Below are 57,671 nucleotides of genomic sequence, written 5' to 3' on the forward strand. Positions count from 1 at the left end.
CATCAGAAGCTAAGGGAATTGTTAAAAGAGATGTCATAAGAGTAATTACCCCAGGTACATTGATTGATACAAACTTATTAGAGGATAAAAGAAATAATTATTTACTTTCGCTGTACATTTCAACTGCAGGATGTGGATTAAGTTATGTTGATATTTCTACAGGAGAATTTCTTTGCACCGAAATAATTGGAGATGAAATAGAGCAAAAAGTAATTGATGAAATTAGCAAAGTAGAGCCCACTGAAATTATATATTTTATTGAGGAAAAATCAACCAGCAGTAATTTAATAGAAGATGTAAAGCAAAGATTTAGTACATATATCTCTATATATGATTCATGGGTTTTTGAGAAAGATCATGCAATAAATCAAATAAAAGATCAATTTAATATAGTAGGTATAGAAGGACTGGGATTTCATTCTAATCATTTAGGAATTCAATCTACAGGATCATTACTTTACTATTTAAAATCAACCCAAAAAAGATCACTTACTCATATTAATAAGATTGACTTATACGCATTTAAAGAAAAAATGATTTTAGATATATTTACTCGGCGAAACTTAGAGCTGACAGAAACGATTCGTGGAAAAAATAAAAAAGGATCTTTGTTATGGATTTTAGATAAAACTTTAACTGCAATGGGTGGTAGGATGATTAGAAGATGGATTGAAGAACCCCTACTCAATGTAGAAATCATAAACCAAAGACTCCAAGCAGTTGAAGTATTAAAAGAGGATATTTTATTAAGAAGAGAACTTAAAGAGAGCCTGAAACAAATTTATGACTTAGAAAGGCTTTCGGGAAAAATTGCTTTTGGATCTGCTAATCCGAGAGATTTAGTTGCATTAAAAAAATCCATATACTTTTTACCAACAATTAAACAGTTATTTGATAATAAAACTGCAGGTTTGTTAGGAGAACTTTTAACTGATATTGATCCATTAGATGATATTAAAAATCTTATTGATATATCAATATTGGAGGAACCAGCCTTAAATTTAAAGGATGGTGGAATTATTAAAGAAGGATACAATAAGGATTTAGATGAGTTACAGAGAGCTTCTAAAGAGGGCAAGCATTGGATTGCAAAACTAGAACAGCAAGAGAAAGATAGAACAGGCATTAAATCTTTAAAGGTTGGATATAATAAAATTTTTGGATATTATATTGAAATTTCAAAATCAAATTTACATCTAGCACCAGAGAATTATATAAGAAAGCAAACATTGGCTAACTGTGAAAGGTATATTACCCCAGAATTAAAAGAAATAGAGACTAAAATATTAGGAGCAGAAGAAAAAATTGTCGATATTGAGTACGAACAGTTTATTGAAATTCGTAATATACTTTCACTTGAAATAGAGCGTATACAAAGAACAGCTAACGCAATAGCAGAATTAGATGTTCTATATTCCTTTGCAGAGGTTGCTGGAGAAAGTAATTATATTAAGCCAACAGTTAATGATAGCGAAGTAATAGATATTCGAGAAGGACGCCATCCAGTAGTTGAAAAAGTATTAGAAAATAACATGTTTATTTCAAATGATACTTATATTAATACTGAAGATGAACAGCTTTTAATCATTACTGGTCCTAATATGGCAGGTAAGTCAACATATATGAGGCAAGTGGCATTGATTGTCTTAATGGCACAGATTGGATCATTTGTTCCAGCTTATAGTGCAACTATTGGTATAACAGATAGAATTTTTACTAGAGTAGGAGCTAATGACGATTTATCTCAAGGACAGAGTACTTTTATGGTAGAAATGAGTGAAATGGCTAGTATTATAAATTTAGCAACTAAAAAAAGTTTATTAATAGTAGATGAAATAGGTAGAGGTACAAGCACCTTTGATGGTTTGAGTATTGCATGGTCTGTTGCGGAGTATATATGTAAAACCCTGGGATCTAAAACTCTTTTTTCTACTCATTATCATGAATTAACCCAGCTATCAGAAACCTATATAGGAATTAAAAATTATAGAGTCTCAGTTAAGGAAGATAAAGATCAGATCATATTTCTGCATAAAGTTCTAAAAGGTAGTGCAGATAAAAGCTATGGTATCCAAGTTGCCAGATTAGCAGGATTGCCAAAAGACATTATAAATCGTGCAAATGATATACTAATAGATCTTGAGAGAAAAAACAATGATGAAAATAATCATTCAAATGACGTATCAAAAGAATCAGAGGTGGCTTTGACCAGTAATAATATTGATATTAATAAAGTAGAACAACTTAAACTTGAAGATCTTGTAGAACTTGAGATAATAAAGGATTTAAAACACATAAATTTATTAGAAACTACACCTATAGATGCATTAAATATACTATATAGGCTTCATAAAAAGGCCACACAGCTTTAAGGAGGTTATTAATGAATAGAAAGATTGATATACTAGATGATTTAACAATTAATAAAATAGCAGCTGGTGAAGTAGTAGAAGCCCCTTATTCAGTAGTTAAGGAGTTGATTGAAAATGCTATTGATGCAGGTGCTTCTACAATAACCTTGGAAATTAAAGATGGAGGAAAAAAGTATATTCGCATAACGGATAATGGGGCTGGAATTAAAGAAGAATATGTGGAGAAGGCTTTTATGCGGCATAGTACATCAAAGATAACTAATATAGATGATTTAAACAATATTAACTCATTAGGTTTTAGGGGAGAGGCTCTAGCAAGTATTGCAGCTGTTTCTCAAGCAGAGATGATAACAAGGTCAGATGAGCAACAATATGGAATATTAATAGAAATTACAGGTGGCAAAACAGAAATTATAAAAAAAGTAGGTTGTCCAGTTGGAACTACAATTATTATAAAAAATCTTTTTTTCAATACACCAGCAAGATTAAAGTTTATGAAATCTAACAATGCTGAAACAATGAAAATTACCGAAATAATTATACGCTTGTCACTTAGTAACCCTGGTATAGCATTTAAATATATTAACAATAATAATATTATGTTTACCACACCAGGCAACAACATATTGTCACAATCAATATTATCTGTATTTGATAAAGATACTTTTAAAAATTTAATTTTTCTAGAAGAAAATAAATCAAATATGAAGTTACATGGTTATATTGGACAGCCTAGCTTTGTAAGGGGAAATAGAAATCTACAAATTATTTATGTAAATGGTAGGTATGTAAAAAATAAGTTAATTAGTAAGGCTATAGAAGAGGCTTATAAAGAAAAAATTATTATAAACAAACATCCTATTTGTATTTTAAACTTAAATATTGATCCATCCATAATAGATGTAAATGTTCATCCTGCAAAAACAGAAGTAAAGTTTGAAGCAGAAGAGCAAATATATGACTTTATCTACAAATCTATAATTAGTGCATTGAAGCAAAACACAACTATGCCTAACTTAATAGCAGTAAAATCAAAGCCTGAAAATTTTATAGATATTAGACAAAATTTTGTCCCCGTAATCCCAGTAGAATATCAAAAACAAAAAAATATTAGCGAAAACACTAGTGCTATTAAAAATGTATTAATAAGTGAAACCCAGGGAAAATATATTCAAGACTCGAATACTGGAGAGATTAGCCAACCTATTGATGACAAGAATAATGAAGAACAACTTCAGATCAATTGTCTAGAAGAAGATATAGTGCAATTTTCTTTTTTAAATACATTGTTAGATCAGTATAAGATTGTGGGACAAATATTTAATACTTATATAGTATTAGAGAAAGATCAATCAATGTATTTAATTGATCAACATGCAGCTCATGAAAGATTGCTTTATAATAAGTTTTTAGAGGAAATTAAAAATGAAAAGGTTGTATCTCAAAGACTAATAGAATCCAAGGTATTAGAGTTATCTAGTGAGGATTATATGTTACTATCTAATAATATGAGTATATTTAGAAAACTGGGTTTTGAAATTGAAGATTTTGGAATTAATACAATAATAATTAGACAGGTGCCTATGATTTTAGGAAAACCTCAAAATTTTTCTTTTATTTATGAAATATTAGATGAGGTGAGAAACAATAATAATATTGATAATTATTTCGAAGATAGGATTATAAAAAGAGCATGTAAAGAGGCCATTAAGGCGAAAGATAGATTAGATTATTCTGAAATTAAAAAATTAATTGAGGAAATTTATACTCTTACACCACCTTTAACTTGTCCTCATGGCAGACCGATTATTTTAACTATGGGTAAATATGAGATTGAAAAACACTTTAAACGGATACAATAGGGAGGAAGTTAAGTGAAGAAACGACTACTTATTATAGCAGGTCCTACTGCTGTCGGCAAGACGGATACAGCTATAATATTAGCTAATAAACTAAACGGTGAAATAATTTCAGCAGATTCAATGCAGATTTATAGACATATGGATATAGGTACAGCTAAACCAACTTTAGAAGAAAGAAAAGGAGTACCACATCATTTAATTGATGTTGTTAATCCAGATGAAAATTTTTCTGTAGCTGAGTTTCAAAAAATGGCTAAGTATACAATTGATGAGTTAGTTCTAAATGGAAAAATTCCAATTATAGCAGGTGGTACCGGATTATATATTAACTCTCTTGTTTATGATATGGATTTTACACAGTCAGTTTCTAATTGGCAGCTTAGGGAACAGTTACAGAAAGAAGCTAACGAGATGGGAAATGAATTCGTGCATAATAAGCTTAAGGATATAGACATTAATGCAGCAAATAGAATACATCCTAATAATCTCAAAAAAGTAATACGTGCTATTGAAGTATACTATGAAACTGGAGATAAAATAGGAGACTTCAGCAAAGATATTAATCTAAATGATGAGTATGAATTTTTTTTAGTAGGATTAATAAGAGATAGAGAAGAACTATATAATAGAATAAATATGAGAGTAGATATTATGATAGAGCAGGGATTAATAGAAGAAGTAAAAAAGCTACTTAATCTAGGCTATTCTAAAGAGTTAGTATCTTTTAAAGGGTTAGGCTATAAAGAGATTATTAGATATTTGGAAGAAGAATATGATTTAGATGAGGCTGTAAATATCCTCAAACGTGATACAAGAAGGTATGCCAAACGGCAGCTAACTTGGTTTAGGAGGTATAGTGATATTAACTGGTATAATATATCTAACTATTCTTCCAGTGAAAAATTGGCAGAGGATATTATTAAGGATTTTGAAGGACATTTTAGCTTATTATAGAATAATAATATAATTAGAGTTTACGGGAGGGAATAGAATATGAAAAATAATATTAATCTACAGGATGTATTTTTAAATCAAGTAAGGAAAGAAAACACTATGATTACAATATTTTTAGTCAATGGATTTCAATTAAAGGGTACGGTTAAAGGATTTGATAATTACACTATAGTTTTAGATTCGGATGGAAAACAGCAATTGATTTATAAACATGCAGTTTCTACTATATCACCCAATTCACCAGTTAATTTTAACTTAAATATGAGAAAGACTAATGAATAATTAGATAAAAATATATTAAAAACTTCCTATTTCGTTTAACAAATTAGGAAGTTTTTAATTTTTTCCTCATTAATATTATTTTATATAAATATTATTTAATGAGGTGATAAAGAGTATGGAGAAAATTAATTTTAATAAATTTAATAATAAAAGTTGCTATGAACTAATGGGAAATGGGAGTATGTCCACGAATGATGCTATGAAACATCTAATTTTAAATTGTAATTTTAAAGAAGGTTCAAAAGAAGTTTTTGATAAAAATAGGGAAGAATCTGTTGAGAGCGTATTAAATGAATTAAATGAGTTAATAGGTCTAGAATCAGTTAAAGTATTGATTAATGAAATAATAGCCTATTCTGAAGTTCAAAGATGGAGAAATGCGGAAGGATTAAGGACAGATCCTCTAGTTATGCATATGGTGTTTAAAGGTAATCCAGGCACTGGCAAAACAACCGTGGCAAGATTATTAGGAAGACTGTATAAAGCTATGGGAATATTAGAAAGGGGCCATTTAATAGAGATAGAAAGAGCTGACTTAGTTGGAGAATATATAGGCCATACTGCTATTAAGGTAAAGGAGCAGGTGAAAAATGCTGTTGGAGGCATTCTTTTTATTGATGAAGCATATTCATTAGCAAGAGGAGGCGAGAAAGATTTTGGTAAGGAAGCAATTGATGCATTAGTTAAAGGCATGGAAGACTATAAGGATAACTTAATATTAATTTTAGCAGGTTATAATGAAGAAATGGAGGATTTTATAAGAACAAATCCTGGATTAAGGTCAAGATTTCCTATACATATTATATTCGAAGATTATACTATAGAGCAATTAGTATTGATTGCAGAATTGATGGTCGAAAAGAGAGAGTATAAGCTTTCTAAATCAGCTACAGCTAAATTATTTAATATATTGTCACTAATAAGAAGAAGGGACGGAAATCACTCTGGAAATGCACGTTTAGTTCGAAATTTAATTGAGAGAGCAATCAGAAAACAGGCTGTAAGACTTAATCGCAGCCGTATATATAATAGAGAGGATTTAATTACATTAAGCAGAGAGGATTTTATGGGTGGTGAAGAATAAATGAAAACTTGTATAATTATTGGAAATCCAAATGTAGGAAAAACCTCTTTTTTTCTTTCTCTTGCAGAATATTTAGGAGTTAATAGGTGTGAAGTTGAAATTACTGATATTTATGGAAAGGTATTAGTTAAAAATATTTCAGTAAATTTTGCAAGAAAATATTTAGTAAGTACAAGTCCATTTAAAACAAGAAATGTTTATAAAATGAAATTAACTATTCCTGTGTATAAGAGCTACGAACAGTTGATATTAGTTGATACTGCTGGAGTAACCGATGGTATAAATGAAGTCGAAGAAATACGGAAATCAATGGCACAATCTTTAAAAGAATTGAGTCAGGCTAAAATAATACTGCATATGTTTGATGCTCAATATATATATTACAAAAAAGAAGCGGGAATTAGTGAAATAGACTATCAGATAAAGGAGTTTGGAAGTCAACAGGGATGTTACTGTATCTTGGTAAATAAAATGGATAAGGATAATAGTCAAAAAGGGCTAGATATTATCAGAGATAAGTTTAAAGAAAATTATATTATTCCTATTTCAACGGTAGATAGAACTGGTTTTAAAGAGGTGAAAGCTTTTGTGGGTAGAAACTTGTAGAAGAATTTTAGCATTATTTTTGATAGGCATTGTAATCAAGCTACTAGATAATGAAGTAGATGCAGACAGTAGAAACGAATATACCATAGGTATATTAAATGAAATTGAGCAGTATAAGTTCCCTTATGGCTTAATAATATTGACATTTGCGATGCTACTAGATAAGGAATATTCCTTCGCTCTATTTTCAAGCGCATACATGATCGGTATGTTTAATTTTGTTAATAGAAAACTTCCATTGAAGATAAAATCATATCAAGAAATTATTATTTTAATTATTATTAATTTAATATCTATATCGCATAAAGTATTTATCCATAGTTTTGTTATAATCGTACTTATTCAGATGTTAGATGATTTACTCGATATAAAGTATGATTTGGCCTACGGATATTTTAATTTTGCTAATAAATATGGAATAGGAGAAGTATCAATTATAAGTGTAATTTTAATTACAGCATCTCTCATGATATCTAGCGTAAACACTGTCTTAATTCTTTCAACTTGGTTTTTTATTAATTACTTGTATTCAAGGGGCTAGGGGGGGTATAATGCTATATGGATACATAATTATTATTTCTAGTATATTATTTTTAGTTGGATATGTTACAGGGAGAAGGATAGGCATAAAAGAAGGTATAAAAAGGGGAGTAGCATTAAATTCTATTTCCTTAAAATTAGAAAGTTACTATAATGATATTTGTCCTCTTTGTAAAAGAAAACCATATTAGGTAAAACTATATAACAGTTAATATACTAAAAAACTTGAAAGGAGATAGGAAATGATACATAAGATGTTGAGAGATACTTTTGGAATAGAAGAAAATTTAATTAATAAGATGATTGAAATAGAGGGAGTTTTAATTGAAAGATTTAAAGAGATTGATAAGGTTAAGCAATATAATCAATACAAGGTACTTAATGCAATGCAAGAAGCACGATTAAGTGATCAACATTTTAACTGGACGACTGGCTATGGATATAATGACATTGGTCGAGAAAAAATAGAAGAAATATATGCAAAGGTTTTTTCAGCAGAGGATGCTATCGTTAGGCCAACCATTGCTAATGGAACTCATGCTTTAAGCTTATGTTTATCTGGATTACTTCATTCTGGTGATGAGATGATATCAGTAACTAGTAAACCATATGATACATTAGATGAGTTAATAGGAATAAGGGGAGATTATAAAGGAAGTTTAAAAAATATAGGGGTTACATATAAACAAGTAGATTTTATGGATGATGGTAGAGTAGACTTTGATACAATTGAGAAAGAAGTTACTGATAAAACTACTCTAGTGTATATTCAGAGGTCTACTGGATATAGTTTTAGACCAGCAGTAGATATTAATACAATAGAAAAATTAGTAAATATAGTTAAACGAAAAAATAGTAAAGCAATATGTATGATTGATAATTGCTATGGCGAATTTTTGGAAGAGAAAGAGCCTACAGAGGTGGGAGCAGATCTGCTTGCTGGTTCTTTAATTAAAAACCCTGGTGGGGGCATTGTTTTAACTGGTGGCTATATTGTAGGAAAGCGACACCTTATTGAGGAAATTTCATATAGGTTAACTTCGCCTGGGATAGGCAAGGAATGTGGATTAACATTTGGTCTATCACGGCAAATGTTTCAGGGTTTATTTCTAGCTCCACATATTGTAAGCGAAGCAGTAAAAGGCTCTATTTTTTGCTCCAAACTGTTTGAAGAAATGGGATATGAGGTTAAGCCTAAATATAATGAAACTAGAAGTGATATTATACAACAGGTTAAATTAGGAAGTGCTGAAAAAGTAATTGCTTTTTGTAAGGGAATTCAAGCAGCAGCACCAGTAGATGCATTTGTAACTCCAGAACCTTGGTCTATGCCTGGTTATGATAGTCCTATGATTATGGCCGCTGGAGCATTTATACAAGGTTCATCTATAGAATTAAGTGCTGATGCACCTATTAGGCCTCCATATATTGTTTATTACCAAGGTGGCTTAACGTATGAACATGCTAAATTAGGTGCATTAATAGCATTGCAAAACATAAATAATATGAATTAATATAGGCAAAACTAGGTAAATTTAAAATAATACAATAATAATAAAAATAAAGAAGAATCTTAAAAGATTCTTCTTTATTTTTATTATTAGAACTTTCTAAACACCCCAGTTACTTTTCCTAAAATAACTACGTCATTAAGTAGTATAGGTTCCATTAAGCTGTTTTCGGGCTGTAGTCTTATATGATTAGATTCTCTATAAAATCGTTTTATTGTGGCTTCTTCATCAATTAGTGCAACTACGATATCACCATTTGAAGCAAAAGATTGTTGTCTAACTATTACATAGTCATTGTCTAGTATACCAGCCTCTATCATACTTTCACCTTTAACATTTAAGATAAAAGTATTACCATGATCGATAAAATCCATAGGAAGCGGAAACGTATCTTCAATATTTTCAACAGCCAAAATAGGTTGGCCAGCAGTTACTTTACCCACAATTGGTACATTAACAATTTCTTTATTATAGGATAAATCACTAAATGGATCATTATTCAAGATTTCAATTGCCCTTGGCTTAGTAGGATCTCTACGAATATAACCTTTATCCTCTAGTTTAGATAGGTGTCCATGTACTGTGGAAGTTGATCTAAGACCTACAGCTTCACATATTTCTCTTACAGAGGGAGGGTATCCTTTTTTATTTATTTCTACTTTCATGTAGTTTAGTATCTCTAATTGTTTATTACTTAAATCCTCATACATTAGAAAACTCCTCTCTATAACGGTTTTTTATATAAATAAAGTATATCATATATTATTTCAAATATCAAACATTTGTTCGTGAGCCAACTAATCATCAATCCACTCGAAGTTTTTAACAATTTCTCTTTTGACATTTTTCTTGTGAGCAGCATATAGTTGAGTTGTCGTTACATTATCATGATCCAATAGATTTTGAACATCATATATAGAAAAACCCTGCTGAATTAGAGAAGTAGCAGCGGTTGCTCTTAGTTTATGAGGACTATAACCATTTTCTCTACTCGTACCTAATACTATTGAAGTATATTTTTTTACAAGATTTCTAATGGCCCTTGTTGTCATTCTCTTATTTTGTAAGGAAAGAAATAGTGCATCTTTATGTTCATCATCTAATATACTACTAGCAGAACGTTCATTTTCTATGTAATCCTTAATTACAGTTTCACATGTTTTATTAATAGGCATAACAACTTCTTTTCCACGTTTTCTATAGATTCTAAATTCCCCTCTATTAAAATTAAATGAAGATATATTTAACTGTTCTAATTCACTTAAACGTAAACCATATGTAACAAAGAGTACAAGAATTGCTTTATCTCTTAACTTAGTTTTTTCCCAGTATTTTTTTTCACCTTCAGTAAAGTGCTCTCCAGAGCCTACTATATCTAGCATTATAGCCACTTCATCAATTTCCAATCTCTTTATTGCATCTGGCTGGGGCTTAGGTAGGCGAATAGGATTAAAACCATCTGTAATATTATTTTTAACAATCTCATCTCTATAAAGGAATTTAAATAATACAGATAAAGAAGATTTTTTTCTCCCTAAAGCGCGATTATCATTTTCCATAATCTTTATAGAATTATCATCTTTAACTGTATATCTTGAACAGTAGTCTCCGATAAATCTATTAATGTTTTTAGCTGTAATTTTATTAAAATCTTCAACTGTAATATCAGTAGCTTGGCTGGCGGTGGTAATATCAGTTTCGTTAATTAAGTACTTACAAAAAAATAAGATATCGCTTAAATAGGCTAATCTAGTAGAAAGAGCGACACCATTTTTTAAGTATATTGAGAAGTCTTTCATAAAGCTAGGAAGCTGTTGTTCGATTTCTAAACATTTTTCAATAAGATGGTTTTGTTTAATAACAATATTATCTGGCTTATCTGATTTATTATGTACACTTATTGATGGACGTTTTGTCACTTTATCATCAACTCCTTTTATATATTAAAGTTAGCAGAAGTAATATAATACTAAGTATAGCAGGGGTAAGTGTAAAATATATATTAATTATAACATAGAAATGATATTAAACTTTATTAATAATAGATGTTGATATTTTATAAAAGAAAAGATGTAACTTTGTGTTACAAATATAGTGTACTAGGGGGATATGCTACTCTTAAGGTATGTTGAATAAATATCATTAAATATTCCAAGAATAATAAAAGTAGCGATTATGAACTTATCGAGGAGAGAAATATAAATGACTACAAAAGAGTGCTGGTATTGTAAAAAGGCTTTTATAGGCGAAGGAGATATATGTAATAACTGTAAGCTAGCAGGAAAAGAAAATATAGAAAAGATGGCTAAATTAATAGCAACAGTAGAAACTTATGCTGCATTAAGAAATATGAAGGATTCACGTGAGTAACATCAGGAGAAAACCTTATAAGTACTACTGAAACATATCAAGTGATGCTGAAAATAAATAAATATAAAATATAAGTAAGGGTACTATTATGTAAAAATAATATGTATCCTTACTTTTTGTTCTGCAATAATATTTGTGTCACAAAAATAATGATTTAATATAAATTTATAAGTATTTAAATGCTGCAATAACATTGGTGTCATAGTTGCAAGAAGAGTAGTATCATTATACAACAAGGGTATAATGGAATTAATAGTTATATTTTTTACAATTTATACTATTCCCTAAATATACATTTAAAGAATAGTTATTTTTCTAATTATAAGCCACTTCTTCTAACGTGTCTAGTCAATAATTTCATAAAATAACTATTTTTATACTTACTCTATAATAGTGTAATTTATAAAACCGATATAATTAATTTATTCATTTATATAAATACTTTAGTTAAAACTAACGACTATAATTTATTATTTACAATGTATATAAAAAATTATTTATATATAGCTAAAGTCTTTGATTTCTAATTATTAAATTTATATATTAAATATTGATTATTTCAGATTGTATTCTACAAATTAATTCTATAAGTCAAACAAATAAATATATTATAAAGATTGTCGATTTATCATTTCGTATAATTCGATAATTTTTATTTATTAATACTTTTTTATTTGACAATATGCAACAATAAATGATTTTATCTATTGATAATAATTATCATATGGTTATTTCCCGTACAAAATCATATAAAGATTAATCTATTATCCCCTCTTATTTCTATGTAATAGTTTTCACATATGATATATAACGTATATACCATATGATGGGCCTAAATCCAGTATTTATTGGATTGTTGCAATTGCTGAATTCTGCTAAACTCATATATAAAGATATAAACTACATATGAGGAGTTATAATAATGAATAAAAAAATATTAAATGTTTTCTTGATTCTTTCAATTATAGTAACACTATCTACTACTAGTAATCTATTTGTTGAAGGTACAAATCGTGTTAATATGGGATACCTTTATTTCGGGGATCCAAAAGACTATGTGAATATTATTAAAAGTACAAATAACAGTGTTAATATTATTTCTCCTAGCTATTTTGATATCGATGAAAATGGGTCATTAAAAGTTACCTCTAAGCTAGAAGTGTCATTTATCGAAGAAATGCACAAAGAAGGAAAAAAAGTAGTACCTTTTTTAAGTAATCATTGGAGTCGTGATATTGGACAAAAAGCTTTAATTAATAAAGAAGAGCTTGTTAATGATATTGTTAAAGCAATAGATAAGTATAATTTAGATGGCATTAATGTAAATATCGAAAATTTATCCCATACTGATAAGGATAATCATACTGCCTTTATTAAGCTGTTAAGAGAGAAACTTCCTAAGGAAAAGCAAATTTCTGTTGCTGTTGCAGCTAACCCTAAGAATCTAAAAATAGGATGGCACGGTTCTTACGATTATAAGAACTTAGCGACATACTCAGATTATTTAATGTTGATGGCATATGACGAGAGCTGGGAAGGTAGTAATTCAGGTCCAGTTGCAAGTATTGGATTTGTGGAGCAATCAATACAACAAATACTTTCTGAAGGTGTTAGTAAGGATAAGGTAGTACTAGGTATCCCCTTCTATGGCCGTATATGGAAATCGGATGGTACGTTTAACGGAAGAGGCGTTTCAAATAATCAAATTGAAAATTTAATTAAGAAGTACAATGGAAAGGTAATCTTTGATACGAAGAACCAGTCTCCTAAAGGAACTATTAGCATTCCAAAGGGTGAACAAATTACAGTTGGATATAATACTACATTAAATGAAGGTAACTACACAATATGGTTTGAAAACGAAAGATCTATTAAAGAAAAACTTAAATTAGTCCAAAAATATGATCTTAAGGGTACAGGGAGCTGGAGTATTGGTCAAGAATCAAGAAATACATGGGATTATTTTGATTTGTGGTTAAATAGTAAATATTTTATAGATACTCAAAATCATTGGTCAGAACAACATATTTTTTCAATGGTTAACAAAGGTTGGATGATGGGTACTTCCGCTAATCAATTTTCTCCAGACAAATCATTAACTAGAGCAGAAGCAGCTACTATTATAGTTAGAGCTCTTGATTTAAGACTAGAAACAGAAAACAATAGCATCTCTACATCTTATAAGGATGTTCCTAAATCACATTGGGCTAAGGAGTACATTGATATTATAAGTTACCACGAGTTAATGACAGGTGTCTCAAGTGACGATTTTCAACCTGATAAACCTTTAACACGAGAACAAATGGCAGCTATTCTAACTAGGATATTTGAAAAAGAAGATAATAGCAGTAGTGAAAAGTTAGGTATACCTTATCAATATAAAGATGTGAACCCACAACTTTGGTCTTATAAGTATATAGTATTTGCAAGCGAACGAGGCCTTTTTAGTGGGTATGAGGATGGAACATTTAAACCCATAAAGCAAATTAGTAGAGCAGAGATGGCTACATTAATGGATAGATTATCAAATCAATTAAATTAAATATAAATAAATACACAATAGAGGATAGGTTAAAACCTATCCTCTATTGTGTATTTATTAAGTATAACTATATTAATTATTAAATTATACTACTGAAGGTTCAAAAATTAATTCACCTTTCTTAAATCTGTTCAGATGCAATGATTCAATATTAATTGTATTTTTCTCACCTAATATATTCTCTGCTATTAACAATCCAGTAGCTGGGGCAAACATAAATCCATGGCCACTATATCCTATGGCCAGATAGAAACCTTCTATTTCATCGACTGATCCATAAATCGGTTGTCGGTCAGGTGTCATATTATATAGTCCAGCCCACTGTCTTATTACTCTTATATCTTTTAATGGTGGTAAAACCTTCGTCATTCTTTTAGCCATTTCCTCTAGAAAATGCCAGCCAGATGTAATTCTTAAATCTCTAGGTTCCTTATCATCACCCCTACCCATAATGACACCACCATGAGGCACTTGTTGACAATAAAGATTTAATGAAAAAGACATAATCATTGGATCAAGAAATGGTTCTACTGGTTCGGTTACTAGAATCTGATGTCGTTCCGAATATACAGGTAAATCTAATCCAACCATATTTCCTATTTGCTTTGAGTATCCACCAGCTGCATTTACTACTATATTTGTAGATATAAATCCATTATTTGTGTGTACCCCTTTAATTTTATCAGCCTCTACCTCTATTCCAGTCACTTCTGTAAAGGTATATATTTGTACACCTAATTTTTTTGCAGCATCGGCATATGCCTGCGTTGTGTGAAAAGGATTAAGATGTCCATCTTTTTGATGAAAAGTAGCACTAATTAATCCTTCGGTGTTTAATGAAGGAACTATTTGTTTTGCATCATCTAGACTTAAAAGCTTAGAATCTATCCCCAGACTATTCTGTAGCTGTATATTTTTTTTGAATTGATTATGTTCTTTTTCTGTACTTGATAATATTAAATACCCACCTTGCTTAAACTCTAAGTTACCTTTATATTGTAGTTCCTCTTCAGCATTTTCAAAAAACTCACAGGATAATTTAGAAATTTTACAATTCATCTCAGTGCCCCATTGTTGTCTAATACCGGCGCCACATCTTCCGGTTGCACCACTTGCTAAATAATTTTTTTCTAAAATAATAATATTATTAACACCTTTTTTAGCTAAATTATATGCAATCGAACAACCAGAAATTCCACCGCCTATAATGACTATATCAGCTGTCTTAATCAATCCTATCACCGCCTAAAGCATATTCTGCTATTGCACCTAACTTAATAGCTTTAGCAGGAGGTCTGTATGTGCCTTGAACTAATTCAGATATAGGCTTACCTGTTATAATAGAAATTTCTGTTAATATAAGTTGATTGCATGTTCTACCCTGACAGGGCCCCATACCGGCTCTGCTAATACGCTTTATTTCATCGAAGGAAGTATAACCTTCCTGAATTAATCTTCTTATTTCGGATAAAGTTAAATCTGAACAACGACATATAATAGTATTATCCTTCATCCTAATCCCCCATCCTAATATTTCTAATAATCTTAGCAAACTCTTTTTTTACTACTATAGAAATAATTGGTGTTCTATCTAAAAATTTTGTATTTAAAACATTTTCAACTCTAACATCACACACATAGCTACCCTCTCTATCTAATCCCATTACTATATCTCGTTTATTAGGTAGAGGTAAAAATTCGTAAGGAATTTTTATTAATGCTTCAGTATCACTAAATACCATGTCTAAAACCATAATAGCAAGTCCAGGACATTTACTTATACATAGACCACATCCATTACATTCTTGATGATCAATGTTAGGCAAGTCATTTATATCTTTGAATGGCTTTATTGCACTTCTACTACAGGCAGTATAACAAGGATTACATGGTATATTTTGAAAACATTCTATAATTGCAACTGGTCCCTTATTAAGTCTTTCATCACTTGGGAATACTTTATTTAGGTCTTCTATACTTGGTACTCCTGTTTGAGATAACATAAGTAACACCCCTTGTAATTATTATTTTAAAGCCGTAGTTTCTACATTTATTAATAGCTGTGAAAGTCCTTTCCTTATTTTTGCACCAGTAGGTCCGGACCTGAGAGAATTTAACTGCTTCATATAATCTAGTCTTTTATTTTCCATATTTTTAGAAAAATAACCTAAGGCAAAGGATGTTGAAATGCCAGCTAAGTATCCTTCCACCATAGCACTACTAGCTTCTTCTATACCTCCAATATCACCAGCTACATAGATACCATCTACTGTAGTTTTTAAGTTCTCATTTCTTAATGGTACAAAGCCACCTAATTCGTTGAGAAATTTCATTTGACAACCTGCCTGCCAAAGTAGCTCTGATAAAGGTGAAAGCCCAATGGCAATGCACATAACATCAATATCAATTTCAACCTCTGTACCAGGTATCTGCTTCCAATCACTATCGAGTTTACATATTGTTGCTCCAACTAAATAATCATCGCCAAAAGCTTCTTTTATTGTATGTTGAGTATAGATCGGGATACCTAATCTTCTTACCTTAGATGCATGTACTAAATATCCACCAATATTAGGAGATGCTTCAACAATGCCAACTACCTTTATACCTGCTTGCATCAGCTGATAACTTACAATTAGACCTATATTACCAGAACCAACCATTAATACCTTATTTCCTGGTTTAATCCCATAGACATTCATTAACGTTTGCACCGCACCTGCTCCATATATACCAGGAAGGTCATTATTAGGAAAAGCTAAGGTTTTTTCGCTAGCGCCAGTTGAAACAATTATAGATTTTGGTTTAATTTTTAAGTATTTATCATTCTCTTCCAATGTAACAATACCATCCTCATATATACCTAGTACAGTTGTGTCAAGTTTAACAATAATATTATCAAAGTTTTTAAGTTTATCTAATAGAATATTAGTTATATCAATTCCACGATCAGAAGCATATTGTTTTTCTGAACCAAAAAACATATGTGTCTGTTTTACAAGTTGTCCCCCAAGCGATCTATCTCTCTCGACTAGCATCACATTTGCTCCAGATTCTGCAGCGCTAATGGCAGCACACATACCAGCTGGACCACCACCGATAATTAATACCTCAACCTCCTTCATACTAGTTCTCCTCTCCCCTCTTGAGTATTAATTACCATCCCATCTTTTAATGGCTCAACACATACTCTAATACTTGGTTTACCATTAACCTTCATTAGGCAAGATGAGCAGTTTCCTATTGCACAGAAAAATCCCCTTGCTCTATGATTTTCATGGCTGCGACTAAGGGTTTTTATGCCTGCAGCATGCAGAGCTGCAGCAATAGTTTCTCCTTCATATCCTTCTAAATGGAGTCCATTATAAGTAAAACTAATTAAAGCACCTCTTTTTAAAGTTAGTATAGGGTGTTCTTGAATTCTCATTTTTAGCACCTCCATTATTATCTTGATATGTTAATGAAATTTATTATATATTGTTCAGGTGTAGATTTAACTGCACCCGAACTTAAATTCAGAAAATTAAAAATATTTTACTTAATATATACTACATTCACTACAATATTCCTTTACTAAAACTAATTTTTTTGAAAAATTTAATCGATTAAATATGTGTATTAGTGATTACTTGTCTACTGATTTATACATATGCAGTAAACAAAATATTAAGTACATTTGTTTTTTAATGTAATATAAATAATTTTGAAAAAAACCCATTGCAAATACAATGAGTTTTTTTCAAAATTATTATTTTTTTCTAACAGGGGTATAGGCATCAAAACGGGCAAATTATACTCTAAGGATTTATAGATCATGAAGTTCTTAATTTTTATACTCTAAATGGTGTCCAATGGGCAAAGTAGCCAAAATATGATGATGATCATAAGTAGTCAAAACAAAAAGGCTATCACCTTGTTAGTGCGCCTTTTACGAAGAATATGACACATGGTTTAATAGAAATAATACTTATCTTCCATAGTGAATTAAATATTTTTTTCCTTAATGGCTTTCGATATTTTTTCTATCAACAATTTAAGTTCTCGTGATTGGTAGTGAGTATTTGCATTGCTAATAATATAATAGAATTTTTCTTGATATTACTTGATTTATAGTCGTTTTTTGTTCCTGTTGGTGTGAATAAGAGAAATGTTGGCTCTACACCTTATAGCGTTCTTTTAACCTTTGAAGAAGCATAGATATATTTGGTTCATAAGCTCAGAGTAGTATTAACTTCTTTCCATAAAAAAACTCCATGACTTATATTTATTCTATATCAATCATGGAAGTTTACATAAATTTTGAAACAGACTCACTTGAAAGTCTATAATAATCTCCAACTCTGCATTTGGCTTTATACTTTTATATTTATATAAATAATTTTGATTCACTCAATTTTCTACTATTGAATCGAGCTCATCAACTCAAAGAAATATTTTGTATCCTGAGTTTTATAAAGATTGTACCAAGAATCTAAGGTTTGTGGTGAAAACACCTCTAGAATTTTCAATATGTGAAAAGTAAATTCAAGAGGAGCTATTCCAGAGGCAGTAATCAAACTTCTATCAGTTACTGCGTATTCTTGCTTATAATATTTTTCTCCTGCATAGCTTGGACAGACCATTTTAAGATATCCCAGGTCATTGCTTGTATGAGCTCGCTTATTTAATACCCCTTCCATAGCAAGTCCTATTGTAGCACCACAAATTGCACCTACAACAATACCTTTCTCTAAACATTCTTCAGCCATTCTTATAATGGGAGCATGAATTGCTTCTGTCCATGTATTCCCACCAGGTAGAATCAACGCAACTGTCTCTTCAATACTACACTCCTTAAGTTCAATTTCTGGCAATATTTCTAGACCTCCCATTGTAGTAATAGGGTTCTTGTTAATTCCTACAGTTACTATTTTTAGAGGCATTAATCCCTTTTTGTAGTACCTTCCCGAATTGATTTCAGTACTTAAATAACCTATTTCCCAGTCTGCCATTGTATCAAATACATAAAGATATACTTTGTTTTTCATTTTCTATTCCTCCACTTTCATTTTATTAGTACTATTTATCACAGGATGGTTTCAAGCTCCATCTTAATCAATTATATATTATCTTTACTGACAAATTCAGTCAGTGGAGATAATAGTCCAGCAAATCTTTAAGAATTGATGCCATAGCAGCTTTAAAACTATTTGGTTCAAGCACCTTTATTGCTTTACCATATGGAAGTAGAATATGAGGAACATAGGTATGGATTGAGTATTCATCCATTAAAAAAATCGTTCTGCATTCAGTTCGTTTTATCAGATGATATCCTAAAAACCAATGTGCACTTAGGTCATTCAATGCTTCTGACTTGCCCTCAATTACTAAAGTGCAAAGTCCTACTTTACTTTCTATATTCGATAATAAGCTTTCTGTAAAAAACTCACGTGCCGAAAAAGCTTCAGGACGCTTAAACGTATTTTTAGTGCTTATAATACTTATTATTCTATCTACCCTAAAGTTACGAATTTCATTCCTAAGATGGCAAAATGCAATAGCGTACCATTTATTGTTCCAGTAAAGCATCCCATAGGGGTCAACAAGCCTATGCTTGGGACGCCCTTCATAACCTGTACAGTATTCAATTTCCATAGAGCATTCATTTGCAACAGCTTGCTCGAGTTCCATTAATATAGGTTTGACAGCTGGATCGCAAATACGGCTCACTACTTCAAATCCAACTAAATGACGATTGAGAACTTTTTCTTGTTCTTGATTCGAAAACATCTTTAACTTTGATGTTGCATTATTTAGTGATTCCATAAAAGGATATCCTGATTCCATTGCAAAAACAGCAGCATGCAAAAGTGATTTTTTCTCTTCAAGATCAAAAAACAGGGGTGCTCGGATAAAATTGTTAAGCAAACTATATCCGCCGTTATGACCAGGCTCCGATATTATTGGCACTCCACTAACACACAGTGCATCCATATAACGATAAACTGATCGTATGTTTATTTCTAACCTTTCGGATATTTGCTTTGCAGTTATTTTTGTACCTGAATTCAGCATCCATAAAATTGCTAGCATATTATCATTTTTTGGCATAATGCACCCCCTAATCTGGTTAACAATTAAATTTTATTGTTTAGAAATATAATATCATTAAATATTGTTTTTAAAAACTTATAACATTTCTTATTATTAAATCAACTGTGACGCATTTTTTTACCAATCCAAATTAACTTTCAAATAAATTGTACCACTATATTCCATAAAATTACTACTTTTTAATGGGAACTTCAACACTACTTAGATTACTTATCTCTTCTATTACCTTGTATAAAGTTGGCTTAGAAATACTAAACATAAAGATGATGAAAAAGATATAATCATGGCTACATTGATTGCAATGGGTACAAATATTGGACTTAGTAAAATGGCTGATTCTACAGATGGAATAACTTACTATCAAATGGCTGATACTGCACAGTGGAGGTTATATGATGATGCCTTAATTAGAGCACAATCCACTCTAGTTAACTTTTTACATAAATTATCATTACCTTATTGTTGGGGGGATGGTAGCACATCATCCAGTGATGGTATGCGTGTACAAATTGGTGTATCATCACTTCATGCTGAGCACAATCCTAACTATGGATATGGGAAGGGAGCAACTGTATACCGTTTTATTAGTGACCAGTATTCTGCATTTTATTCAAAAGTAATTAACACTAATACCAGGGATGCTGTTCATGTTATTGATGGGTTACTGAATAAAGATTATCCGAGTGAAATTAAATACTAAGATTATTAAAGATAACTATGATGATGTTTTAAAACTTGCTCACTCTATCAGGGACGGAAAGGTATCAGCTTCTCTGATTATGGGCAAAATTGGTTCATACTCACGGCAAAATAGTTCAGCTTTAGCGCTCAAGGAAATGGGCCGTATTGAAAAAACTATTTTTATCCTTGATTACATTTCTAATGAGGAATTACGTAGAAGGATTCAAAAAGGATTAAATAAAGGAGAAGCTGCTAACGCTTTGGCAAGAGCTATATTTTTTGCCAAACGAGGAGAATTTCATGAAAGAGATTTGCAGAATCAGATGCAACGTGCAAGCGTGCTTAATATATTGATGAATGCAATAACTGTCTGGAATACTGTTTATTTAAGCAAGGCTATTGAACACCTTAGAGAAAAAAATCAGCTTATTAATGAAGAATTGTTAAGCTATGTTTCACCATTGAATTGGGAACATATAAACCTATATGGTTATTATAGTTTTGATAAGAAAAGTATCACCACTCTTGATAGTTTAAGACCTTTAAATATAAAATATGAATAATAAAATAATCACTTCATAAATCAAAAGAGCAGGCCTTAACGTATAGAAAATAAGGATTTCTTATTTTTATAATCCTTAGCGTATAATTTCCGCGTTTTTCTGCCTGCTCCCCTAACATAAAAAGATATTCAATCCTTACTTATTTAAGCCACAAAGCCTTTTAAGGTTAATATTTTTAAAGCATTACATGACAGGACACCTATACCCTAATGGTAAAAGCTTCTATTATAGTCGTTATAAACTAGCTATTTAAAATACTATCAATTCTATTAAGTCCTTCTTTAATATTTTCAAGTGAATTTGCATAGGAAAGACGAATAAATTCGTCAGTACCAAAAGCAACACCTGGCACAACAGCAACATTTGCATGTTCAAGTAATAACTCCGATAAGTCCATAGAACTATTAATAACAATACCTTTAATAGTAGTGCCAATTAGTTGCTTTATATTCATCATAACATAGAAAGCACCTTTAGGAGTAATACATGATAAACCTTTAATCTCATTTATTCTTTGTACCATATATTTTCTTCTCTCATCAAATGCGATTCTCATTTCTTCCACAGATGATTGATCTCCAGTTAATCCTTCAATACTAGCATGCTGAGCAATAGTATTAGGATTGGATGTAGCATGACTTTGCATATTACCCATGGCCTTAGCTATAGTTGCATGGCTTGCAGTATATCCGATTCTCCATCCGGTCATAGCATAACCTTTAGACATGCCATTAACTACAATTGTTAGATCTTTTATTTGATCATTTAGAGAAGCGATACTAATATGTTTTTCACCTTCATAGGTTAGTTTTTCATATATTTCGTCAGCTACAATAAAAATATTGTGTTCAATGGCAATTTTTGCAATTTCTTCTAATTCAGATTTTGTATAAACTGAACCTGTTGGATTAGACGGACTGTTTAGTATAATAGCTTTTGTTTTAGGTGTTATAGCTTTTAGAAGATCATCTATTTTAATTTTAAACTCATTTTCCTCTGTACAGTTCACAAATACAGGGTTAGCATCTGCCATTTTAACCATATCTGGATAGCTTACCCAGTAAGGTACTGGTATAATTACTTCGTCTCCAGGATTACATATAGCTTGAAAAATATTATATAAGGAATGCTTTGCTCCATTGGATACAACTATGTTTTCAGGTTTATATTCTAAATTGTTTTCAGTCTTTAATTTAGCGCATATTGCTTGTTTAAGTTGAGGTAGTCCTGAAGCAGGAGTATATGTAGTAAAGCCTTTTCTAATTGCTTCTATAGCAGCATCTTTGATGTTTTGTGGTGTGGTAAAATCTGGTTCTCCTACCCCAAAACTTATTACATTAATTCCATCTGCTTTCATTTGTTTTGCTTTCGCATCAATTGAAAGTGTTATTGATGGCAAAACATTTTGTGCTTTTCTTGAAAGTGCTATGTTCATCGACATTCCCTCCATAGATTTATTAAATATTAATGTAAATTTAAAACTCTATTTTACATCATAATCATTGTAACAAATTTATCAAAACAATTCTATATATATCCATATATATCTTTAAGTGTATTTTGAATTATTGTTAGCGAATCATCAATAGCTGGCTTATAGAGCAGTTTAGTTTTTTTATAATTATCTAAACCATCATCTGTGATTCTATAATGTCTAATAGATCGTTTGTCAGGTTCTTCCCACCATCCTTTGATATAATTATTACTTTCTAGCTCTCTTAATAGAGGATAAATCATACCAGGACTTGGCTCCCATTTATAATTCATTCTTTTTTTAATTTCATCTATTAACTCATTTCCATAATAGCTTCTCTCAATAAGTAAATGAAGAATATATAATTTAACAAATTGAGTTGTACTAATTTTAGACGGGAATTGCCGATTTCGTTCGCCTTTATATGCAGCTATTTTAATCACCCCTTTAATAATTAAATAAAATCAGTTTGAAGTTTTTAATAAAGTTATTCTAATAGTTTCTGAATGTCTCTGAATGGAATTTTAATACTACCCAAATCACCATGATGGCCATTGTTATGAGGTGGATAGTGAAAGTCAGATCCAGCTGTTATAAGGAGATTATGCTTTTTAGCTAGTTCTAAATACTTTAAAGATTTATCTATCGTATGGTCAGAATGATATACTTCAATTCCTTCAATACCTATTTCGATTAGATATTCTAAAGTAGTTATAGATTTTAACAAACCAGGATGAGCGGCAACCGATATCCCCCCTGCACTTCTTATAATATCAATTGCATCTATAGGTGTCAATTTTTGTTTTGGCACATATGCTGGAGACTCTTTACCTAGATATTTTTTGAAAGCTTCTTCATTATTCTCCACATAGCCTTTTTTAATTAAAGCTCGTGCAATATGAGGACGCCCAATAGCTCCTTGTCCTGCAATTTGTGTTATACCTTCATAGCTAATTTCAAGACCTAGGCTTATTAATTTATCAACAATTTTGAGTGCGCGCATATTTCTATCGACCTGTAAGCTTTGTAGTATTTTTAGTAAATTTTCATTCTTATAATTAATCCTATAGCCTAATATATGGATCTCTTCATTATTATACTCAGTGCTTAGTTCAATACCTGGTATTATAATAAAATCTTTGTAGTAACTTGCATGTTGCATTGCTTCTTCAATTCCACCAATAGTATCATGATCTGTTATTGCAATACCAGACAATCCTTTTTCTAGAGCATATTCGACTAATCTGCTAGGTGAATATAGTCCATCAGAGGCTGTAGAATGAGTATGCATATCTATAAAATTCATAATAATATTCTCCTTTTATTATTAAACGCATATAACAATTATATCCAAAATTTTAAATTAATATAAAAAGACCTGCTAGCAAGCAGATCTTTTGTATTAATCCCATAAATGTTATCTTGGCTCTACAATTAATTTAATTGCAGTTCGCTCCTCACCGTCTATTTCAATATCAGTAAAAGCAGGGATACAGATTAAATCTAATCCACTAGGAGCTACGAATCCTCGTGCGATTGCCACTGCTTTAACTGCTTGATTTAGAGCACCTGCGCCGATAGCTTGAATTTCAGCTGATCCTCGTTCTCTAAGAACTCCGGCTAAGGCTCCAGCCACAGAATTTGGATTTGATTTTGCTGATACTTTTAATACTTCCATCCTATTAAATCCCCCTTATAATATACTTGTATATATATTGTTTTATCAATTTATAGTATTCTACTTAATTTCAAAAATCCCTGCATATATAGTAAAATTTTCTAAAATTTATTAATTTTTTAAAAGGAATTTAATTTATGAAAATAAAAAAACTGCATTTGCAGTTTTTTATTTAGCATATTCTATTGCTCTTGTTTCCCTAATTACATTAACTTTTATTTGTCCCGGATATTCCAGTTCAAACTCAATTTTCTTTGTTATGTTTCTAGCTAGAATAAAAATCTCCTCGTCGTTGTACACTTCAGGCTTAACGATAATTCTAATTTCTCTACCAGCTTGAATAGCATAGGATTTTTCAACACCTTCATGATCGTTTGCGATCTCTTCTAACTTCTCTAGTCGCTTAATATAAGACTCTAAGGTTTCTCTTCTAGCACCAGGTCTTGCGGCCGAAATAGCATCTGCGGCAGTAACCAATATTGCCTCTATAGATTCAGGCTCATAATCACCATGATGTGTAGACATAGCATGAATAACATCCTTAGATTCTTTATATTTTTTCAGAAGCTCCATACCAATCTCAACATGGGTTCCTTCTATTTCGTGATCAACAGCCTTACCAATATCATGAAGTAATCCTGCTCTTCTTGCAAGCTTAACATCTGCACCTAATTCGGCTGCCATAATTCCTGCTAAATATGAGACCTCTATTGAATGGTTCAATACATTTTGTCCATAACTAGTTCTATACTTTAATCTACCAAGCAATTTTATAAGTTCAGGGTGTAATCCATGAACGCCTGTTTCGAAGGTAGCTTGTTCACCTTCTTCTTTAATAATATTATCTACTTCTTTTTTAGCCTTTTCTACCATTTCTTCAATTCTTGCTGGATGAATTCTTCCATCAACAATTAATTTTTCTAATGCAATACGTGCTACTTCTCTTCTAATTGGGTCAAAGCCAGATAAAATTACTGCTTCTGGTGTATCATCAATAATTAAATCAATACCCGTTAATGTTTCTAATGTACGAATATTTCTACCTTCTCTACCAATTATTCTACCTTTCATTTCATCACTAGGAAGTTGCACAACTGATACAGTAGTTTCTGCAACATGGTCTGCTGCACACTTTTGAATGGAATAAGCGATTACTTCTCTTGCTTTCTTTTCTGCTTCTTCTTTAGCTTTAGATTCAATATCTTTTATCATCATCGCAGCTTCATATTTTGTTTGTTTTTCAATATCGCTTAATATAAGCTGACGTGCTTGTTCAGAAGTTAAACCAGATAATTCTTCAAGTTTTTCAACTTCCTTTTGATAAAGGTCGTTAATTTCTAATTCCCTATTATCTAGTTCCTTGAGCTTCTTCACTAGTTTTTCGTCTTTATGCTCTAAGGATTCTGATTTTTTATCTAAAACCTCTTCTTTTTGTATCAATCTTCTTTCTATCCTTTGTAATTCGTTACGCCTTTCTCTACTCTCTCTTTCTAATTCATTACGAAGTTTATGCACTTCTTCTTTTGCTTCCAATAATAGCTCTTTTTTTGTGGTTTCAGCATCTCTTTCAGCATCTTCTACAATTTTTTTTGCTAATTCTTCGGCGCTATTGATTTTTCCCTCCGCAATATGTTTTCGAAAAAAATAGCCTACAAGGCATCCGATTAAAATACCAACTAAAATTAAAAGTCCGTTTAAAACAAGTATATTTTGAATATGTGGACACCTCCTTTATTAAGTTTTAAAAATTCCCATTTTCAATTTGATATTAATAGCTTTTATCAATAGATACACCCATGATTTGCTTTTATTTTATATCTTTTTTTTACAGGTGTCAAGTTGGAATATAGGTATGAGAATTATGTATATATAACATTTAAATTATTACCATAAATAACACACCTATACTTGGACGATGCTTACTGAATAATGCAATAAAATATAGGAGTAAAATTATATAATAAAAAAAGAAACTACTAATAAAAATTTATACTAATAGTCTCTTTTTTTAAATATAAGATAATTTTACTCATTATTTTTCATCATCAGGTTCTAAAATTGCATTTTGTGATTCAACTTTGTTTATTTTAGTAGCAAGAGGTAGGTTATGATGTTCTCTTATTTTATTCTCTATTTCCAATGCAATTTCAGGATTCTCTTTTAAAAATTGTTTTCCATTTTCACGACCTTGTCCAAGTCTATGATCCCCATAACTATACCAAGCACCAGACTTATCAATAATATCTAGTGAAGTGGCTACATCTAATATATCTCCTGTTTTTGAAATACCTTCCCCATACATTATATCAAATTCAGCTTGTTTAAAGGGAGCGGCAACTTTGTTTTTTACAACTTTTACTCTTGTTCTGTTTCCTACAACATCATTACCTTGCTTAATAGAGTCAACTCTTCTTACATCTAAACGTACAGAAGCATAGAATTTAAGTGCACGACCTCCTGTAGTAGTTTCAGGATTACCAAACATCACGCCTATTTTTTCTCTAAGTTGGTTTATAAAGATAGCAACTGTTTTTGATTTGTTAATTGATCCAGCTAGTTTTCTTAATGCCTGGGACATTAATCTAGCCTGTAATCCCATATGAGAATCTCCCATTTCTCCCTCAATCTCTGCCTTAGGCACTAAAGCAGCAACAGAATCTACAACAATTATATCAACAGCACCACTTCGCACAAGTGCTTCTGCAATTTCAAGGGCCTGTTCTCCTGTATCAGGTTGTGAAACGATTAAATTATCAATATCAACGCCTAATCTTTTTGCATATACTGGATCAAGGGCATGTTCAGCATCGATAAATGCAGCAGTACCACCGGCCTTTTGTGCCTCTGCTATTACATGAAGGGAAACTGTTGTTTTACCAGAAGATTCTGGACCATAAATTTCAATAATTCTTCCTTTAGGTATTCCGCCAATTCCTAGAGCTAAATCTAGGCCAATAGAGCCTGTAGAAACGCTTTCAAAGCTCATTTTAGAATCCTCGCCTAACTTCATGATAGATCCTTTACCGAACTGTTTTTCTATTTGACTAATAGCCATCTCTAAAGCTTTTTTTTTCTCCATACTGTTACCAGACATAGTCTGGCTCACCTGCCTTCCTTAATATCTCGAACAGACGTTCTAAAGACATTATATCTTATAATATATAAATGGTCAAACTATATTTTAAAAATATAGTTTGACCATTTGGAATATTAAAATATTATTCTAATGTTTGTGATAAAGCTCTTTAATACTTGAGTACATGCTTATTTATAATTATATAATCAATTCCTGATATTATAGTAAATATAACAGAAACCCACATCATAATCATATCGAAAGGAAAGTTAATATATTTAAATGGAAAATTATCTAATAAAATTGCTATTATAGCAATAATCTGTGTGATAGTTTTAGCTTTTCCCCACCAGCTTGCAGCTATAACTATTCCTTCAGCCGCGGCTACAGCTCTTAATATGCTTATAGTAAACTCTCTAGCTATAATTACAACTACCATCCAAGCAGAAAGTCTGCCCATTTGAACAAGAGAAATAAGTGCAGCTGATACAAGGAGTTTATCCGCCAATGGATCCATAAACTTACCAAAGTTAGTAATCTCATTTCTTTTTCTTGCTACATATCCGTCTAATGTGTCGGTAACAGCAGCAACAATAAATATTCCTGCAGCTATTGGTACTCCATAAGGTATTTTACTTAAAAGAAATATCATAAAAATAGGAACTAAAAAAATTCTTAATATAGTTAGTTTATTGGCTAGATTCATTTATACTCTCCCCCATTAATTTATACTCTAAAATATATATAAATATAAATTAAAGCTTAATTGATATTTAATCATTTTATATTATACTCAATTATTTTCTAAACTATAATACAGTTTAACCAACTTTTCTAAAGCATCCTCTATACTAATATAATTAATTTCCATTATATAATTATATTTTTTCATAGAGTGTATATATAAAGGATCATAGTATTCTATAATTAATTCTCTTGCAATTTTATCATATTCTTTCTCTTCAATCCAATCAATGCATTGATTGACTTTTTCTAATCCAATCCGTTTTTTTAGATTTAGAATAGCATTTTCTAATAGAGTATCACAGTTAAAAATATTATCTACATAATCACTTACTAATCGTTCTATCCGATTTTCTATAGATGTATTTATTAAAATATGTTTTCCTTTAACTATTGATTGAAAGAGACCTTCGGGCAATGAAATTCCTCCCAACCGTTGTCCTTCACTTTCTACTATAATGTATTTGCTATTACTTAGTCTTAAAGTTTCAAATGCAAGTGCATCGAACATTTTTTGTGTTATTGGTTTTTCATCCTGATAACAGATTGATCCAAACACAGATCCGCTGTTTTTAACTAATTGCTCTAGGTTAAGCACTGGAATATTAAGTTTTTTAAGTTTTTCAAGTATTTCAGTCTTTCCAACTCCTGTGTATCCATGAAGTACAATAAAGCTATGTTTAAATTGGTCCTTATCGAAATATTCAATGACATGTTTGCGATATTGTTTGTACCCTCCTTCTAATTGATAAATATTCATTCCTAAGGAAGCTAAAAAGCCTGAAACTGTAGCACTTCTTAATCCTCCTCGCCAACAAAATAACACAATATTTTTATACTTCTTTGTCAATAAAAAAATTTCATTATAGATAGAGGAGAGTTTGGCAGACGCATATTCAATTCCTTTCACCTTAGCTTCTTCTGGACTAGCTTGCTTATAAGTAACCCCTACAACAACCCTCTCATCATTATCTAAAATAGGAATATTAATTGCACCAGGTATAGAGCCTTCCATGAATTCTAGTGGAGAACGAACATCAATAAAAATTTTATCCTCCATATTAAGCGCTTCTTCAACAGTTATTTTTGCAAACAAATTTTTCACCTTCTAGTTTTAGTCTATTAATAATAGTATGTATAATTTTATATTGATTCCTTTATATTTTGTTCAAAAAACTCATTATCTATTAATACTTGTCTTGGCTTACTTCCTTCATGAGGACCTACAAAACCTTTTGACTCCATCTCATCAATTAATCTTGCAGCTCTATTATATCCTATTCTTAATCTTCTTTGAAGCATAGAAATAGAAGCTTGTTGGCCTTCAATGACAATTTTTAATGCTTCATTAAACAATTCATCTACATCTGTAGACATATTAATATTGTTTTGGTCAAGCTGATCTATTATTTCATCCTCATAATTAGGTATCTCAACTTGGTCTTTAATAAAGGTTACCACCCTTTCTACTTCCTTTTCAGAAATAAAAGCTCCCTGCACCCTAACAGGTTTGCTAGAACCAACAGGATAAAACAACATATCTCCCTTACCTAAAAGTTTTTCTGCCCCACCCATATCTAAAATTGTTCTTGAATCTGCCTGAGAAGCCACAGCAAAGGCAATTCTTGATGGTATATTAGCTTTTATAACCCCCGTAATTACATCTACAGAAGGTCGCTGGGTTGCTATAATTAAATGCAATCCAGCCGCTCTAGCCATTTGGGCTAAACGACATATTGTATCTTCCACATCATTTGGAGCAACCATCATCAAATCAGCTAATTCATCGATAATAATAACGATGTATGGAATTTTATTTTCTTGAAATTTCTTATTATATCCATCAATATCTCTCACGCCATTTTCCGCAAACATTTTATAGCGTTTAGACATTTCTTGTACAGCCCAGTTAAGAGCACTTGTTGCTTTTTTAGGATCAGTTACAACTGGTATAAGTAGATGTGGAATGCCATTGTACTGACTTAATTCTACAACTTTAGGGTCAATTAAAACTAACCTTACCATATCAGGACTTGAATTGTATAAAATACTTAATATTAATGTATTAATACAAACACTTTTTCCCGAACCAGTAGCTCCAGCTACTAGAAGATGAGGCATTTTAGATATATCTGTAATGATAGGTGCTCCCGAAACGTCCTTACCTAAAGCAAATGGTAAATTTAAATTGGAATTTTTATAGTTAGGACTATCAAGCACTTCCCTAAGAGCAACTGTAGAAACATCCTCATTAGGTATTTCTATACCTATAGCAGCTTTGCCAGGTATAGGAGCTTCAATTCTAATTGCTTGGGCGGCCAAGTTTAAAGCAATATCATCACTTAAATTAACAATTTTACTTACCTTTACTCCAGCGCTAGGCTGTAATTCATAACGTGTAATAGCAGGTCCTTTATTTACCTGTATAACCTTAGCCTCTACACCAAAATTAAGCAATGTATCTTCTAATATTTTTGCATTAGATATAATTTTTCTTTTATCATCTTTACTAGATTGGGAAACTATCTGATTAAGAAGATCAATGTTAGGGAATTCATATTCAATTTTGGGGGTTTCTTGGTTATAATTAATAATTGTGCCTGAATCAATAGATTTACTAATTTTTTTATCATTATCCTCTTGATTGATTATATCAGTTTTATCATCAGTATCCTTTCCATTTTCTAAAGGTTTATCCGAATCAATTGTTGTAAAATCAAGTATTTTAATCTTTTCTTCTATACCTGAATCTTTTTCTAAGTGTATATTTTCTTCTAAATCCATAGTTAATAAATTTTTACTACCCTTCTTTTTATTTTTAGGTTTTGTATCTTTTACAGGAACAAAAACAAAATTTAGGATTTGATTTTTAATTTTACTTGAAGTTAGTATAAGTTGATTCTTTAGTTTAACTATCATAGTTAGTAAAGATATTTTTGTATATAAAATTAAGGATATAAGTAATAAAGTTAAAATTATAATATATGTAATAGTTATCCCAAAGAGATTAACTAATAGTTTTGTTAAACTAATTCCTATAATACCTCCTCCAATACCTTGAGTACCAAGTGTAAATATTTGTTGGAGCCACTCAGTAGTATTAGATACAACAATACTATCAATAGTTCCAAAACTTCTAAGAGATTTAAGTATTGTAATTGAAATAAATACTAAACAATAAAATAATATGGTTTTATTTTCTTTTAATAATGACTTATTAATAAAAATAAATACACCACATAAAATTGTTATATATGGTAAAATAACTGTTGTACTTGAAAATAATCCTGTTAGAAGGAATCTTATAAAATCTCCAACCTTACCTGCGCTATTGCCTTGTATAATTACTAGTAAAATCAATCCGATTGCGATAGTAAAAATGCCATATATCTCATTATTAAACTCCTTTGCTATAAGATCAATATTTTGACTTTGTTTTTTGCGATGTTTTCTGCCCAATATTATCACTCCATTAAAGATTTTAATAAATTTAGTATATTGCTATTTTAGAATATGTATCTAAGTAAATTATAAATTATACTAAATTTAAATGCCTATAACTTAACTCAATAATATATTCTACACTAAATTAATAAAACCTACAAACATTGTAATAAAAGTATATAAAATTTTAAATACTGTATAAGTTTTTATCTGTCTAACTCCTTATTCTATATTCTATAAAAACATACACTATTAAGCATAAAAAATAATAGAAAGTGTATTGTACACTTTCTATTATAATGTAAATTATATTAGAGCATAAAGATTCTATTTACTAGCTTTTATTAATTCATTTAGTTTAGATATCGCCTTATTCAGGCCTCCAACCTCATCGATTAAACCATGTTTTACTGCTTCCTCTCCTATCAGAATTGTACCTACATCACTAGCTAATTCATCCGTAGCGTTCATTAATCGTATAAAAATATCTCTGTCTATTTTTGAAGTGCGTAAAACAAAGTTTACTATTCTTTCTTGCATTTTTGAAAAGTACTTAAAGGTTTGTGGAATTCCTATTACTAATCCATTCATCCTTATTGGATGAATGGTCATTGTAGCTGTAGGTGCAATAAATGAGTAATCACCTGCAGTAGCCAGAGGAACACCTATGCTATGACCGCCTCCAATTACTAAAGTGACCTTAGGTTTAGATAGACTACATATTAATTCGGAAATTGCCAGACCAGCTTCTACATCGCCTCCAACAGTATTTAAAATAATTAATAATCCCTCAATATTTGGATTTTCTTCAACAGCTACTAACTGAGGAATAATATGTTCATACTTAGTTGATTTGTTTTGAGGAGGTGCTACCATATGTCCCTCTATGTGCCCTATAATATTTATTGTATGGATATTTTGGCCAGCTTCGGGTAGGCTGTTTGTTCCAAATGCTTGTATATTCTCTGCATGCTTATTACTACCTTCATTTTGATTTGTAGGACTTTGATTGTTCGTTAAAAACTGAGAATATTGTTGGTTAGTAAAATTATTTATCATTTTTTCACTCCTATGTTAGTACATTTTTAATGATTCATAAAAAATTATAAAATTTATTGGACGTTCAATAAATATTTTATAATCTCTATAATAAATCTTACTGAAATTATCTCAGCAAAATTTTACTTTAAGTACTAACATTATTTTTACCTATTTTACTGCATCTATTCTTCACTATCATTAATACTTTTTTTTGTGATTATTTTCCAATTCAATTATAATCATATCATTGCCTATTTTCCTTATAGTTTCCCAAGGAATTTCTGTTAAGGAATCATTTGAAAAAAAACTAAAAAATCCTTTTGATTCAGGTATTAAAAGAGCATGTATTTTCCCAGTTTTTTCATCAATTAATAAATCAGACTCGGCTATTATACCTAATCTACTACCATCACACAAGTTAACAATTTCTTTTCCACCTATAGTGCTTAAACGCATAATTACCCCTCCTATTATTTTTGAACTATATAGTATTAAAGGTATATTTAAAATCAAATAATTTATTTATTATAATTATATTGAGTAGGACGGGTTTTATTCTAACTATTGATTATCTATTATGATAACATTTTATATGATACATATAATTACAAAAAAAGCCCATTTAAAGGCTTTATTTATAATTCAAAAATATTTCTTATTGTTTTTAAAATATTATCTTTGCTTACTGTTGTTATAGTTACTTCATCTAATCTAAATATACGTTGTATGACTCTTTGTATGTCTGCTGAGTTTACAGAATCAATTTTATCTATTATTTCCTTCTGGCTGTATATTCTATTACGTAGTAGTTCTGATTTACCTATCGATGTCATTCTACTACTGGTACTTTCTAATCCTAGTATATAATTTCCCTTTAATTGTTCTTTTGATTTATTTATCTCATCTTCACTTAGTGAGTTGCTAATTATATCCTTAATTTCATTGTAGATAATTTTTGTTACTTCTTCTACTTGATTAGGATTCGTACCAGCATATATAACTAAAGATCCTCCATTTTTATAAATAGATGGATAGGAATATATTGAGTAAGCTAGACCTCTTTCCTCTCTTACACTTTGAAATAGTTTGGAGCTCATGCTTCCACCTAGGACATTATTAAGTACTAATAATGGATATACATCATTACTATCTAGTTCAACTCCTTTAAACCCTATACACATATGTGTTTGCTCAATTTCTTTATATTTAGATACAACTTCAAAATTATAGTTAATTGTTTCGTATACTTTGTCTAAGTTATTATTACTCCAGGTGCTAAACTTATCATTTATTGTTTCTAGTAATTTCTTCTCATCAAAGTTACCAGCTATAGATAATACAGCATTATTTGAAACATAATATTCATTCATATATTGTAGTATCATTTCACGATCAATGTTATTGAGGGTGTCCTCTGTACCTAAAATAGGCATACCCAAAGAATTATTTTTAAATAAAGTTTGCGAAAGAATATCATGTACTAAATCTTCAGGTGAGTCTTCATACATATTAATTTCCTCTAATATTACACTTCTCTCCTTTTCTATTTCAATCGGATCGAATTTAGAATTAAATAACATATCTGACAACAAGTCTATTGCTAGATCATAATGACTGTCTAACACCTTTGTATAATAACAAGTACATTCTTTGCTAGTAAATGCATTAATTTGTCCGCCTACACCATCTATAATCTCAGCTATATCCTTTGCAGTTCTTTTATCAGTACCTTTAAACATCATATGTTCAATAAAATGTGATATTCCATTGTTTATAGTATTTTCATGCTTAGATCCAGCCTCAATCCAAACACCTATAGATACTGATTTTACAAAAGGAATATACTCTGTTACAACTCTTAGCCCATTTTCTAAAGTATATCTCTTATACATTTTTTCCTCCTAGATTTCCTATTTTCATATACATTATAATTGACATAATAATACTATGCAAGCTTATTCCGCCAGAACATCACTAACCCTGCCAACCTCTAGTCCTTTTTCACGCATGGCCTCAATTAATTTTGGTAAGGCTTTTGCAGTTTCAGGCATAGGATGCATTAACACTATTGCTCCATTAAACTTATCCTTTTTAAGTACTCTATCTATAATAACATCTTTCGTACTTCCTGCTCTCCAATCTATAGTATCAATTGTCCATAGTATTGTCTTATATCCTAATTTATTTGATGCAATCAATGTGTTTTCATTATAAGATCCAGAAGGGGGAGCAAACAAAGTGATTTTTTCGATAGTATATTTAGACAGTATTTCATCTGCTTTTTGTATCTGTTCTTCATTTTTATCTAACCCTAAGGATCCATAGTCTAAATGTTGATAACCATGACTACCAATTTCATGTCCAGCGTCTACAATTTGCTGCATTAAATCAGGAAACTGTTTAGCCCATCTTCCCGTTATAAAAAATGTAATTTTTATTTTCTCTTTGTCTAATGTTTCCAATATATCTGGAAGTACTTCATTTCCCCAATCAACATTACATGTAAATGCAATATATTTACTATCTTCACTCCCCCTATCTATTGGCTTTGCCGCAGTGTAGTTATAATTACTAAATACTTCTTTGTTTCCACGCTTCAATGTTACTAATCCTATTGTTATTATTAAAGTGATTAGAATAAATGCAATTACCAACCTTGCAAATTTTTTGTTTATAATAATTACCATAACTTACCTCCTAACTTAATTAAGATGTTGGTAATATATTATTCGAAAATAAATTAGTTATGCAATCAATGTTGATAAAAATTTATTTACCCTTAGATAATAAAAAACATAAACCACAGTAGGTTTATGCTTTCGGTTGTTCATCATGTTTTTTATCATTTTCCTTAGGTAGAAGGGCTTTTCTAGATAAATTTATTTTTCCTTGCTGATCTATTTCCATTACTTTAACTTCAACCTCATCACCTACTGCTAATACATCTTCTACTTTGCTTACTCTCTCATGGGCAATATTAGATATATGTATTAATCCCTCTTTACCTGGGAGAATCTCTACAAAAGCTCCAAAGTTCATTATCTTTATAACTTTTCCTTTATATGTATCTCCCACTTCAGGGTCACGAACTATATTATCAATTATTTTAAGAGCACGTTCACCTGCATCTTGTGTTAGAGCAGCTATAAATATAGTACCATCATTCTCAATATCAATTTTAACACCTGTATCCTCAATAATTTTATTTATAGTTTTTCCACCTGTACCTATAACTTCTCTAATCTTATCTGGATGTATTTTAGTTTTTAACATCCTAGGAGCATACGGAGATAATTCCGATCTTGGAGAGCTAATTGCTTCTTTCATCTTATCTAAAATATATAGTCTACCTAATCTAGCCTGCTCTAGAGCATTTTCTAGAATAGTTCTATCAATTCCCTTAATTTTAATATCCATTTGTATAGCTGTTATTCCTTTAGAGGTTCCTGCGACTTTAAAGTCCATATCACCTAAATGATCTTCCATACCTTGTATATCTGACAAAATAGCCACTGCATCATCTTCTTTAACTAATCCCATAGCAATACCAGCAACCATATCTTTTAGAGGCACTCCTGCATCTAATAATGATAGAGTACTTCCACAAACACTGGCTTGTGAAGAAGATCCGTTAGAAGCTAAGACTTCTGAAACTACACGAATAGCATAGGGGAAATCATCCTGCGAAGGTATCATTGGTTCTAATGCTCTTTCTGCTAAGGCTCCATGACCAATTTCACGTCTTCCTGGTCCTCTTAAAAATCTAGTTTCGCCTACACTATATGGTGGAAAATTATAATGATGCATATATCTTTTAGACTCTTCTTCACCAAGTCCATCAATAATTTGTACATCACCTATTGCACCTAAAGTTACTACTGATAATACTTGTGTTTGACCTCTTGTAAATAATCCTGAACCATGGGTCTTTGGAAGTAAAGATACTTCGCAAGATATTGGTCTAATCTCATCGTGCTTTCGATCATCAGGTCTTACCTTTTCATGAAGAATTAAGTGTCTAGTCTCTTCTTTCATAATTGCATCCAATATAGAACCTACCTGCTTTAAATCTAAATCTTCCTCATATTTTTCAATAAAATACTCTATTGTCTCTCTCTTAGCTAACTCTACTTTTTCTGTTCTCTCTAACTTCTCTACAGTTCTAATTGCGTTAGCTATTTTACTAGTTGCATATTCTCTTATTTCAGACTCTAAATCTTTATCAACTTCAAAAAGTATAACTTCTTGCTTTTCTTTTCCAACTTCTTTAACAATTTCTTCTATAAATGAAACAATATTTTTAATTTCTTCATGAGCAAATAAAATAGCCTCCAGCATTTGTTCTTCCGTAACTTCATTGGCACCTGCTTCAATCATCATTACAGCATCCTTTGTACCAGAAACAACCAGATCAAGTTCGCTATGTTCTCTTTGATCACTTGTAGGATTAATTAATAAATTTCCATCTATCATGCCAATATGTACAGAAGCTGTCGGTCCTTGAAATGGAATATCAGAAATTGATAGTGCTACAGAAGATCCTATCATCGCAACTATATCTGGACTGCAATCTGTGTCTACTGATAATACTGTTGCAATTACCTGAACCTCATTTCTATATCCTTCTGGAAATAATGGTCTAATCGGACGATCTATTAACCTAGAAGTCAGTATAGCATTTTCACTAGGTCTACCCTCTCTTTTAATAAAACCTCCAGGGATCTTTCCAGCTGCATACATTTTTTCTTCATAATCAACGCTTAAAGGAAAAAAATCGATTCCCTCTCTAGGGGTTTTTGATGCACATGCATTAACAAGAACAGCAGTCTTTCCATACTTTAGTAAACAAGAACCATTGGAAAGTTGAGCTAATTTTCCAACTTCTACTTCTAAAGTTCTTCCACCAATTTCTTTTTGAAAAACTTTAACCATTGTTTATTATCCTCCTTTCATTTGTATATTGTTTTCTACAATATTAATATTATCTCCTTCAAAAGTTAAAAAATTCCTATAAAAGCATAAAATAAAAAGCCTTTATGGCTTAGTTAAATAAATAATTAAATAATAGAGCGGGATTTCCCGCTCTTTATTATTTTCTTAATCCTAATTTTTCTATTATTTCTCTATATCTTTCGATATCTCTATCTTTAAGATAATTTAATAGGTTTCTTCTCTTACCAACCATCTTTAGAAGTCCTCTTCTTGAGTGATGGTCTTTTTTATGAGATTTCAAATGCTCATTTAAATGATTAATTCTTTCAGTTAATAAAGCAATTTGTACTTCTGGAGAACCAGTATCATTTTCATGAGTTTTAAAACTATCAATGATTACTTTTTTATTTTCTTGTAACATTATTTCACCTCCTCATTTTATATCCCCTAATTCTAAGTAACTGTCGGTGATTCAAATTACTGAGAATAGGTTCCTTAACACATTAATTATTCTAACATAATTACTTATAATTGTAAATATATATTTGCATTATTTGCATCTTGGTTCATTTGTCTAATTAAATCATCCACATTATCAAATTTAATTTGATCCCTTAGCCTTTTAATAAACTGTAATTCGATATATTGATCATATATATCTTCTTTAAAATTAATAATAAAAGTTTCAATCGAAATACTATTGGTACCAAAGGTTGGATTTGTTCCTACACAGGTAGCTCCTTTATATATAGAATTATTTATTTTAATAAATGTAGCATAAACACCTTCCTTAGGAACTAAATGAGAGGACTCTATTAAAATATTAGCTGTAGGATATCCTAATTTATGCCCTCTGCCTTTTCCATGAACCACTTTGCTATAGATAGAGTATGGTCTTCCCAAAAATACATTAGCATCCTCTATATCTCCATTTTTAATATACTCTCTAATAATTGAACTTCCAACCTTTTTATTATCTATAGTTACAGGATGAACTTCATAAACCTCAAATCCATGCTTTTGCCCTATTTTTTTTAAAAGTTCCACATTTCCTTGAGCCTTATATCCAAAATTATAATCAAATCCAACAACTACTATCTTACAATTTAACCTATCTACTAAAATATTTTTAACAAAATCCTCAGGAGTTAAGATCATTAAATTTTTATTAAACTCTTCCAAATATAAAAGTTCAACTCCAAAGGAGTCTAGAATTTTCTTTTTCATATTTATATTTGTAATTTGAGGAGGAGCTTCTCTTCCAGTAATAACTGCTAGGGGGTGATTACCAAACGTGTAAACACATGATTCTAAACCATCTGCTCTGCACTTTTCAATTAAAGTTGTAATTAATTTTTGGTGGCCAATATGAATGCCATCAAAGTTTCCAAGTGCAACTCCTCTTTGTACACTTTCATCTAATTGATTGTATTGTTTAATTGTTTTCATATTTACTCCCTTTCAAATAAAAGCCTTAAAAATTTGATATAATTTTGCCCATCATCATCACATTTAACAATACCAAAGCCAACAAATTGTTTTTCTAGATAAATACGCACTTCTGTTTCTAGAGGAATATCTAAATTAGCAACTAAATAATGTGGAAAAATTCGATTTCCATTCAACACCTGTTTAGTATAGGATGATTTTACAATAACTTTAGGTATATGGCTAAGAGGGAAGTCTAAGGGCAATAGTAGGCCTTTAACATCTTCTCTTTCCTTTAGTTCCTCTATTGTAATGGCTGTCTTTAAATCAAAGCCACTAGCTTCTATTCTAAGAAGAAAAGACATTACCCCTCCACACCCTAAAGTTCTCCCTATATCCTTACATAATGTACGTATATAAGTGCCCTTAGAGCATAATACATCAAACATTATTTTACCATTATCAATTTTAATAATATCAATGCTATAAATTGTTACCTGTCTCGGTTTTCTTTCTATCTCAATACCTTCTCTTGCTAGTTCGTAAAGCTTTTTTCCTTTAACCTTAAGTGCCGAATACATAGGAGGAATTTGATCATAAGTTCCAATAAAGCTTAATATAGCTCTTTCAATATCTTCATTTTCAGGCACTATTGAAGATCTATTTGTAATTGTTCCATATATATCTTCAGTGTCTGTTTCTATCCCTAAAGTTAATTCGGTACGATATTTTTTTTTACCATCAAGAAGAAATTGCGATATCTTTGTAGCTTGTCCAACACAAATAGGCAGAACACCTGCAGCATTGGGATCCAATGTTCCAGTGTGTCCTACCTTTTTAATATTTAACTTTTTTCTAACAACAGATACAACATCATGTGATGTCATTCCTGGTGGTTTTAAAATGTTTAAAATGCCATTCAAATAAATCACCGTCTTATAAATTGTTTTGCATTTTCTATAATTAGAGCCTTTGCTTCATCTAAAGAAGCATTTAACGTAGCACCCGATGCTTTTTTATGTCCACCACCATTAAAGAGCTCTGCCAGTTTTCTAACATCTACATCATCATGCTTTGACCTAAAACTAAGTTTAAGTTTGTCATCGCTTTCTTCTCGTATAGTTACTGATATATCAACACCATCTATATCTCTTCCATAGTTTACAATTCCTTCAACATCAGCAGAAGGTATATCAAACTTATCTAATAAGGCAGATGTAATTTCGAATATTGCAAGATGTCCATCAAGCTCTATGTCCATATTAGTTAAGCAATACCCTAAAAATCTTAAGTTTTTTATAGATTTTTTTTGGTACAGGTTATACATAATTTCCTGTTTATCTATATTAGCTCTTATTAGTTCTGCTGCTATTAAGTGAGTCTTATCAGTAGCATTATCATACATAAAGTTTCCACTATCGGTAACAATACCAGTGTATATACAGGTGGCTATCTCTTCATCTATTGTTAGTCCTATATCTTTAATAATGGAGAAAATCATTTCACAAGTAGATGATGAATTTATGTCTACAATGTTAATATCGCCAAACTGTGTATTACTAATATGATGATCTATATTAACAACTGTTTTGCTTTTTCTCATAACATCTATACTTTTACCTAGTCTGTTTTCGTCGCCACAGTCTAATGCAAAAAACAAATCAAAAGCTTTATCCTTAACATCTTCATATCTTTTGATATATTTTGACCCTACTAGAAAGTCATATCTGGCTGGTAATGGATCAGCAGTAAATATCTCTACATTTTTATACTTCTGTTTTAATGCTAGTCCTAAAGCAAGTATAGAGCCTATGCTATCTCCATCAGGATCAACATGAGATGTAACAGCAATATTATTACTGTTAGAAGCAATTTCTATTAGCTTATTCATCTGTCTTATCCTCATCAGAAGTAGGAGGATTTTGCTCATTGACCTTTGTAATTACATTGTACATGTAGATTCCTCGTTCTATAGATTCATCTAATTTAAAAATTACTTCTGGAGTATATCTAGCCTTAATTTTCTGTCCTATTTCTCTCCTAATAAAACCACTTGCCTTTATTAATCCTTCCATAGTGGCCTCTTTTTCTTTTTCAGTCCCTAGAACACTGATATAAATATTAACATACCTTAAGTCTCTAGTTACATCTACCTCTACTATACTGGTCATAGGTGCAATTCTTGGATCTCTTAATTCATTTCTAATTATATTACTTACTATTTTTTTTATTTCTTCTGATAAACGTTTAACTCTAGGATATGACATATCCTCATCCCTTCCTAGTTATCTTTCTATTTCTTTCATCTGATATGCTTCTATAATATCTCCTTCTTTAAGGTCATTAAATTGACTTAGACCTATACCACATTCATATCCAGTTGCAACTTCTCTTGCATCATCCTTAAACCTTTTTAAAGAATCAATTGTACCTTCATGAATAATTATACCATCTCTAACTAATCTAACTTTTGCATTTCTCAAGATTTTACCTTCTATTACATAGCATCCACCAATTGTACCTGCTCCTGGAACCTTAAATGTAGCTCTTACTTCTGCTTTACCTAAATCCTCTTCTTTAAATTCTGGATCAAGCATACCTTTCATAGCAGCCTCAATATCTTCGATTGCTTTATAAATAACACGATAACTTCTTATATCTACATTTTCTTTTTTTGCCAATGAAGTAGCAGTAGAAGTTGGTCTAACATTAAAACCAATAATTATAGCATTTGATGCTGCTGCAAGCATTACATCTGTTTCAGTAATTGCTCCTACCCCACCGTGTATTGGATGTATAACCACTTCGTCATTTGATAATTTAACAAGAGACTGTTTAACTGCCTCTACAGATCCTTGTACATCTGCCTTTACAATCAGGTTTAAATCTTTAATCTGTCCTTGTTCCATTTGACTAAACAATGCATCTAATGAAATTTTTTGACTTTCTTTTAACTGTTCTTCTTTTATCTTATTAATTCTCTTTTCAACAATTGCCTTAGCGACCCTATCATCTTCTACTGCAAACATTTGATCTCCGGCTTCTGGAACTTCAGACAATCCAGTAATCTCTACAGCTGTAGAAGGACCTGCTATTTTAACCCTTTTTCCTTTATCATTCATCATAGCCCTAATTCTACCATAAGCAGTACCAATTACAACAGAATCGCCTATTTTTAAAGTTCCATTTTGTACCAAAACAGTTGCTATGGAACCCTTACCTACATCTAGTTGGGCTTCTATAACAGTACCTATCGCTTTACGATTTGGATTTGCTTTAAATTCCTCCATCTCTGCAACTAATAAGATCATTTCTAATAGAGTATCGATATTTTCACCATTAAGAGCAGAAACAGGAACAGAAATAACATCTCCACCCCATTCTTCTATTAGAAGGCCATGATCTGCTAATTCTTGTTTCACCCTGTCTGGATTAGCACTAGGTTTATCCATTTTATTAACAGCTACTATAATAGGAACTTCAGCAGCTTTAGCATGGTTAATAGCTTCAATTGTTTGTGGCATAACCCCATCATCGGCAGCAACTACTAAAATAGCTATATCTGTTACTTTTGCACCTCTCGCACGCATTGATGTAAATGCCTCGTGACCAGGTGTATCTAAAAGTACTATCTTTTTATCATTAACTTTTACTTCTGAAGCACCTATATGTTGTGTAATTCCTCCAGCTTCTCTAGAGGTTACTTTAGTTTTACGTATTGCATCTAATAAAGATGTTTTTCCGTGGTCAACATGACCCATAACTGTCACTACAGGAGATCTTGGCTTTAAATCTTCAGGTCTGTCAGGCTCAATTTCAATATCATCAATAACATCCTCAATAGTTACATCTCCTAATGGCTCAACTTCAACACCAAATTCTGAAGCTATTATTTGGGCTGTATCATAGTCCAATTCTTGGTTAATAGTTGCCATTATTCCTAAACCAATAAGCTTTGTAATTATTTCACTAACATTTTTATCCATAATTTCAGCTAATTCTTTTACTGTTACTTTGCTTTTTAATTGTATCACTCGCTCACCTTTACTTTCTACCCTATCGTCATAATTATCCGCCATAGAATTTTTATTTCTTTTGTTTTTATTTTTATTTCTCTTCTCTTTTTTATTACTTGTAGGAACTATAATATCTTCTTTATTATCTAATGTTTCTAGTTTATTTTCATCATGCTGTTCTTGATTAGGTGGCTTTTCTTTTGTATTAGATATTGTCTTTGGTTTACTTTCCTCAGTAAATAATTCAATTAGTATATTTGCATTTTCATCCTCTAATGTACTCATATGGCTATTTACTTCAATAGATAACTCCTTTAACTTTTCGATCAATTCCTTACTACTAATTTCTAACTCTTTTGCCAATTGATATACCCTTATCTTTGACAAATAAATCACCCCCTAATTATTTTCTCTAAAGCAATTCATCTAAATATTTTAATATTTTTTCAGCAAAACCTTTATCTATAACACCTATAATTGTTCTAGAAGCTTTTCCGATAGTATTACCCAATTCTTCTTTTTGTTGCCAAAAACGAATTGGGATATCCCGATAGGATGCTTTGTCTTTAAATTTTTTTTTAGTATTTTCTGAAGCATCTTCAGCTAGTATTATTAAATGAATAGCATTCTTTTTTAAGTAATTAATGCAAGTTTCATCGCCAGATACAATATTTCCAGATTTCGCAGCTAAAGTTAATAAATTTTTAATTTTCACATTCATTTATAACAAGCTCCTTTATGAGATCCTCATATATCTCTTCAGGAATATTTGACTGAAAAGCTCTATTAAAGGCCTTTATTTTTTTAGCTTTATCGAGGCATTCTTTAGAGTTACAAATATATGCTCCTCTTCCTTGAGCTCTTCCAATAGTATCCACACTTATACTACCTTGTGAATTATGAACTACTCTTAATAGCTCCTTTTTAGGTTTCATTTCATTACATCCTAAACATTTTCTTAAAGGAATCTTCTTGTTTTTCATTTAATCACCTCAATTAACCATTGACTTGACTTTCACTCTTTATATCAATTTTCCATCCTGTTAGCTTTGCAGCAAGTCTAGCATTTTGACCTTCTTTTCCAATAGCTAAAGAAAGTTGATAATCAGGAACAATAACTTTTGCTGTCTTTTCTTCACTATTGACTTCGCATTGCAATACCTTTGCAGGACTTAGTGAGCTAGAAATAAACTCTTTAGGATCTTCACTATACTTAATTATATCAATTTTTTCACCTTTTAACTCATCTACTATAGTCTGTACCCTTGCTCCTTTAGGTCCTACACAGGCACCAACTGCATCCACATTTGAATCCTTAGAATCAACTGCTATTTTAGCACGTGAGCCTGCTTCTCTTGAAATACTCTTTATTTCTACAGTCCCATCATGAATTTCAGGCACTTCAAGCTCAAACAAACGCTTTACTAACCCAGGGTGAGTTCTGGATAGGAGTATTTGTGGACCTTTTGTGGTCTTCTTAACTTCTACTATATAGCATTTAATTCTATCTCCATGTTGATATTCCTCATTTGGAATTTGTTCACTTGGTCCCAAAATTGCTTCTGTTCTACCTAAGCTAATATAAACATTACCTTTTGCAACTCTAGAAACTTCTCCAGTGATAATCTCTGATTCACGATTTATAAATTCTTCGTAAACAATACCTCTTTCAGCTTCTCTAATTCTTTGTACAACTACTTGCTTAGCTGTTTGAGCCGCTATTCGTCCAAAGTTTCTAGGAGTAACCTCACTCTCAAAAATATCTCCAATCGCATACTTTGAATTGATTTTCTTAGCATCTTCGATATCAATTTCTAATAAATCATCTATTACGTCATCAGTTATCTTTTTTTGAGCGTATACATGAACCTCACCGTTATCGCGATTAATTTCAACTCTTACATTTTGAGCAGAGCCAAAATTTCTTTTATAACTAGAAATTAAAGCAGCCTCTACTGCATCAATTAAAATATCCTTAGAAATACCTTTGTCTTTTTCAATCTGCTCAAGGGCCTCTGTAAACTCAGCATTCATCCCTACTAACCTCCCTAAAATTTAATAGCCAATCTTGTTAAAGCTACCTTATCCCTAGGCAACTCTACTAATCCAACATTAGCCACATTGACTTTAATAATATTATTCTCTAACCCTACTAGCTCACCCTCTATAATCTTGTTTCCATTTAATGGTTCATATAGTTTCACTTCTACTATTTCACCTTTGAAACGAATAAAATCAGCCTCTTTTTTTAATGGTCTATCAAGTCCTGGTGATGATACTTCTAAGAAATAATTCTCTTTTATAGGATCTTCCCTATCAAGTTCATCACTTAGTTGCTCACTAACCTTCTGGCAATCATCCAATGTAATACCACCGGGTTTATCTATATATATTCTTAAATACCAATTAGAGCCTTCTTTTTTATATTCTACATCTGCTAATTCAAATTCTTCATTTTCTATAATTGGTATTACTAATTTTTCTGCAATCTTTTCAACACGATTTTTTGCCATTATATACCTCCTATATTCAGTTTTTATTGTAGTTTTTGTTATTTATTCAAACTTTATACCACTATATGCATACTATATAATAGAAAGAGTGGGAAACTCCCACTCTTTCAAGAATATCATATGTCGTTTGTTACAGTATAACACATATGGTAAAATCATGCAAGTGAAAACAATGAGAGTTGATTAGTTTCGGGTAAATCCTTAATACAACCATGACTAACTAACATTTCTATAACAGTTTTTGTAACTTTGGTTCTATTCCTTAAATCTTCTAATGATATAAATTCCCCTTCTTGTCTGGCATCAACTATACTTTTTGCAGCATTTTGCCCTACTCCTTGCAAACCCTTTAAAGGAGGTAATAATTTTCCATCAACTATCATAAACCTATCTGCATCCGAGAGATATAAATCTACAGGCAATAGATGAATTCCTCTACAGTACATTTCTAAAGCTACTTCTAATACAGTTAGAAAGTTTTTTTCTTTTGCAGTTAGATCATTTCCAATAGACTCCAATTCTTTTATCTTAAGTCTAATAGCATCTTCTCCTTTTATAATAAAGTCTGCGTCAAAATCTTCTGCCTTCGTAGTAAAATAAGTAGCATAAAATGCTTCTGGATAATTAACTTTGAAATATGCTATTCTGAAAGACATCATAACATATGCAGCGGCGTGAGCTTTAGGGAACATATACTTGATTTTATTACAAGAGTCAATATACCAGTCTGGTACATTATGCTCTTTCATTTCCTGCTCATTCTCTGGAGTTAATCCTTTACCCTTTCTTACATTCTCCATGATTTTAAATGACGTTTTTGGAGGTAACCCTTTTAAAATTAAATAGTTCATAATGTCATCTCTAGTAGAAATAACATCCTTTAATTCAGCAATATTGTTTCGTACTAAATCTTGCGCATTATTAAGCCAAACATCTGTACCATGAGATAATCCACTTATACGAACTAGTTCGGCAAAAGTTTTAGGTTGGGTGTCAATTAACATCTGTCTAACAAATTTAGTTCCGAACTCAGGTATACCTAATGTACCAACTTCGCATTCAATTTCCTCTGATGAAATTCCTAGAGGGTCAGTACTAGTAAAAATACCAATTGTATTTTTATCATCTAAAGGAATCTTCTGAGCATTCATACCAGTTAAATCCTCAAGCATTTTTATTATTGTTGGAACATCATGTCCTAATATATCTAATTTTAATAGCCGTCCACTAATTGAATGATAGTCAAAATGAGTTGTAATTACCCCAGATTTCGAATCATTGGCAGGATATTGAATAGGGCTGAACTTATGTATATCATATGCAGCAGGTACAATCATAACGCCACCAGGATGTTGTCCAGAAGTTCTTTTGATTCCAGTACATCCTGTGGTTAATCTATTTATTTCGGCCATATTATAATGTAATTGTTTCTCATCAATATATTTCCTTACAAAACCATAGGCTGTTTTATCAGCAACAGTTCCTATTGTCCCCGCTCGATAAACCTTACCTTTACCAAAAAGCTCTTCTGTATATTTATGGGCTTCACTTTGATATTCTCCAGCAAAGTTTAGATCAATATCAGGCTCCTTATCTCCCTCAAAGCCAAGAAAAACTTCAAATGGTATGTCATGACCATCTTTAATAAGTATCTCTCCACACTTAGGACAATCTTTATCTGGTAAGTCAGCACCAGATCCAATAGATCCGTCTAGTATAAACTCAGAGTATTTGCATTTTGGACATACATAGTGTGGCGGAAGTGGATTTACTTCTGTTATATCACTCATAGTAGCTGCAAAGGAAGAACCTACTGATCCTCTAGACCCTACCAAGTATCCATCACTTAAAGATTTTGCAACTAATTTATGTGCAATAATGTACATTACAGCGTATCCATTATTAATTATTGAGTTTAATTCTTTATCTAATCGATTTTTTACTAGTTCTGGTATATCTTTACCATAAATTCGCTCTGCCTTTTCATAGCACATTCTTCGTAGTTCTTCTTCAGATCCTTCAATTTCTGGTGGAAATGTGCCATCAGGAATTGGTAACATATGTTCAATCTCATCACAAATTTTGTTTGGGTATTGTATAACTACTTCTTCTGATTTAGCTTTGCCTAAATAAGAAAACTCTTCAATCATTTCATCGGTAGTTTTAAAGTATAGTGGAGCTTGATCATCGGCATCACTAAATCCCTGCCCAGCCATTAATATCTTTCTAAATACACTATCTTTAGAATCAAGAAAATGTACATCACCTGTAGCTACAACAGGTAAGTTTAGCTTTTCACCTAATTCTACTATCCTTTTATTTAACTCCCTAAGATCATTATTATCTTTAGCAAGACCCTTTTCAATTAAAAATTTATTATTACCTATAGGCTGTATTTCTAAATAATCGTAGCGCTTAGCTATTTTCTCAATATACTCTGCCGGCTTATTAGAAAGAATACTTTGAAAAAGTTCACCCGCTTCACAAGCTGTGCCTAAAATAAGCCCTTCTCTATATTTATTCAATAAGCTTCTTGGTATACGAGGCCTTTTATAAAAATAGTTTAAATGGGATTCAGAAACAATCTTATATAGATTTTCTAAACCTGTATAGTTTTTTGCTAAAATAACAATGTGATAGGTTTTCAATGTCTTAAAATCAATCTTTGTACTTAAGTGAGTATTTATATCCTTTAAGGATACTATATTTCTTTCTTTCATCATTTCAATAAACTTTATAAACATTTCTGCTGTAGCCTTAGCATCATCTACAGCCCTATGATGATTCTCTAAAGATATATTTAGTTCTTTAGCAATAACATTCAATCGATGTCTTTTTAGATTTGGTAAAAGAACACGTGCTAACTTTAAAGTATCAATAGTTATGTTGTTAAAATTCATATTATATCTATTAGCCTTATCTCTAATGAAACCAGTATCAAAATCAGCATTATGTGCAACTACAGGACTATTTCCAATAAATTTAAAAAACTCTGGAAGAACTGTTGCTATAGTTGGTTTATCCTTTACCATATCATTAGTAATGCCAGTTAATTCTACAATTTTTTCTGGAATATTCTTCTCAGGATTTATTAGAGCTGAGAAGCTATCAATAACCATATTGTTTTTTATTTTAACAGCTCCTATTTCTGTTATTTCATCATTTTTACTTGAAAGACCAGTAGTTTCAATATCAAAAATAACAAATTCATCATCTAAAGAGTACTCTTCTTCTCCTTCTATCAAGTTTACTTCATCATCTACCAAATATCCTTCCATTCCATATATTACTTTAACACCATATTTATTCCCTGCATCCATAGCCTCAGGAAAAGCCTGCACTATCCCGTGATCAGTTACAGCTATAGCTTTATGTCCCCACTTAGACGCCTTTTTGATTAGATCAGTAATACTAGTAGTACCGTCCATAGCTGACATTTGAGTATGTAAATGTAACTCAACTCTTTTATTCTCATAGATATCATCTTTTTCTACTTTTTCTATTTGTATTGCATCAGTTAACATAATAATATTTTCTCTAATAAATTTATCGTATACAACATCACCTCGGACTCTAACTACCTGTCCTTTGACGAACATTTCTTCTAAGACAACTGTTTGATTTTTTCTTTCAAAAATTTTTGCTGTTATGGAGTTTGTATAATCTGTAATATTTATTATAGCCAGTTTTTTACCACCACTAAGTTCTTTAATTTCGATACTAAATATTTCTCCTTCTACAATAACTCTCCCGGAGTCAGTTCTAATATCAATAAGTTTACTAATCTCTCCAGAAAAATTTTTCCCTAATAAAACAGAAGAAGATAATGGAGATTTAGGCTCAAAAATTTTGTCCTTTGATTGATCTTTATTTTGTACAGTATTATCCATTGGATTTTGTTTCTTAATTTGACTAATTAAAGCTAAATTTTCATTCTCTTTTTGTTGTTCATAGTCTTCTAGAACAAATTCTTTATTTACATTCGTATTTATATTACATTTAATAGATATTTTAAATTGCTTTAGAAAGTAATTTTCAATCTGTGAATCTACTCTTCTTTCCCTCATTTTTTTAGTAATAATACTAGAATTAAAAATAAGTTTTAGAGTAGAATCTGTAATTTCACTATTAATTACACCTTCAATTACATTAAAAGAAGGAACATTTTTTTGTAAAATATATAGTATGTTTTTCCAATTCATATTAATTAACTCTTCTAAAGAGGTATATTCTACATCGTAGATAAAAAATACTTCCATACTAGAACCTAACTTTTCTTCTATTATCGTTTTTAACTGGTTTAAAGAATTATGTACATTTTCATGATCTAGTATTTCCTTACCAACTAAGTGAATCGAAATTTTTTTACTTTGCTTGAAGTATTGTACTTTCTCTATTAAACAAGATTCATAGGATGGATTTTGTGGTATTCCAAAACCATTTAAAAAATAATTTAAATTAAGACTTCCCAAAGGAGTCATAAAATCCCTCCCTTTTTAATGTATCCAATATTTAATTATATCCTTGTACATTTTAATTCGCCAAATTGCTCCTTTGGCAAACCCTATTTTTTCTTCTTTTGTTGTATGAGTTACATTTTCTAATATTACATTTTCTACTCTAAGCTTATGCTTTCTAGTCAATTTAGAGAGAGCTACTTCTATTCCGTAGCCTGTGATATCCAAATTTAAAATTTCATCAGCAAGATGTGTTTTTATTGCTCTTTGTCCTGACAAGTGGGGTGCAATATATTGTGCTAAATCTGTCACATATCTTCCAGACCTAAAAATCCCTATTGTCATATCAAATTGCTCTTCCAATAATGGCAAAATTAATGATTTAATATGATTTGGAGTTAGACCTATTAAATCAGCATCTAATAGAACTATAATATCACTTCTATCTTTGCAGCATTTTATTCCCTCTTTAACTGCCGCAGTTTTTCCACTATTTTGAGGCATTTTTATTAAGTCGACATTATACTTAGATACAATATTAGAAGTCAAGTCTTCCGAACCATCATCAACTACAATTATATTTGACAACATATCAGTCTTTAAAGCAGGATCGATTACCTTTTCAATTCTTTTTTCTTCATTGTAAGCAGGTATGATGGCAGTCACCTTCACAATGTTCCCTCCCACTACATCTTTTCAATTTCTTCTATCAATGTTGTTAAAATTTCTTCCTCTTTTATCTTTTTTATAATTTCTCCCTTTTTAAATAAAAGTGCCGATCCTGAGCCACCTGCGATTCCAATATCAGCATCTCTAGCCTCTCCTGGACCATTAACTGCACATCCCATAACCGCAACCTTAATAGGCTTCTTTAGCTTTCCTAACTTATCTTCTACTTGATTAGCTACGTTTATTAAGTCTATTTGACATCTGCCACATGTAGGACAAGATATAATGGTTACTTCATTTTGAATTATTCCTAAGGATTTAAGAAGTTGTCTTCCAGTTCTAATTTCTTCTACTGGATCACCAGTTAAGGAAACTCGTATTGTATCACCTATTCCCATTAATAATAAAGCACCTATGCCTGCTGACGATTTAATTGTACCAGTCCATATTGTACCAGCTTCAGTAATTCCTAAATGTAGAGGGTAGTCAACCTGCTCTGACATTAATTTGTAAGCATCTACAGTTAGCTTAACATCACTTGCTTTTAAAGATACTACAATATCTGTAAAGTCCATATCTTCTAAAATAGATATATGCCTTAGAGCACTTTCAACCATCCCTTCAGCAGTAGGATGTCCATATTTGTCTAATATAGATTTCTCTAATGAACCTGCATTTACACCAATTCTAATAGGTATATTTTTTTCCTTAACTGCTCTAACTACCTCCTGAACCCTTGTAGTTTCACCGATATTCCCAGGGTTTAATCTCAAACCATCAACCCCCTGCTTAATAGATTCTAAGGCTAACCGATAATCAAAATGGATATCAGCCACAATAGGTATATTGGTTTGAGATTTGATTTTATGTATAGATTGAGCAGATTCCATATTAGGAACAGCAATTCTAACAATATCACATCCTGCACTTTCCAGTCGTCGTATTTCATTAACTGTACTAATAACATCTCTAGGATCAGTTGTAGTCATAGACTGAACTGAAATTGGATTGTCACCACCGACATATACGTTTCCACACTTAACAACCTTAGTTTTTCTTCTCATTTGCTCACCTTCTATGATTTTCAATATTTTTTATTATTAAATAGTTAATCTTGTATGCTTGAAAATCTAATTATATAACTCTTTTAATTAAATTAGCTAAATAATTTTAATATATCTTTATAAGTAACAAATAACATTAGAGTTATCAAAAGACCAAAACCTATTAAATGTATCATACCTTCTTTTTCAGGGTCAACGGGTTTTCCCCGTAGCATTTCAACTAATAGAAATAAAATTCTACTTCCATCTAATGCAGGTATCGGTAATAGATTCATTAATCCTAAGTTTACGCTTAAGACAGCGGTCAAGTTAACTACATCTATCCATCCTGTTCTAGCCACCTGTCCTACTAAGTTTATAATTCCTACAGGTCCCATAATTTCTGCCGCAGCATTAGATTCTCTAGTAATCAATCCTTTTAGAAAACCTAATATACCAGTTGCTATGGCTTTTATTGCTACAAATCCATTTCGGATCGATGCACCTATAGATTTTTCTATAGTAGTTTTGATACCAATTGTTGCCCGATTAGTCTCTATATCCCTAGTAGGTATTACAGTTTTCTCAATTCTATCACCATTTCTAACAATAGTAATATGTATCGAATTATCCTGCGATTTTCCAATAGTGTCTATAATATCTTGCCAAGTATCCATTTTTTCCCCATTAATAGAGTAAATAATATCTCCGCTCTGTATTCCAGCTGTTTGTGCAGGAGATTGATCCATAACCTCTTGTATTCTTGTAGTTGGTGCTCCTATTGAATAAAAAATAATTGAGAATAATGCTATAGCTAAAACAAAGTTCATAAAAGGTCCAGCAAAAATAACAGATATACGAGCTAAAACTGATTTGTTATTAAAGCTTCTTAAATCATCAGATTTTTCATCTTCACCTTCCATTCTAACATATCCACCAAGTGGTAAGGCTCGAATTGAATACGAAGTTTCACCTTTTTTTACTTGAATAAGCTTAGGCCCCATGCCTATAGCAAATTCATGAACTTTAATTCCTACTAGCTTTGCCACTGTAAAATGACCTAACTCATGAATCAAAACCAGTATACCAAAAACAATAATAGCCACTAAAGCAGTTGCCATAAAACCACCTTCCTATTTTAGTTGATTTTTAATCCAGCTTCTAACCCATTTATCCACTTCCAAAAGTTCATCAACGGTTTTATATGAAAATGGCTCATGTATCGACATTGCCTTTCCGATAAGCTCTGGTATATCATAAAATCTAATTTTATTTTCCAAGAAGTATTCAACTAAAACTTCATTTGCTCCATTTAATACGCATGGCATTGTTTTTCCTATTTTTAATGCTTCATAAGCTAAGGATAAACATGGAAATCTATTAGTGTCTGGAGCCATGAAAGTTAATTCTCCTAATTTATTAAAGTCAAGTTTTTCAACATTGCTATTAATTCGTTCTGGATAAGAGAGTGCATATTGTATTGGTGTTCTCATATCTGGCAGTCCCATTTGACTAATGATCGAATTATCTTTATACTCAACCATTGAATGGATTATACTTTGTGGATGAACTATAACATCTATTTTATCCAGTTCTAAATTAAATAACCATCGTGCTTCAATTACTTCTAATCCCTTATTCATTAAAGTAGCAGAATCAATAGTAACTTTCTGTCCCATATTCCATGTCGGATGTCTTAAGGCATCTTCTGCACTTGCTTTTTCTATTTCTTCCTTTGTCCAGTCCCTAAAAGAGCCACCTGAAGCAGTTAAAATAATTCTTGATATATTTTTTATATCTTCTCCTTGTAGACATTGAAAAATAGCAGAATGTTCACTATCTACCGGAATTATTTTAACCCCGTATTTTTGAGCTTCATTCATAACTAACTCACCAGCTACAACTAAGGTTTCCTTATTAGCTAAAGCTATAGTCTTATTACATCTAATAGCCTCCAGGGTAGGTATCAGTCCAATACTCCCAACAACTGATGTTACGACTATATTTGCTGAATTTAGTGTAGCTACCTCAATTAATCCATCAATTCCAGAAACAATTTTAATCTTCCTACCGACTCTATTAGATAAAATTTCAGCTTTATCTTGATTAAAAATAGCGACGATTTCAGGATCAAATTCATATATCTGTTCCTCAACCTCATCAATATTCTCTAGTGCTGATAGTCCGACAACCTTGAATCTTTCTCTATGATTTTTTACAACGTCAAGTGTCTGTCTTCCAACTGATCCAGTAGATCCTAATATACTAATATTTTTCAAATTATCACCTCATATGATTCAATAAAAATCCGTCTAATGCAATCCTTAAATGATCAAAACAATTCATTTCTTAGACTACAAAATAAGCATGCTAGTATCATGCTTATTTATCCCCTGTTAATTACAAAATTTAAAATAAAATAAATTGTCGGAGCTGTAAAAAGTATGCTGTCAAAACGATCTAGTACTCCTCCATGTCCAGGTATAAGATTTCCAAAATCCTTGATACCAGTATGCCGTTTAATTAAAGAAGCACTTAAATCACCAACTTGCGCAACGATGCTACCAATAGCCCCAATAAATGCAACAATAATTATATAGTCTTGTAAAAAGAAATAGCCAAATAATACTGATATACTAATACTTCCTAAAACGCCACCGATTGCTCCTGCAACAGTCTTTTTAGGACTAATTGATGGACACAATTTTCTTTTTCCAAAAAAGTATCCTGAAAAATATGCAAATGTATCTGTACCCCAAGCAGTGGTAAATACCAACCATATAACTATATTATTTGGTTGGTTACTAATAAGCAAAATACAGCTCAAAAGTAAAGGAACATAGGCTAACCCATATAATGTAACACTAATATCTAAAAAGTTATATTTGCCATGTATTAATTGTATGCTATTTAATAGGAAAATTAAAATAAAAAATAATAAAAAAATATAGGACAGGCTATAGGAAAAATTCACTAGTACGATTAAGGCTATAGAACCTAGGTATCCTATTACTTCAACAGGGCATAAAGATTTGTTCTTACATGCATTATAAAACTCTCTTAATCCAATTAATGATACAATTAGAATAGCAATAAATAAAGGCATACCTCCTATAAATATTATAGCTAATAAAAATGGTAATCCAATAATTGCACTAACTATTCTCTTGAGCATTTTATCACCCCTATATTCCACCAAATCTTCTTTTGCGATTTTGGTAATCAGATATTGCCATAAGTAAATGCTCTCCTCTGAAATCTGGCCAGTATACATCAGTAAACCAAAATTCTGAATATGCGCATTGCCATAACAAAAAATTACTTAATCTGATTTCTCCACTTGTTCTAATTAATAATTCTGGATCAGGTACATTTGCAGTATATAGTAAAGAGCTAATTAATACCTCATCTATTTCATCTATTTGTACTTCATTGCTTTTAGCTTTTTCAGCAACTTTTTTTACAGCATTAATAATTTCTGAACGCCCACCATAGTTCAAAGCTATATTAACACAAAGTCCATTATTATCCTTTGTTTTAATAGTCGCTTTGCTTATTTCTTCAATTACTTCATCATTAAGTTTATTAATATCTCCTATAGTTTGAATCTTAACATTATTATCATGTAGTTCTGTTATTTCTTTTCTTAAATACTCAATTAGAAGCTTCATTAATAATGAGACTTCAGATGCAGGTCTTTTCCAATTTTCTGTAGAAAAAGCATAAAGGGTTAAATGCTTTATTCCAATATTGGAAGCAGTCTTTATCACATCTCTTAAAGCTTCTACTCCAGCCCTATGTCCCAGATTTCTTGGTAACATACGCTCTGTTGCCCATCTACCATTTCCATCCATAATAATCGCTATATGCTTAGGTATTGAATCCATATTGATATTAGATGGTATTTTATTATTGTTAGAACTATTCCATAGATTTTTAAGCATTTTTCCACCCCCAATCATTTTTAAACCCCCAGTTAGGGGGCTTAAAAATATGCTATGATTAATTGCAACTTATTATCTTTGTAAATTGTTTGTCTTACAATTCTTGCTTCATCAGATTTCACATTTTTTTTCCCGAATGTTTCTGTAACAATAATTTCGTAATTATACTCCTTCAATATATGTAAACCTGATTCTAGTCTGTAACCTGTAACATCTGGAATATAATTCAAATTTATACCTCCATAATATCCTGCTCTTTCTTTTCAGTAAGTTCATCTACAATCTTAATAAATTTATCAGTTATTTTTTGAACTTCATCTTGTGCAGTTTTTAATTCGTCTTCAGTTAACTCATTATCTTTTTGCATTTTTTTCAAACGGTCATTTGCATTACGTCTTTCATTTCTTAAAACTATTTTACTATCTTCAGCTGTTTTTCTAGCTACTTTAGTAAGATCTTTTCTTCTTTCTTCTGTTAATTGAGGAATAACAATTCTAATAATTTTGCCATCATTAGAAGGGTTAACTCCTAAGTCTGATTGTAAAATAGCTTTTTCAATATTGTTGATAGATGATTGATCATATGGTTGTATTGTAATAATTCTTGGCTCAGGAGCCGTTACAGAAGCTATCTGCTTAATCGGAGTAGGTGTGCCATAATACTCTACAACAACCCTGTCTAACATTGATGGATTAGCTCGACCAGCTCTAATGCTTGCAAAGTCCTCTTTAAGTGCATTAACAGTTTTCGTCATTTTGTCCTCAAGATTTTTGTGAATTTCTAACTTCATTCTATCTCCTCCTTATAATAAATTTATATTAACTATAAATATATGTACCTATTTTCTCTCCACATATGACCTTCTTAATATTTTCAGGCTCTTCTAATCCAAAAACTTTAATCGGTATTTCATTATCCATACATAATGATGTTGCAGTCGAATCCATTACCTTTAGCCCCATCTTTAAGACATCTATATATGCTAATTCATCAAATTTCGTAGCGGTTTTATCAAGGCATGGATCAGCAGAATATACTCCATCTACCTTTTTAGCTAATAAGATTACTTCGGCTTCAATTTCAGCAGCCCGTAGAGCCGCTGTAGTATCTGTGGAGAAATATGGATTTCCTGTGCCGGCAGCAAATATAACTACACGATTTTTTTCAAGATGTCTAACAGCTCTTCTTCTAATATATGGTTCTGCTATTTGTCTCATTTCTATAGCACTCTGAACTCTTGTTAATACACCTAAATTTTCTAATGAATCTTGAAGAGCAAGGGCATTAATGACAGTTGCCATCATTCCCATATAATCAGCAGTAGTTCTATCCATACCTTCACCAGTTCGACCTCGCCAGTAGTTTCCACCGCCAACTACTATAGCTACCTGAACTCCCATATTTACAATATCTTTAATCTGAGCAGCAATACTGCTAACTATATTCGAATCTAAACCGAAGCCCTTATCTCCAGCTAAAGCTTCACCACTTAATTTTAATAGAACTCTTTTGTATTGAGGTTGTAACACACTCAGTCCTCCTTCACTCATTAATATTCGCCAACTGCAACAAAAAACCTTCATTTTGCAATAAAAATATTTAATTGATATGACTAATTATTGTAAAAGAGAACACAGATGTGTTCTCTTTTATACAAATATACAAAAAAATAATTACTTATTACCTATCTGCTTAGCAACCTCTTCTGCAAAGTTCTCTTCTTTCTTTTCTATTCCTTCGCCTACTTCATAT

General features: G+C 31.1%; 57 protein-coding genes (2 of these 57 running past the window's edge). 13 read left to right on the forward strand and 44 right to left on the reverse strand.

Going from position 1 to position 57,671, the window contains the following annotated elements; genetic code table 11:
- The 9 genes from mutS to HYG84_RS13415 all read left to right on the forward strand — a co-directional run.
- Window positions 1–2,372 carry the 3' portion of a DNA mismatch repair protein MutS gene (gene mutS / locus HYG84_RS13375; RefSeq protein ID WP_442860811.1) on the forward strand. The gene continues 259 nt to the left of window position 1, outside the view, so 2,372 of the gene's 2,631 nt are visible here — the last part of the coding sequence; its start codon lies off the left edge, out of view; it ends in the stop codon at window positions 2,370–2,372.
- A gap of 11 nt (window positions 2,373–2,383) precedes the next feature.
- Window positions 2,384–4,234, forward strand: coding sequence for a DNA mismatch repair endonuclease MutL (gene mutL / locus HYG84_RS13380; RefSeq protein WP_212378023.1), 1,851 nt, complete (start codon window positions 2,384–2,386; stop codon window positions 4,232–4,234).
- Window positions 4,235–4,246: 12 nt separating this feature from the next.
- A complete protein-coding gene (miaA, locus tag HYG84_RS13385) occupies window positions 4,247–5,188 on the forward strand; it encodes a tRNA (adenosine(37)-N6)-dimethylallyltransferase MiaA (protein ID WP_212378025.1) in 942 nt (313 codons plus the stop codon).
- Window positions 5,189–5,227: 39 nt separating this feature from the next.
- Entirely contained in the window at window positions 5,228–5,470 is a 243-nt protein-coding gene (hfq, locus tag HYG84_RS13390; protein WP_212378027.1) for an RNA chaperone Hfq, read from the forward strand.
- A gap of 115 nt (window positions 5,471–5,585) precedes the next feature.
- Window positions 5,586–6,554 carry an AAA family ATPase gene (locus HYG84_RS13395; RefSeq protein ID WP_249168631.1) on the forward strand — a complete coding sequence of 323 codons (969 nt, stop codon included), beginning with the start codon at window positions 5,586–5,588 and terminating at the stop codon, window positions 6,552–6,554.
- Entirely contained in the window at window positions 6,555–7,160 is a 606-nt protein-coding gene (locus HYG84_RS13400; RefSeq protein ID WP_212378029.1) for a GTPase domain-containing protein, read from the forward strand.
- A complete protein-coding gene (locus tag HYG84_RS13405) occupies window positions 7,141–7,701 on the forward strand; it encodes a hypothetical protein (protein WP_212378031.1) in 561 nt (186 codons plus the stop codon). The genes HYG84_RS13400 and HYG84_RS13405 overlap by 20 nt, the downstream gene beginning before the upstream one ends.
- Before the next feature lie 10 nt (window positions 7,702–7,711).
- Entirely contained in the window at window positions 7,712–7,891 is a 180-nt protein-coding gene (locus HYG84_RS13410; RefSeq protein ID WP_212378033.1) for a hypothetical protein, read from the forward strand.
- Between the two features lie 51 nt (window positions 7,892–7,942).
- The gene (locus HYG84_RS13415; RefSeq protein ID WP_212378036.1) at window positions 7,943–9,214 is read left to right on the forward strand and encodes a methionine gamma-lyase family protein; all 1,272 of its coding nucleotides are present in this window, start codon (window positions 7,943–7,945) and stop codon (window positions 9,212–9,214) included.
- 86 nt (window positions 9,215–9,300) lie between these two features.
- Here the strand turns inward: HYG84_RS13415 and lexA are convergent, their stop codons facing one another.
- Both lexA and HYG84_RS13425 read right to left on the reverse strand, forming a co-directional pair.
- Window positions 9,301–9,921, reverse strand: coding sequence for a transcriptional repressor LexA (gene lexA, locus HYG84_RS13420; protein WP_212378038.1), 621 nt, complete (start codon window positions 9,919–9,921; stop codon window positions 9,301–9,303).
- Window positions 9,922–10,008: 87 nt separating this feature from the next.
- Window positions 10,009–11,130: a tyrosine-type recombinase/integrase gene (locus tag HYG84_RS13425; RefSeq protein WP_249168632.1), complete on the reverse strand. Its 1,122-nt coding sequence runs from the start codon at window positions 11,128–11,130 to the stop codon at window positions 10,009–10,011.
- A 283-nt stretch (window positions 11,131–11,413) separates the two neighbouring features.
- On the opposite strand from HYG84_RS13425, the gene HYG84_RS13430 reads away from it, so the two are divergent.
- On the forward strand, window positions 11,414–11,581 hold the full coding sequence (locus tag HYG84_RS13430) for a hypothetical protein (protein ID WP_212378039.1): 168 nt from the start codon (window positions 11,414–11,416) through the stop codon (window positions 11,579–11,581).
- Window positions 11,582–12,503: 922 nt separating this feature from the next.
- Entirely contained in the window at window positions 12,504–14,123 is a 1,620-nt protein-coding gene (locus HYG84_RS13440) for a glycosyl hydrolase family 18 protein (protein WP_212378041.1), read from the forward strand.
- An 84-nt stretch (window positions 14,124–14,207) separates the two neighbouring features.
- On the opposite strand, the gene HYG84_RS13445 is transcribed toward HYG84_RS13440, so the two are convergent.
- The 7 genes from HYG84_RS13445 to HYG84_RS13475 all read right to left on the reverse strand — a co-directional run bounded on the left by HYG84_RS13445 (window position 14,208) and on the right by HYG84_RS13475 (window position 20,213).
- Window positions 14,208–15,356: an NAD(P)/FAD-dependent oxidoreductase gene (locus HYG84_RS13445; RefSeq protein WP_212378043.1), complete on the reverse strand. Its 1,149-nt coding sequence runs from the start codon at window positions 15,354–15,356 to the stop codon at window positions 14,208–14,210.
- On the reverse strand, window positions 15,349–15,636 hold the full coding sequence (locus HYG84_RS13450; protein WP_212378046.1) for a (2Fe-2S)-binding protein: 288 nt from the start codon (window positions 15,634–15,636) through the stop codon (window positions 15,349–15,351). The genes HYG84_RS13445 and HYG84_RS13450 overlap by 8 nt, the downstream gene beginning before the upstream one ends.
- Before the next feature lies 1 nt (window position 15,637).
- On the reverse strand, window positions 15,638–16,126 hold the full coding sequence (locus HYG84_RS13455) for a 4Fe-4S binding protein (RefSeq protein WP_212378048.1): 489 nt from the start codon (window positions 16,124–16,126) through the stop codon (window positions 15,638–15,640).
- Window positions 16,127–16,147: 21 nt separating this feature from the next.
- On the reverse strand, window positions 16,148–17,248 hold the full coding sequence (locus HYG84_RS13460; RefSeq protein WP_212378050.1) for an NAD(P)/FAD-dependent oxidoreductase: 1,101 nt from the start codon (window positions 17,246–17,248) through the stop codon (window positions 16,148–16,150).
- Complete coding sequence (locus tag HYG84_RS13465; RefSeq protein ID WP_212378052.1) at window positions 17,245–17,550, reverse strand: (2Fe-2S)-binding protein; 306 nt, start codon at window positions 17,548–17,550, stop codon at window positions 17,245–17,247. Before HYG84_RS13465 ends, HYG84_RS13460 begins: the two co-directional genes overlap by 4 nt.
- 973 nt (window positions 17,551–18,523) lie before the next feature.
- Window positions 18,524–19,150 (reverse strand): type 1 glutamine amidotransferase family protein, encoded by a 627-nt coding sequence (locus HYG84_RS13470; protein WP_212378054.1) that lies wholly within the window; start codon window positions 19,148–19,150, stop codon window positions 18,524–18,526.
- A 100-nt stretch (window positions 19,151–19,250) separates the two neighbouring features.
- Window positions 19,251–20,213, reverse strand: a complete 963-nt coding sequence (locus HYG84_RS13475) for a helix-turn-helix transcriptional regulator (RefSeq protein ID WP_212378056.1) — start codon at window positions 20,211–20,213, stop codon at window positions 19,251–19,253.
- Between the two features lie 286 nt (window positions 20,214–20,499).
- Between HYG84_RS13475 and HYG84_RS20410 the strand changes: the two genes are divergently transcribed.
- Window positions 20,500–20,916 carry a transposase gene (locus tag HYG84_RS20410; protein ID WP_249168633.1) on the forward strand — a complete coding sequence of 139 codons (417 nt, stop codon included), beginning with the start codon at window positions 20,500–20,502 and terminating at the stop codon, window positions 20,914–20,916.
- Window positions 20,900–21,460, forward strand: coding sequence for a transposase (locus tag HYG84_RS20415; RefSeq protein WP_249168634.1), 561 nt, complete (start codon window positions 20,900–20,902; stop codon window positions 21,458–21,460). Before HYG84_RS20410 ends, HYG84_RS20415 begins: the two co-directional genes overlap by 17 nt.
- A gap of 241 nt (window positions 21,461–21,701) precedes the next feature.
- Here HYG84_RS20415 and HYG84_RS13485 read toward each other — a convergent pair whose 3' ends face one another.
- From HYG84_RS13485 to tsf, 35 genes are all read right to left on the reverse strand, one after another.
- On the reverse strand, window positions 21,702–22,895 hold the full coding sequence (locus HYG84_RS13485; protein WP_330655473.1) for a pyridoxal phosphate-dependent aminotransferase: 1,194 nt from the start codon (window positions 22,893–22,895) through the stop codon (window positions 21,702–21,704).
- Window positions 22,896–22,987: 92 nt separating this feature from the next.
- A complete protein-coding gene (locus HYG84_RS13490; protein WP_249168635.1) occupies window positions 22,988–23,377 on the reverse strand; it encodes a PadR family transcriptional regulator in 390 nt (129 codons plus the stop codon).
- 44 nt (window positions 23,378–23,421) lie between these two features.
- Window positions 23,422–24,240 (reverse strand): PHP domain-containing protein, encoded by an 819-nt coding sequence (locus HYG84_RS13495; RefSeq protein ID WP_212378058.1) that lies wholly within the window; start codon window positions 24,238–24,240, stop codon window positions 23,422–23,424.
- 111 nt (window positions 24,241–24,351) lie between these two features.
- Window positions 24,352–24,612, reverse strand: a complete 261-nt coding sequence (gene spoVS / locus HYG84_RS13500; RefSeq protein ID WP_212378060.1) for a stage V sporulation protein S — start codon at window positions 24,610–24,612, stop codon at window positions 24,352–24,354.
- A 168-nt stretch (window positions 24,613–24,780) separates the two neighbouring features.
- Complete coding sequence (gene rny / locus HYG84_RS13505; protein ID WP_442860812.1) at window positions 24,781–26,241, reverse strand: ribonuclease Y; 1,461 nt, start codon at window positions 26,239–26,241, stop codon at window positions 24,781–24,783.
- A gap of 403 nt (window positions 26,242–26,644) precedes the next feature.
- Entirely contained in the window at window positions 26,645–27,691 is a 1,047-nt protein-coding gene (gene recA / locus HYG84_RS13510; protein WP_212378062.1) for a recombinase RecA, read from the reverse strand.
- Between the two features lie 166 nt (window positions 27,692–27,857).
- Window positions 27,858–28,394 (reverse strand): CDP-diacylglycerol--glycerol-3-phosphate 3-phosphatidyltransferase, encoded by a 537-nt coding sequence (gene pgsA / locus HYG84_RS13515; RefSeq protein ID WP_212378064.1) that lies wholly within the window; start codon window positions 28,392–28,394, stop codon window positions 27,858–27,860.
- Window positions 28,395–28,481: 87 nt separating this feature from the next.
- Window positions 28,482–29,528, reverse strand: a complete 1,047-nt coding sequence (mnmH, locus tag HYG84_RS13520) for a tRNA 2-selenouridine(34) synthase MnmH (protein WP_212378066.1) — start codon at window positions 29,526–29,528, stop codon at window positions 28,482–28,484.
- Window positions 29,529–29,575: 47 nt separating this feature from the next.
- On the reverse strand, window positions 29,576–31,891 hold the full coding sequence (locus HYG84_RS13525) for a DNA translocase FtsK (RefSeq protein ID WP_212378068.1): 2,316 nt from the start codon (window positions 31,889–31,891) through the stop codon (window positions 29,576–29,578).
- A gap of 312 nt (window positions 31,892–32,203) precedes the next feature.
- On the reverse strand, window positions 32,204–32,935 hold the full coding sequence (locus HYG84_RS13530; RefSeq protein ID WP_212378069.1) for a ClpP family protease: 732 nt from the start codon (window positions 32,933–32,935) through the stop codon (window positions 32,204–32,206).
- A 180-nt stretch (window positions 32,936–33,115) separates the two neighbouring features.
- On the reverse strand, window positions 33,116–33,373 hold the full coding sequence (locus tag HYG84_RS13535; protein ID WP_212378071.1) for a YlmC/YmxH family sporulation protein: 258 nt from the start codon (window positions 33,371–33,373) through the stop codon (window positions 33,116–33,118).
- Between the two features lie 179 nt (window positions 33,374–33,552).
- On the reverse strand, window positions 33,553–34,809 hold the full coding sequence (locus HYG84_RS13540; RefSeq protein ID WP_212378073.1) for a M16 family metallopeptidase: 1,257 nt from the start codon (window positions 34,807–34,809) through the stop codon (window positions 33,553–33,555).
- Between the two features lie 63 nt (window positions 34,810–34,872).
- Window positions 34,873–35,604 (reverse strand): polysaccharide deacetylase family protein, encoded by a 732-nt coding sequence (locus tag HYG84_RS13545; RefSeq protein WP_212378075.1) that lies wholly within the window; start codon window positions 35,602–35,604, stop codon window positions 34,873–34,875.
- A gap of 124 nt (window positions 35,605–35,728) precedes the next feature.
- Window positions 35,729–37,849 (reverse strand): polyribonucleotide nucleotidyltransferase, encoded by a 2,121-nt coding sequence (gene pnp, locus HYG84_RS13550; protein WP_212378077.1) that lies wholly within the window; start codon window positions 37,847–37,849, stop codon window positions 35,729–35,731.
- A gap of 157 nt (window positions 37,850–38,006) precedes the next feature.
- Window positions 38,007–38,270 (reverse strand): 30S ribosomal protein S15, encoded by a 264-nt coding sequence (gene rpsO, locus HYG84_RS13555; protein ID WP_212378079.1) that lies wholly within the window; start codon window positions 38,268–38,270, stop codon window positions 38,007–38,009.
- A 104-nt stretch (window positions 38,271–38,374) separates the two neighbouring features.
- Window positions 38,375–39,298, reverse strand: coding sequence for a bifunctional riboflavin kinase/FAD synthetase (locus HYG84_RS13560; RefSeq protein WP_212378081.1), 924 nt, complete (start codon window positions 39,296–39,298; stop codon window positions 38,375–38,377).
- A 2-nt stretch (window positions 39,299–39,300) separates the two neighbouring features.
- A complete protein-coding gene (truB, locus tag HYG84_RS13565; RefSeq protein ID WP_212378083.1) occupies window positions 39,301–40,200 on the reverse strand; it encodes a tRNA pseudouridine(55) synthase TruB in 900 nt (299 codons plus the stop codon).
- A gap of 5 nt (window positions 40,201–40,205) precedes the next feature.
- A complete protein-coding gene (locus HYG84_RS13570) occupies window positions 40,206–41,168 on the reverse strand; it encodes a DHH family phosphoesterase (RefSeq protein ID WP_212378085.1) in 963 nt (320 codons plus the stop codon).
- Complete coding sequence (gene rbfA / locus HYG84_RS13575) at window positions 41,161–41,544, reverse strand: 30S ribosome-binding factor RbfA (RefSeq protein WP_212378087.1); 384 nt, start codon at window positions 41,542–41,544, stop codon at window positions 41,161–41,163. The genes HYG84_RS13570 and rbfA overlap by 8 nt, the downstream gene beginning before the upstream one ends.
- Before the next feature lie 18 nt (window positions 41,545–41,562).
- Window positions 41,563–43,680 (reverse strand): translation initiation factor IF-2, encoded by a 2,118-nt coding sequence (infB, locus tag HYG84_RS13580; protein ID WP_212378089.1) that lies wholly within the window; start codon window positions 43,678–43,680, stop codon window positions 41,563–41,565.
- Between the two features lie 25 nt (window positions 43,681–43,705).
- The gene (locus HYG84_RS13585; RefSeq protein ID WP_212378091.1) at window positions 43,706–44,014 is read right to left on the reverse strand and encodes a L7Ae/L30e/S12e/Gadd45 family ribosomal protein; all 309 of its coding nucleotides are present in this window, start codon (window positions 44,012–44,014) and stop codon (window positions 43,706–43,708) included.
- Window positions 43,998–44,276: an RNase P modulator RnpM gene (rnpM, locus tag HYG84_RS13590; RefSeq protein WP_212378093.1), complete on the reverse strand. Its 279-nt coding sequence runs from the start codon at window positions 44,274–44,276 to the stop codon at window positions 43,998–44,000. The genes HYG84_RS13585 and rnpM overlap by 17 nt, the downstream gene beginning before the upstream one ends.
- Before the next feature lie 13 nt (window positions 44,277–44,289).
- A complete protein-coding gene (gene nusA, locus HYG84_RS13595) occupies window positions 44,290–45,327 on the reverse strand; it encodes a transcription termination factor NusA (RefSeq protein ID WP_212378095.1) in 1,038 nt (345 codons plus the stop codon).
- Window positions 45,328–45,341: 14 nt separating this feature from the next.
- Window positions 45,342–45,806, reverse strand: coding sequence for a ribosome maturation factor RimP (gene rimP, locus HYG84_RS13600; protein WP_212378097.1), 465 nt, complete (start codon window positions 45,804–45,806; stop codon window positions 45,342–45,344).
- Between the two features lie 155 nt (window positions 45,807–45,961).
- A complete protein-coding gene (locus HYG84_RS13605) occupies window positions 45,962–50,287 on the reverse strand; it encodes a PolC-type DNA polymerase III (protein WP_212378099.1) in 4,326 nt (1,441 codons plus the stop codon).
- A gap of 15 nt (window positions 50,288–50,302) precedes the next feature.
- A complete protein-coding gene (locus tag HYG84_RS13610; protein WP_212378101.1) occupies window positions 50,303–50,935 on the reverse strand; it encodes a glycosyltransferase family 2 protein in 633 nt (210 codons plus the stop codon).
- A 14-nt stretch (window positions 50,936–50,949) separates the two neighbouring features.
- Entirely contained in the window at window positions 50,950–51,996 is a 1,047-nt protein-coding gene (gene ispG, locus HYG84_RS13615; protein WP_212378103.1) for a flavodoxin-dependent (E)-4-hydroxy-3-methylbut-2-enyl-diphosphate synthase, read from the reverse strand.
- A 92-nt stretch (window positions 51,997–52,088) separates the two neighbouring features.
- Complete coding sequence (gene rseP, locus HYG84_RS13620; RefSeq protein ID WP_212378105.1) at window positions 52,089–53,096, reverse strand: RIP metalloprotease RseP; 1,008 nt, start codon at window positions 53,094–53,096, stop codon at window positions 52,089–52,091.
- A 12-nt stretch (window positions 53,097–53,108) separates the two neighbouring features.
- A complete protein-coding gene (locus HYG84_RS13625; RefSeq protein ID WP_212378107.1) occupies window positions 53,109–54,254 on the reverse strand; it encodes a 1-deoxy-D-xylulose-5-phosphate reductoisomerase in 1,146 nt (381 codons plus the stop codon).
- Window positions 54,255–54,361: 107 nt separating this feature from the next.
- Window positions 54,362–55,150 (reverse strand): phosphatidate cytidylyltransferase, encoded by a 789-nt coding sequence (locus tag HYG84_RS13630; protein WP_212378109.1) that lies wholly within the window; start codon window positions 55,148–55,150, stop codon window positions 54,362–54,364.
- A 10-nt stretch (window positions 55,151–55,160) separates the two neighbouring features.
- Window positions 55,161–55,919 (reverse strand): isoprenyl transferase, encoded by a 759-nt coding sequence (locus tag HYG84_RS13635; RefSeq protein WP_212382303.1) that lies wholly within the window; start codon window positions 55,917–55,919, stop codon window positions 55,161–55,163.
- A 41-nt stretch (window positions 55,920–55,960) separates the two neighbouring features.
- On the reverse strand, window positions 55,961–56,149 hold the full coding sequence (locus HYG84_RS13640; RefSeq protein WP_212378112.1) for a hypothetical protein: 189 nt from the start codon (window positions 56,147–56,149) through the stop codon (window positions 55,961–55,963).
- Between the two features lie 2 nt (window positions 56,150–56,151).
- Window positions 56,152–56,709 (reverse strand): ribosome recycling factor, encoded by a 558-nt coding sequence (gene frr, locus HYG84_RS13645; RefSeq protein WP_212378114.1) that lies wholly within the window; start codon window positions 56,707–56,709, stop codon window positions 56,152–56,154.
- 28 nt (window positions 56,710–56,737) lie between these two features.
- A complete protein-coding gene (gene pyrH, locus HYG84_RS13650; RefSeq protein WP_212378116.1) occupies window positions 56,738–57,448 on the reverse strand; it encodes a UMP kinase in 711 nt (236 codons plus the stop codon).
- Window positions 57,449–57,592: 144 nt separating this feature from the next.
- A protein-coding gene (gene tsf / locus HYG84_RS13655; protein ID WP_212378118.1) for a translation elongation factor Ts crosses the window boundary here: on the reverse strand, window positions 57,593–57,671 show its end. 572 nt of this gene lie beyond the right edge of the window; 79 of the gene's 651 nt are visible here — the last part of the coding sequence; its start codon lies beyond the right edge, outside the window; its stop codon occupies window positions 57,593–57,595.

The sequence above is a fragment of the Alkaliphilus sp. B6464 genome, from assembly GCF_018141165.1.
Classification (GTDB): domain Bacteria; phylum Bacillota; class Clostridia; order Peptostreptococcales; family Natronincolaceae; genus Alkaliphilus_B.

What these genes read in the sequence shown, in the direction of transcription:
- mutL (WP_212378023.1), top strand. Translation starts at nt 2,384, where the DNA reads ATGAATAGAAAGATTGATATACTAGATGATTTAACAATTAATAAAATA.
- hfq (WP_212378027.1), top strand. Translation starts at nt 5,228, where the DNA reads ATGAAAAATAATATTAATCTACAGGATGTATTTTTAAATCAAGTAAGG.
- HYG84_RS13395 (WP_249168631.1), top strand. Translation starts at nt 5,586, where the DNA reads ATGGAGAAAATTAATTTTAATAAATTTAATAATAAAAGTTGCTATGAA.
- HYG84_RS13400 (WP_212378029.1), top strand. Translation starts at nt 6,555, where the DNA reads ATGAAAACTTGTATAATTATTGGAAATCCAAATGTAGGAAAAACCTCT.
- HYG84_RS13410 (WP_212378033.1), top strand. Translation starts at nt 7,712, where the DNA reads ATGCTATATGGATACATAATTATTATTTCTAGTATATTATTTTTAGTT.
- HYG84_RS13415 (WP_212378036.1), top strand. Translation starts at nt 7,943, where the DNA reads ATGATACATAAGATGTTGAGAGATACTTTTGGAATAGAAGAAAATTTA.
- lexA (WP_212378038.1), bottom strand. Translation starts at nt 9,921, where the DNA reads ATGTATGAGGATTTAAGTAATAAACAATTAGAGATACTAAACTACATG.
- HYG84_RS13430 (WP_212378039.1), top strand. Translation starts at nt 11,414, where the DNA reads ATGACTACAAAAGAGTGCTGGTATTGTAAAAAGGCTTTTATAGGCGAA.
- HYG84_RS13440 (WP_212378041.1), top strand. Translation starts at nt 12,504, where the DNA reads ATGAATAAAAAAATATTAAATGTTTTCTTGATTCTTTCAATTATAGTA.
- HYG84_RS13450 (WP_212378046.1), bottom strand. Translation starts at nt 15,636, where the DNA reads ATGAAGGATAATACTATTATATGTCGTTGTTCAGATTTAACTTTATCC.
- HYG84_RS13455 (WP_212378048.1), bottom strand. Translation starts at nt 16,126, where the DNA reads ATGTTATCTCAAACAGGAGTACCAAGTATAGAAGACCTAAATAAAGTA.
- HYG84_RS13460 (WP_212378050.1), bottom strand. Translation starts at nt 17,248, where the DNA reads ATGAAGGAGGTTGAGGTATTAATTATCGGTGGTGGTCCAGCTGGTATG.
- HYG84_RS13465 (WP_212378052.1), bottom strand. Translation starts at nt 17,550, where the DNA reads ATGAGAATTCAAGAACACCCTATACTAACTTTAAAAAGAGGTGCTTTA.
- HYG84_RS13470 (WP_212378054.1), bottom strand. Translation starts at nt 19,150, where the DNA reads ATGAAAAACAAAGTATATCTTTATGTATTTGATACAATGGCAGACTGG.
- HYG84_RS13475 (WP_212378056.1), bottom strand. Translation starts at nt 20,213, where the DNA reads ATGCCAAAAAATGATAATATGCTAGCAATTTTATGGATGCTGAATTCA.
- HYG84_RS20410 (WP_249168633.1), top strand. Translation starts at nt 20,500, where the DNA reads ATGGCTACATTGATTGCAATGGGTACAAATATTGGACTTAGTAAAATG.
- HYG84_RS13485 (WP_330655473.1), bottom strand. Translation starts at nt 22,895, where the DNA reads ATGAACATAGCACTTTCAAGAAAAGCACAAAATGTTTTGCCATCAATA.
- HYG84_RS13495 (WP_212378058.1), bottom strand. Translation starts at nt 24,240, where the DNA reads ATGAATTTTATAGATATGCATACTCATTCTACAGCCTCTGATGGACTA.
- spoVS (WP_212378060.1), bottom strand. Translation starts at nt 24,612, where the DNA reads ATGGAAGTATTAAAAGTATCAGCAAAATCAAATCCAAATTCTGTGGCT.
- recA (WP_212378062.1), bottom strand. Translation starts at nt 27,691, where the DNA reads ATGGAGAAAAAAAAAGCTTTAGAGATGGCTATTAGTCAAATAGAAAAA.
- pgsA (WP_212378064.1), bottom strand. Translation starts at nt 28,394, where the DNA reads ATGAATCTAGCCAATAAACTAACTATATTAAGAATTTTTTTAGTTCCT.
- HYG84_RS13530 (WP_212378069.1), bottom strand. Translation starts at nt 32,935, where the DNA reads ATGATAAATAATTTTACTAACCAACAATATTCTCAGTTTTTAACGAAC.
- HYG84_RS13535 (WP_212378071.1), bottom strand. Translation starts at nt 33,373, where the DNA reads ATGCGTTTAAGCACTATAGGTGGAAAAGAAATTGTTAACTTGTGTGAT.
- HYG84_RS13540 (WP_212378073.1), bottom strand. Translation starts at nt 34,809, where the DNA reads ATGTATAAGAGATATACTTTAGAAAATGGGCTAAGAGTTGTAACAGAG.
- HYG84_RS13545 (WP_212378075.1), bottom strand. Translation starts at nt 35,604, where the DNA reads ATGGTAATTATTATAAACAAAAAATTTGCAAGGTTGGTAATTGCATTT.
- pnp (WP_212378077.1), bottom strand. Translation starts at nt 37,849, where the DNA reads ATGGTTAAAGTTTTTCAAAAAGAAATTGGTGGAAGAACTTTAGAAGTA.
- rpsO (WP_212378079.1), bottom strand. Translation starts at nt 38,270, where the DNA reads ATGTTACAAGAAAATAAAAAAGTAATCATTGATAGTTTTAAAACTCAT.
- HYG84_RS13560 (WP_212378081.1), bottom strand. Translation starts at nt 39,298, where the DNA reads ATGAAAACAATTAAACAATACAATCAATTAGATGAAAGTGTACAAAGA.
- HYG84_RS13570 (WP_212378085.1), bottom strand. Translation starts at nt 41,168, where the DNA reads ATGAATAAGCTAATAGAAATTGCTTCTAACAGTAATAATATTGCTGTT.
- rbfA (WP_212378087.1), bottom strand. Translation starts at nt 41,544, where the DNA reads ATGTCATATCCTAGAGTTAAACGTTTATCAGAAGAAATAAAAAAAATA.
- HYG84_RS13585 (WP_212378091.1), bottom strand. Translation starts at nt 44,014, where the DNA reads ATGAATGTGAAAATTAAAAATTTATTAACTTTAGCTGCGAAATCTGGA.
- rnpM (WP_212378093.1), bottom strand. Translation starts at nt 44,276, where the DNA reads ATGAAAAACAAGAAGATTCCTTTAAGAAAATGTTTAGGATGTAATGAA.
- nusA (WP_212378095.1), bottom strand. Translation starts at nt 45,327, where the DNA reads ATGAATGCTGAGTTTACAGAGGCCCTTGAGCAGATTGAAAAAGACAAA.
- rimP (WP_212378097.1), bottom strand. Translation starts at nt 45,806, where the DNA reads ATGGCAAAAAATCGTGTTGAAAAGATTGCAGAAAAATTAGTAATACCA.
- HYG84_RS13605 (WP_212378099.1), bottom strand. Translation starts at nt 50,287, where the DNA reads ATGACTCCTTTGGGAAGTCTTAATTTAAATTATTTTTTAAATGGTTTT.
- ispG (WP_212378103.1), bottom strand. Translation starts at nt 51,996, where the DNA reads ATGAGAAGAAAAACTAAGGTTGTTAAGTGTGGAAACGTATATGTCGGT.
- rseP (WP_212378105.1), bottom strand. Translation starts at nt 53,096, where the DNA reads ATGGCAACTGCTTTAGTGGCTATTATTGTTTTTGGTATACTGGTTTTG.
- HYG84_RS13630 (WP_212378109.1), bottom strand. Translation starts at nt 55,150, where the DNA reads ATGCTCAAGAGAATAGTTAGTGCAATTATTGGATTACCATTTTTATTA.
- HYG84_RS13635 (WP_212382303.1), bottom strand. Translation starts at nt 55,919, where the DNA reads ATGCTTAAAAATCTATGGAATAGTTCTAACAATAATAAAATACCATCT.
- frr (WP_212378114.1), bottom strand. Translation starts at nt 56,709, where the DNA reads ATGAAGTTAGAAATTCACAAAAATCTTGAGGACAAAATGACGAAAACT.